The organism is Brevibacillus porteri, from assembly GCF_003013475.1.
GTDB classification, from domain to species: domain Bacteria; phylum Bacillota; class Bacilli; order Brevibacillales; family Brevibacillaceae; genus Brevibacillus; species Brevibacillus porteri.
This window is the reverse complement of sequence record NZ_PXZO01000011.1, coordinates 57,672-115,342: the sequence shown is the minus strand read 5'-3', so window position 1 is coordinate 115,342 and position 57,671 is coordinate 57,672. Positions and strand designations below refer to the sequence as shown.

Annotated in this window: 45 protein-coding genes and 3 pseudogenes (1 of these 48 only partly in view); 7 read left to right on the top strand and 41 right to left on the bottom strand. The window is 47.9% G+C overall.

All coding sequences use genetic code 11. The features are described 5' to 3' along the window. The 9 genes from C7R92_RS08570 to C7R92_RS08530 form a co-directional block, all read right to left on the bottom strand. Window positions 1-237 carry the start of a VWA domain-containing protein gene (locus tag C7R92_RS08570; protein ID WP_017248338.1) on the bottom strand. 903 nt of this gene lie to the left of the window's left edge, so only the first 237 of its 1,140 coding nucleotides appear in the window; its start codon is at window positions 235-237; its stop codon lies beyond the left edge, outside the window. Then, a complete protein-coding gene (locus tag C7R92_RS08565) occupies window positions 222-2,624 on the bottom strand; it encodes a DUF5682 family protein (protein ID WP_106833921.1) in 2,403 nt (800 codons plus the stop codon). Before C7R92_RS08565 ends, C7R92_RS08570 begins: the two co-directional genes overlap by 16 nt. After that, a complete protein-coding gene (locus tag C7R92_RS08560; RefSeq protein WP_170831554.1) occupies window positions 2,585-3,685 on the bottom strand; it encodes an ATP-binding protein in 1,101 nt (366 codons plus the stop codon). Before C7R92_RS08560 ends, C7R92_RS08565 begins: the two co-directional genes overlap by 40 nt. 199 nt (window positions 3,686-3,884) lie before the next feature. Beyond that, the gene (gene kynA, locus C7R92_RS08555) at window positions 3,885-4,745 is read right to left on the bottom strand and encodes a tryptophan 2,3-dioxygenase (protein WP_106833920.1); all 861 of its coding nucleotides are present in this window, start codon (window positions 4,743-4,745) and stop codon (window positions 3,885-3,887) included. Window positions 4,746-4,825: 80 nt separating this feature from the next. Further along, window positions 4,826-5,821, bottom strand: a complete 996-nt coding sequence (locus C7R92_RS08550; RefSeq protein WP_106833919.1) for an aliphatic sulfonate ABC transporter substrate-binding protein — start codon at window positions 5,819-5,821, stop codon at window positions 4,826-4,828. 30 nt (window positions 5,822-5,851) lie between these two features. Beyond that, window positions 5,852-6,607: an ABC transporter permease gene (locus tag C7R92_RS08545; RefSeq protein ID WP_020477521.1), complete on the bottom strand. Its 756-nt coding sequence runs from the start codon at window positions 6,605-6,607 to the stop codon at window positions 5,852-5,854. After that, on the bottom strand, window positions 6,540-7,382 hold the full coding sequence (locus tag C7R92_RS08540) for an ABC transporter ATP-binding protein (RefSeq protein ID WP_106833918.1): 843 nt from the start codon (window positions 7,380-7,382) through the stop codon (window positions 6,540-6,542). Before C7R92_RS08540 ends, C7R92_RS08545 begins: the two co-directional genes overlap by 68 nt. Before the next feature lie 188 nt (window positions 7,383-7,570). After that, window positions 7,571-9,055, bottom strand: coding sequence for an amidohydrolase family protein (locus C7R92_RS08535; protein WP_208636191.1), 1,485 nt, complete (start codon window positions 9,053-9,055; stop codon window positions 7,571-7,573). A gap of 182 nt (window positions 9,056-9,237) precedes the next feature. Next, complete coding sequence (locus C7R92_RS08530; protein ID WP_106833917.1) at window positions 9,238-9,849, bottom strand: DedA family protein; 612 nt, start codon at window positions 9,847-9,849, stop codon at window positions 9,238-9,240. 206 nt (window positions 9,850-10,055) lie between these two features. Between C7R92_RS08530 and C7R92_RS32785 the strand changes: the two genes are divergently transcribed. Then, window positions 10,056-10,352 (top strand): hypothetical protein, encoded by a 297-nt coding sequence (locus tag C7R92_RS32785; RefSeq protein WP_244195696.1) that lies wholly within the window; start codon window positions 10,056-10,058, stop codon window positions 10,350-10,352. Further along, the gene (locus C7R92_RS08525; RefSeq protein ID WP_244195695.1) at window positions 10,294-10,860 is read left to right on the top strand and encodes a hypothetical protein; all 567 of its coding nucleotides are present in this window, start codon (window positions 10,294-10,296) and stop codon (window positions 10,858-10,860) included. Before C7R92_RS32785 ends, C7R92_RS08525 begins: the two co-directional genes overlap by 59 nt. A gap of 186 nt (window positions 10,861-11,046) precedes the next feature. Here C7R92_RS08525 and C7R92_RS08520 read toward each other — a convergent pair whose 3' ends face one another. Beyond that, window positions 11,047-11,559 carry a GNAT family N-acetyltransferase gene (locus C7R92_RS08520; RefSeq protein WP_106833916.1) on the bottom strand — a complete coding sequence of 171 codons (513 nt, stop codon included), beginning with the start codon at window positions 11,557-11,559 and terminating at the stop codon, window positions 11,047-11,049. 278 nt (window positions 11,560-11,837) lie between these two features. On the opposite strand from C7R92_RS08520, the gene C7R92_RS08515 reads away from it, so the two are divergent. Then, on the top strand, window positions 11,838-13,583 hold the full coding sequence (locus C7R92_RS08515; protein WP_106833915.1) for a cysteine desulfurase-like protein: 1,746 nt from the start codon (window positions 11,838-11,840) through the stop codon (window positions 13,581-13,583). 40 nt (window positions 13,584-13,623) lie between these two features. Here C7R92_RS08515 and C7R92_RS08510 read toward each other — a convergent pair whose 3' ends face one another. The 5 genes from C7R92_RS08510 to cyoE all read right to left on the bottom strand — a co-directional run bounded on the left by C7R92_RS08510 (window position 13,624) and on the right by cyoE (window position 20,696). Then, complete coding sequence (locus C7R92_RS08510; protein ID WP_106833914.1) at window positions 13,624-15,225, bottom strand: SagB family peptide dehydrogenase; 1,602 nt, start codon at window positions 15,223-15,225, stop codon at window positions 13,624-13,626. Window positions 15,226-15,247: 22 nt separating this feature from the next. After that, entirely contained in the window at window positions 15,248-17,188 is a 1,941-nt protein-coding gene (locus tag C7R92_RS08505; RefSeq protein ID WP_106833913.1) for a TOMM precursor leader peptide-binding protein, read from the bottom strand. Then, window positions 17,185-19,128, bottom strand: coding sequence for a putative thiazole-containing bacteriocin maturation protein (locus tag C7R92_RS08500; protein ID WP_106833912.1), 1,944 nt, complete (start codon window positions 19,126-19,128; stop codon window positions 17,185-17,187). Before C7R92_RS08500 ends, C7R92_RS08505 begins: the two co-directional genes overlap by 4 nt. Window positions 19,129-19,282: 154 nt before the next feature. Next, window positions 19,283-19,597 carry a heterocycloanthracin/sonorensin family bacteriocin gene (locus C7R92_RS08495; RefSeq protein WP_106833911.1) on the bottom strand — a complete coding sequence of 105 codons (315 nt, stop codon included), beginning with the start codon at window positions 19,595-19,597 and terminating at the stop codon, window positions 19,283-19,285. A gap of 181 nt (window positions 19,598-19,778) precedes the next feature. Next, window positions 19,779-20,696: a heme o synthase gene (gene cyoE / locus C7R92_RS08490; RefSeq protein ID WP_069845171.1), complete on the bottom strand. Its 918-nt coding sequence runs from the start codon at window positions 20,694-20,696 to the stop codon at window positions 19,779-19,781. 180 nt (window positions 20,697-20,876) lie between these two features. Here cyoE and C7R92_RS08485 point away from each other — a divergent pair, with 180 nt between their 5' ends. Next, window positions 20,877-21,476 (top strand): TetR/AcrR family transcriptional regulator, encoded by a 600-nt coding sequence (locus C7R92_RS08485; protein ID WP_106833910.1) that lies wholly within the window; start codon window positions 20,877-20,879, stop codon window positions 21,474-21,476. A gap of 13 nt (window positions 21,477-21,489) precedes the next feature. On the opposite strand, the pseudogene C7R92_RS08480 reads toward C7R92_RS08485, so the two are convergent. From C7R92_RS08480 to C7R92_RS08465, 4 genes and pseudogenes are all read right to left on the bottom strand, one after another. Next, window positions 21,490-22,690 (bottom strand): annotated as a pseudogene (locus tag C7R92_RS08480) (MFS transporter). Between the two features lie 23 nt (window positions 22,691-22,713). Continuing rightward, window positions 22,714-22,956, bottom strand: a pseudogene (locus C7R92_RS08475) (hypothetical protein); the annotation flags it as partial. A gap of 21 nt (window positions 22,957-22,977) precedes the next feature. Beyond that, the gene (locus C7R92_RS08470) at window positions 22,978-23,313 is read right to left on the bottom strand and encodes a hypothetical protein (RefSeq protein ID WP_106833909.1); all 336 of its coding nucleotides are present in this window, start codon (window positions 23,311-23,313) and stop codon (window positions 22,978-22,980) included. 10 nt (window positions 23,314-23,323) lie between these two features. After that, window positions 23,324-24,268: pseudogene (locus tag C7R92_RS08465) on the bottom strand (helix-turn-helix transcriptional regulator). Window positions 24,269-24,383: 115 nt separating this feature from the next. Between C7R92_RS08465 and C7R92_RS08460 the strand changes: the two are divergent. Continuing rightward, a complete protein-coding gene (locus C7R92_RS08460; RefSeq protein WP_106833908.1) occupies window positions 24,384-25,199 on the top strand; it encodes an alpha/beta fold hydrolase in 816 nt (271 codons plus the stop codon). Between the two features lie 73 nt (window positions 25,200-25,272). Here C7R92_RS08460 and C7R92_RS08455 read toward each other — a convergent pair whose 3' ends face one another. From C7R92_RS08455 to C7R92_RS08360, 20 genes are all read right to left on the bottom strand, one after another. Further along, the gene (locus C7R92_RS08455) at window positions 25,273-25,770 is read right to left on the bottom strand and encodes an SRPBCC family protein (RefSeq protein ID WP_106833907.1); all 498 of its coding nucleotides are present in this window, start codon (window positions 25,768-25,770) and stop codon (window positions 25,273-25,275) included. A gap of 90 nt (window positions 25,771-25,860) precedes the next feature. Continuing rightward, on the bottom strand, window positions 25,861-27,207 hold the full coding sequence (gene accC, locus C7R92_RS08450; RefSeq protein ID WP_106833906.1) for an acetyl-CoA carboxylase biotin carboxylase subunit: 1,347 nt from the start codon (window positions 27,205-27,207) through the stop codon (window positions 25,861-25,863). Window positions 27,208-27,221: 14 nt separating this feature from the next. Next, window positions 27,222-27,671, bottom strand: a complete 450-nt coding sequence (locus C7R92_RS08445) for an acetyl-CoA carboxylase biotin carboxyl carrier protein (RefSeq protein ID WP_106833905.1) — start codon at window positions 27,669-27,671, stop codon at window positions 27,222-27,224. 20 nt (window positions 27,672-27,691) lie between these two features. After that, a complete protein-coding gene (locus C7R92_RS08440; protein ID WP_106833904.1) occupies window positions 27,692-29,257 on the bottom strand; it encodes an acyl-CoA carboxylase subunit beta in 1,566 nt (521 codons plus the stop codon). Window positions 29,258-29,261: 4 nt separating this feature from the next. After that, window positions 29,262-30,314, bottom strand: coding sequence for a methylmalonyl Co-A mutase-associated GTPase MeaB (meaB, locus tag C7R92_RS08435; RefSeq protein ID WP_069845177.1), 1,053 nt, complete (start codon window positions 30,312-30,314; stop codon window positions 29,262-29,264). Continuing rightward, window positions 30,311-32,482 (bottom strand): methylmalonyl-CoA mutase, encoded by a 2,172-nt coding sequence (scpA, locus tag C7R92_RS08430; RefSeq protein ID WP_106833903.1) that lies wholly within the window; start codon window positions 32,480-32,482, stop codon window positions 30,311-30,313. Before scpA ends, meaB begins: the two co-directional genes overlap by 4 nt. Continuing rightward, entirely contained in the window at window positions 32,482-34,605 is a 2,124-nt protein-coding gene (locus tag C7R92_RS08425; RefSeq protein ID WP_106833902.1) for a methylmalonyl-CoA mutase family protein, read from the bottom strand. The genes scpA and C7R92_RS08425 overlap by 1 nt, the downstream gene beginning before the upstream one ends. A gap of 31 nt (window positions 34,606-34,636) precedes the next feature. Continuing rightward, the gene (accB, locus tag C7R92_RS08420) at window positions 34,637-35,152 is read right to left on the bottom strand and encodes an acetyl-CoA carboxylase biotin carboxyl carrier protein (protein ID WP_106833901.1); all 516 of its coding nucleotides are present in this window, start codon (window positions 35,150-35,152) and stop codon (window positions 34,637-34,639) included. Window positions 35,153-35,392: 240 nt separating this feature from the next. Beyond that, the gene (locus C7R92_RS08415) at window positions 35,393-36,040 is read right to left on the bottom strand and encodes a TetR/AcrR family transcriptional regulator (RefSeq protein ID WP_167403194.1); all 648 of its coding nucleotides are present in this window, start codon (window positions 36,038-36,040) and stop codon (window positions 35,393-35,395) included. 80 nt (window positions 36,041-36,120) lie between these two features. Next, on the bottom strand, window positions 36,121-37,023 hold the full coding sequence (locus C7R92_RS08410; RefSeq protein ID WP_106833899.1) for a M15 family metallopeptidase: 903 nt from the start codon (window positions 37,021-37,023) through the stop codon (window positions 36,121-36,123). 96 nt (window positions 37,024-37,119) lie between these two features. Beyond that, window positions 37,120-38,697 (bottom strand): glutathione ABC transporter substrate-binding protein, encoded by a 1,578-nt coding sequence (locus tag C7R92_RS08405; protein WP_106833898.1) that lies wholly within the window; start codon window positions 38,695-38,697, stop codon window positions 37,120-37,122. A gap of 95 nt (window positions 38,698-38,792) precedes the next feature. Continuing rightward, the gene (gene msrB / locus C7R92_RS08400) at window positions 38,793-39,764 is read right to left on the bottom strand and encodes a peptide-methionine (R)-S-oxide reductase MsrB (RefSeq protein ID WP_106833897.1); all 972 of its coding nucleotides are present in this window, start codon (window positions 39,762-39,764) and stop codon (window positions 38,793-38,795) included. 174 nt (window positions 39,765-39,938) lie between these two features. Beyond that, window positions 39,939-41,318 (bottom strand): M20/M25/M40 family metallo-hydrolase, encoded by a 1,380-nt coding sequence (locus C7R92_RS08395; protein WP_106833896.1) that lies wholly within the window; start codon window positions 41,316-41,318, stop codon window positions 39,939-39,941. A 31-nt stretch (window positions 41,319-41,349) separates the two neighbouring features. Beyond that, the gene (locus C7R92_RS08390) at window positions 41,350-43,365 is read right to left on the bottom strand and encodes a S9 family peptidase (protein ID WP_106833895.1); all 2,016 of its coding nucleotides are present in this window, start codon (window positions 43,363-43,365) and stop codon (window positions 41,350-41,352) included. Window positions 43,366-43,370: 5 nt separating this feature from the next. Beyond that, window positions 43,371-45,173 (bottom strand): S9 family peptidase, encoded by a 1,803-nt coding sequence (locus tag C7R92_RS08385; protein ID WP_106833894.1) that lies wholly within the window; start codon window positions 45,171-45,173, stop codon window positions 43,371-43,373. Between the two features lie 80 nt (window positions 45,174-45,253). Continuing rightward, on the bottom strand, window positions 45,254-46,882 hold the full coding sequence (locus C7R92_RS08380) for a peptide ABC transporter substrate-binding protein (RefSeq protein ID WP_106833893.1): 1,629 nt from the start codon (window positions 46,880-46,882) through the stop codon (window positions 45,254-45,256). Window positions 46,883-46,918: 36 nt separating this feature from the next. After that, the gene (locus tag C7R92_RS08375) at window positions 46,919-47,866 is read right to left on the bottom strand and encodes an ABC transporter ATP-binding protein (protein ID WP_026043062.1); all 948 of its coding nucleotides are present in this window, start codon (window positions 47,864-47,866) and stop codon (window positions 46,919-46,921) included. Next, window positions 47,867-48,886: an ABC transporter ATP-binding protein gene (locus C7R92_RS08370; RefSeq protein ID WP_106833892.1), complete on the bottom strand. Its 1,020-nt coding sequence runs from the start codon at window positions 48,884-48,886 to the stop codon at window positions 47,867-47,869. It lies immediately after the preceding gene. A 28-nt stretch (window positions 48,887-48,914) separates the two neighbouring features. Next, on the bottom strand, window positions 48,915-49,859 hold the full coding sequence (locus C7R92_RS08365; protein ID WP_106833891.1) for an ABC transporter permease: 945 nt from the start codon (window positions 49,857-49,859) through the stop codon (window positions 48,915-48,917). Between the two features lie 3 nt (window positions 49,860-49,862). Continuing rightward, complete coding sequence (locus tag C7R92_RS08360; RefSeq protein WP_069845189.1) at window positions 49,863-50,795, bottom strand: ABC transporter permease; 933 nt, start codon at window positions 50,793-50,795, stop codon at window positions 49,863-49,865. Between the two features lie 397 nt (window positions 50,796-51,192). Between C7R92_RS08360 and C7R92_RS08350 the strand changes: the two genes are divergently transcribed. After that, complete coding sequence (locus tag C7R92_RS08350) at window positions 51,193-52,503, top strand: helix-turn-helix domain-containing protein (protein WP_106833889.1); 1,311 nt, start codon at window positions 51,193-51,195, stop codon at window positions 52,501-52,503. 173 nt (window positions 52,504-52,676) lie between these two features. Beyond that, entirely contained in the window at window positions 52,677-53,618 is a 942-nt protein-coding gene (locus C7R92_RS08345; protein ID WP_106833888.1) for an alpha/beta hydrolase, read from the top strand. A gap of 99 nt (window positions 53,619-53,717) precedes the next feature. On the opposite strand, the gene C7R92_RS08340 is transcribed toward C7R92_RS08345, so the two are convergent. Then, on the bottom strand, window positions 53,718-54,605 hold the full coding sequence (locus C7R92_RS08340; RefSeq protein WP_106833887.1) for a DMT family transporter: 888 nt from the start codon (window positions 54,603-54,605) through the stop codon (window positions 53,718-53,720). Window positions 54,606-54,805: 200 nt separating this feature from the next. After that, the gene (locus C7R92_RS08335; RefSeq protein ID WP_106833886.1) at window positions 54,806-56,875 is read right to left on the bottom strand and encodes an acyltransferase family protein; all 2,070 of its coding nucleotides are present in this window, start codon (window positions 56,873-56,875) and stop codon (window positions 54,806-54,808) included. Window positions 56,876-57,671: the final 796 nt, after the last annotated feature.

Here is a 57,671-nt window from a genome sequence, read left to right as displayed (position 1 = left end):
GATTTTATTCAGCCAGACGGGAACCGTCAATGCCGAATCTCCCCGGCCACCTTCTTTTCGATAGCCTTGCTCTTCGCCGTATTCACGGTTGTATAAAAATTCAAGAATCGAGTCCAGTTCCTGATAGGAAAACTCGGATGATTGATAGACCCCGCTACCTTCCAATGATTCCTCGGCATGAGAGCCCAATAACAACCGCCAGCGGTTCAAGGCTTCGCGGCTCAAATCAGGTTCCATTTGGCAAACTCCTCCTTGATCGCTTCATCGAGCATGCGGGCATCACGCAAGGTACGCTCATCGATGACTGGATTCGTGACTTGCTCCACCGTCGTTTGGAAGAGAGCTGCCACTTTTTCCGAGAGCATACTAATTTCCATTGGGCTAAAATATGTAAACGCTAATCGCAGTTCAGGCACCACTTGCAAAAAGTCGTCGTAGGCCAAGGATGTAATCATCTGATGCAGATCGCGCAAGATTTCTTCTTGATGAAAGAGGTAGTCACGAGCCACGATAAAAACGCCATGTAAATACGCGGCGGTATGCAGCATTTGCTCAGGCGAGCCGAACATATAGGCACGCGCACGTCTGGAGATTTCTGCGCGTTCTATCACTTCGAGATTGCACAAGATTGCGACCACCACCCCCTCCAGTTTCGCGGGGAGCTTGTCGTTACGCAGCAATTCCAGCAGTTGATCACTGAATACCTCTTGGGAGTCATCCGCCTGTCTCTTCTCACTCAGCATGTACAGGAATTTGAGCTGATCGGCCAACTCATCCAGTTCGTTGGGGTTCGGGTTTCCCTGCTCGACGATTTTGGTCACAGCCTGGTAATATACTTCTTCCACCAAGTTCTCCAGCCGTTCTGTCTCGATAAGACCGAACAACCTTTTTTGCTCCAAAAGAATCGTGAGTGTCTTCAATGTTTTGCAAAGAGAGAGAAAATGTCCATCCTGCCTAACGGACCCTTCTACAGATTCAAAGAGCCTTTCCGACAACTCTTCCAATCCCATGACGACCGCCATCATAAGCCATTTTGCCAGCTCATGGCTCTGGTGCTGCGGCATTTCTTTTACCATATCGGCTAGCTTTTGCGCAGCTGCCTCCTTCACAGTCCCGCCATAGACCGAGCTTTCGATCAGACGGGCTTCGACGAAGGAGGAATAGCTGTAGCGCCATATTTCTCGGACAAGATTGACATTTCGATTGTTCATCCAGTCTGGTCCGGATTCTTTCGCGCAAAATTCTGTACCCAAGAACTGCATGCAGTGAAAAAACTGGCTGGCTTCGCGATGTGACTTCTTGGCATACAGCTCTAGCACCTTCTGATTGCGCCCTGTTGTCGTGATCGCGAGCTTTAGAGATTTACATCTGTCTTTGCAATCGCGAACGATTGGCACATCCAGTGAATTTGGAGCAACCTCACCAATTCCGTCTCCTGTCAACAGCTCTCGCAATGTCTCGATCGGCTGTGAGGTTGCAATCGAGCGCTCGCCTTTTGTAAAAGCAGAGAGAACGGAATCGATCAACTCATAGGCGCCGCCCTCGGCCTTTTCCCGCATGACTGCCATGCCGTTCATGAGGCTGTACGCTTCAATCGCATCCGCAGTCGACGTCGTTTCTCCTTTATCACGTAGCCTTTTAAGCAGTTGCGGGAGGTACACCAAGGCGCTTTTCGAGAAGGGAGCACGCTCCTTCTTCTCCAGTGCCTTCCACACACTCTCGTAGTAGTGAACGTACGGCATCCCGCTTGCGTATCCATTCAACTGATCCGCTTCCTGGTACGTGTACACCATCGGATATATTTTTTCTTCCTGCACCTTTTGTATCTTGTAGGAAGTCTTGCGCTCCTCGATGAGTCCGTATGTATGAAATCCCCCGGTAACCACGAGAATTCTCGCATGCTTTTGCTTTGCCTCTGCAATTTTTTGACGCATGTGCGCCTCGCGAATGAAATCGCCTTCCGCTTCCAAAGTAGCGTCATCATAGCATTTTCGAGACAGGTAGCAGTAGGCAAAGACATCCTTGACGAAATCCTGCGTCTGTTTGCGGATACCATCAATCTCAAAAACCTTTTCCCACAGCTCATCGAAGTTCCGGCATTTCATCGTCTGGCACAATCGCTGAATAAACTGCGAGCCTGCCAGCATGCGCTCATCGTGATAGGACAGCTTTTCATTCTTCTTTTTCAAATCATGGCCGTCTTCCAAGCTTTCCAGGCGACTTCCGTAGCTTAGATCAATGAAAGCAGCAGGTATCTGACAGCGTTTTGCTTCAACCAAGGCTACATATTCCGGCGAATACAGAAGAAACGGAAAGTAACAGACGTATTTTTGCTCCCCTGAGGCGTACGCGTAATAAATGCTCACAGGAGGTTTCGTCCGTTCATCCGTCAAGATCGGAATGATATGATTACTATGGTCCGGGCCTTCAATCAGAATGATTTCCGGTTGATACTCTTCGATCGTTTTTTTCAAATGAAACGAGCAGGCAGGACTATGATGACGAACCGGGAAATAGACGACCTGTTTGCTGAGGTTATAGACCTCTTCTTCGACGAATGATTTTATGAAGCGGTCTTGACCGTTTATTTGATCCATTTCTTCTCGCTGTAATAAGTTCCCCATAGACCCTCTTCCTTTGCCCGTTCTTTGACCACTTTGGTAAAGTAGGTTTTCAGGATATTTGCGTCCTTTTGGTTTTCCTTGACGACCGCTCCCAGCATGTTCTGTACCAGTCGATCCATGGAAATGGGCCTGCCATCATAGTAATGGGACGTCATTGCACTTTGGACATAGACGGATACGGCTTCGGCTGTACTCATCACGGATTGAGGGGAATCGATTTTGAATCCCTCCTTGGTCTCGCCCATACGCAGTTCCATGAAGGTCGTCGCCAATATCTCAACCACATCCCGATCGATTTCGATGTTTACGCCACTTTGCTCCAGAATTACTTTTGCTTGAGATTCGATAATTTGTGCTTCCATTTTCACATGATTAATCGGCGCGATCGTCTCGAAGTTAAAACGACGTTTGAGCGCGCTGCTCATTTCATTGACGCCTTTGTCCCTCAAGTTCGCTGTTGCAATGATATTAAAACCGGGCTTGGCAAACAGGATGCCGTCTGATAGCTCGGGAATGTTCATCACCTTGTCGCTCAAAATACTAATCAACACGTCTTGAACCTCAAACGGACAACGGGTAATTTCTTCGAATCGCGTAATAATCCCTTTGCTCATACCGGTATATAGCGGCGAAGGAACCAGCGCTTGCAGCGAAGGACCTTTGTCCAGCAGCATCGCGTAGTTCCAAGAGTATTTGATCATATCCTCTGTCGTGCCAGCGGTGCCTTGGATCGTATTCGTGCTCGTACCGGAGATGGCCGCAGACAGCAACTCAGACAGCATCGTCTTTGCCGTTCCTGGTTCACCGACGAGCATCAAGCCGCGATTGCCTGCCAACGTGACGATCGCACGCTCAATAAGCACATCGTCTCCATAGAACTTCTTCGTAATCGGTATACTTTCGCCCTCATAAGAGAGAGGTTCATCCGTTCCTAAAATAAAATCGCGCACAGCTCTTGGCGACATCAGCCAATTGGGAGGTTTTGTCCCTGTATCATGGGAACGCAGCGCATTCAGCTGTTTTGCATATAACACTTCCATAGGTGGTTTCATTGTTTCCATCCAAATGCCCACTCCATTTCTGGTTGTTCTTGAAATATATGTATACCACTAAAAATGAAAACATATGTTTGTTAGGAAAAGAAGGGTATTTGTACCCAATATTAGGAAAGATATGTGAAAAGATGTGAAAAGAGTACTACATGCTAAAAAGCGCCCTGGGTCCCCAAGACGCTTTTCTCGCTTTTTTTGAAGAGTTTTTTTACAACAGCGTCCGCAAGCTCCAAAGCTCCGGGAAAAAACGGTGATCGAGTGCTCTGCGTAAGTACATGACGCCTGATGACCCTCCTGTTCCCGGCTTTTGGCCTATGATGCGTTCGACTGTCGTCATATGGTTAAAACGCCATTGTTGTTGCTGGCTGGCGATATCCACCAGCTTTTCTGCCAACTCGTACAGATCCCAATACTGGTTCACATTTCGATACACGGTCAGCCAGGCATGCTCTACACTCTGATTTGGTTGATAGGGTTGTGACCAATCGCGATTCAAACATTCCGGATCAATCGGCAAGCCACGAGCAGCCATCTCCCTGATCGCCGCATCATAAATGCTGGGCTGCTGCAAGGCCGCACTCATTTGGGAATGAAGCTCTGGTTGATGTGCATACACCGCTAGGACATGCTGGTTCTTATATCCTAGCGTAAATTCGATGAATCGGTTTTGATAGGATTGAAATCCGGAGGAATGACCCAGCTTGTCACGGAACTGGAGGTAATCGGCTGGCGTCAATGTAGAAAGGACATCCCACGATTTAATCAATTGCTGCTGGATACGCGAGACTCGCGCGAACATTTTGAAAGCAGGCTCCAGATCATGATTGCAGATGCATTCATATGCTGCTGACAGTTCGTGCAAAATTTGTTTCATCCATAGCTCACTCACCTGATGAATGATAATAAACAGCATTTCATCATGATGCGTGGATTGACATTGTTGACTCGACAAGATTTGATCAAGCTGTAAATAATCGCCGTACGTCATTTCTTTTTGGAAATCCGTGTGAATCTGTGTCTCCAATGAGGTGTCGTTCGGTTGATTACTTCCTTGTTCATGTGGTCTCATCGCGGCATGACCTCCTTTCCCATCTAATTCCTTTCTACCTCTCGTTACTCCTGCTGAATCTCCATCCTTCTCACCCGATATTATTTCGCTGCTTCTAAATATTTCAAATCGATCAAGCCGTCGATTTTATTACTGGAAATATAGCCGGCTTCCTGGCTGATATCTGCCATTTCCTGAATAACTTTTTCATTGACCTCCGTTGTTACTTCCAAACGGGAAAAGGCTGCCTGCACTTCTTTTTTGCTCAGCTCTTTGCCAGTCAGATTTTTCAAATGCTTGATGATCAGTTCTTGGCTTTCTTCGGGATTTTCCTGAATGAATTTGACTGCTTTTTTATGTGCTTCCAGATAGGCGGTTGCCAATCCTTCTCTTTTCAGGAATTCATCGCTGGCTGCTACCACCGTATTGGTTGATTCTTTCCCCCAAGCGAATTGATCCCAATCCAGAAGCAATTTTCCTTCGGCCTGATTTTCCAGTACATATCCCCACGGCTCCTGAGTTGCTGCACCATCGACGGATTTTTGCACGAATAGTGCTGCCGTATCTGCTGGAGCCGCAGCATACAGTTCCACATCTCCACCATTCGTCGTCGGTTTCAGACCAACCTCACTCAGTGCTTTTCTGAGCATGACATCCTGCGTGCTTCCGATTACCGGAATCGCGATTTTTTTGCCTTTTAAATCTTTTAGTTCCGTAATATTGGTTGAACCGTTCATGACGAGCACAGCTCCACCATTAACTGCTCCTGAAATCAAATGATACCCAGGATGCTTGACATAAAAGTTCAATAGCGGCCCTGGCCCGACTGTCCCTACGTCAATCGCCTTCGTTGCCATTGCTTCCATAAACAATCCGCCATTGGCGACCGTTTTTGTTTGAATCTTCATATCAGCACCGAAGGCTTCCTTAAAATAGCCTTTCTCCAGCGCGATGATCGTGGCACTATGGGTCAGATTTGGGAAATATCCGATCCTTACTTCCTTCTCAGAGGATGCTGCTCCGCCAGTAGAGCAGCCGCTCGCAATCCCTATCAATAATAGGGATGCGACAACGGTACTGAACACTTTTTTAAGCATGTGACGACACACTCCTTAGCCATTTTTCTTTTATGAATGGACTCCCCACTTCATCTGAACGTTGCGTTCGATGCGTGAAAAGACAACATTATCGACGATGGTACCGATGATCGCAATAATGATCATGACTGATATCACCAAATCCATTTGTCCAAGTGAACGTCCCATCTCGAGCAGTTGCCCAAGACCACCGCCACCCCCGAGCAATTCACCAGCCATGAGTGCCCGCCAGGAAAATGCCCAAGCGATTCGAAGTCCAGAGATGATCTGCGGTACAGATGCAGGAAGAATGACTGTTCGTACAAAGTGAAAGCCAGACGAACCGTAAGTCTTGGCCACCCGCTGATATAATGGCGGGACATTTTTAAAACCGCTGGTCGCGTTGACTGTCATCGTCCAGGTCGCCCCGATCGTCACAATGAACAAAATGGAGAAGTCATTTAAGCCAAACCAAATAATCGCAAGCGGGAACCAAACAATGCTCGGGATAGACTGAAGCGCCGTCACCACAAAGCCAAGCGTATCTTCTACGAGTTTGTACCTCCAAATGAAGTAACCCAATATCAGACCGACAATAATGGCAATGAGAAAGCCCAACAGGATTCGTCCCATGCTTTTTCCAATCGCAGCGGTAATTTGTCCGCTTATCAATCCATTTACGAGTGTTTCGAAAACCTGGGTCAAGCTGGGAAACATGAAAGATGGCAGCCCAGATAATCTAGATGTGACTTCCCATATCGCCGCTATCATAGCGATGAAGATGACCCGTCTTAAAGCTGTAGTCATTGCCCATTTCCTCCTTCAGCACCTTTTCTATCTCTTCTTGCAGGATCGACAGCACCTTCTGCTCCGTGTTTAATGTCACACTGTCCGGCATGACTCCATCGCGCAAGGCAGGAACCGCAATGATTTCCTTGATTTTTCCGGGGCGTGTGGCAAAAACGACGATCCTCTCCGCAAGCTGAACGGCCTCCCGGATATTATGGGTGACGAAAAAAATCGTGACCTTGGTCGTCCGCCAAATCTCAAGCAACTCCTTATGAAGAACCATCCGCGTCTGTTCATCAAGCGCCGAGAACGGTTCATCCATCAGCAAAATATCGGGTTCCATGACAAGTGCCCGAGCTATGGCTACACGTTGCTTCATCCCTCCTGAGAGCTGATGGGGATAGGAATGAACATACTTGCTTAAATGAACCATTTTGAGTACTTCCAACGCCTTTTCGTTGGCTTTCGCTGTAGACATTTTCTTCAACTTGAGCCCGTATGTAACATTTTCCAAAACCGTCAGCCATGGAAATAAACCCGCTTCTTGAAAAACGACGACTCTATCGGGGCCGGGCTTATTCACTTTGTTGCCAGCAACGAATATGTCACCGCTGTCCGGTTGATCCAATCCGGCAATTAAGTAGAGCAGCGTCGATTTTCCACAGCCAGAGGGGCCTACAATAGAAACGAAGCTGCCCTTTTCCACTTCCAGATTGATATCATCCAGCACCTTTACTTTTTGTTTCTGCTGATTCACGAAATGTTTCGTAACATTATCAATAGTCAGATACATGGCTGCACCTCTTTTTATTCCAACTTTGTCGATGGGGATTATGAATAAATAATGATTAATCCTATCGTTTTTGTCAACTATAATCCAATAAAAAAGGGAAGGCGGCGGGCACCTTCTCCTATTCAATGCGAGATCCAAGTTTTATGTGCAGCATTAGACGTCGTCTTCTTTACCTACTCCTTTTTCCCCTACAACTTCGTCGGATCAAATCTTCTCTCATCCAAATAAGCTCGCGCATGCCCCCAGAAATATTTGCTTGGCTGCATGTAGATTTCTAGACCTGCCCGCTCAATTGTGCGATTCGCCTCTTCATTCGCTTCTTTGAGAATTTGCTTTTCATCCACAGTCAAAACACGGCGCTCGTCCATAATCAGCTCACCATCGACAATGACATGGTTCACATCTCCACCGACTGCCTGATAGACGATACGATGGACGTGCATGTTCTCTGGATTTAAGTGGGCCTGATGCATATTTACGGTAATCACATCCGCTTTTTTACCAGCCTCAAGCGACCCCAGCTCGTCATCCCAGCCGACACAGCGTGCCGCATCAATCGTTACCATTTCCAGCAGCTTGCCCGGCGGGAGGTAATAATAATCCCGCAGCGCCGCTTGTTGTAGCAGCTGCATTCTGCGCATGGCCTGGAACATGTCAAAGGGAGTCATCGGCGAGGTGCCGTCTGTCGTAATCGCTACAGTCGCTCCCATCTCCAGCAATTCCGTAATAGGGGTGCGTGCATTGATTTGACCAAAACCAGGAGAAGCACTCACATTCGTTCCGGTTTCGGCCAAAATTTTCGCCTCGTCAAAAGAAATTCCCCGACAATGCTGCAAGTGTACGTCTGGACCGAGCAGCGCGTACTCTTTGTCTTGAATCGCGAGGTGAATCATGCCTCCAAAAGCATCGGAATGGATGCGCGTGTCGTACTTTTTCGCAATCTCCCTGATTTTCCTTGCTTGGTACCGGTCGAAATCGGTTAAGCCAAACAATTGGTCAGCTGGTGTCGGATAGGATGGATTGACAGAGGTCACGATGACAAATGGAGTTATGTATGCTCTTGTTTTATCGTTATTCGCGTGATTCAGGGCTTCGATCACGGCTTCTGCTCCAGCGAGTACCTGCTCATAGGTGACTTCCTTCGTTACTTTTTGTCCATCGACCCAGCGGCTGAAGGGATGCGGCCAAGGTGGATTACATGGACCAGTCGCTACGATTTCGCGAACACCGACCTCGTTGTACGCTTTGGCGTGATTCAAGGCAAAGATCGGATCATCCGAGCGCGGCATCGAGCCCAAGACGCTAACACCTGTCGTAATCCCTGCTTTAAGCCGCTCCAGTGCTGACAGCTTTCCCTCGTAATACCAGAAATCGTCTGTCACGTAGTGCTTGTATGTGTTGGTCATGATTGGCATCCAGTCATTAATATTGTCCGTCGCAATCGTTTTGAACAAGGAATGTCCGCCATGACCATGTGCGTCAATGAAGCCTGGCAGTATACAATGATGCGCGCAGTCGACTACCTTTTGCGCGGGATACTTGTCTTTTAGCAGTGGAGTGTCGCCTACCTCCAAAATTCTTCCTTTATCGATGGCGACTGCCCCGTCCTGTAATACACGACGGTCTTTGTCCATCGTAATGACTACGCCGTTTACGAGTAACAAATCGATCAAGTTGCATCTCCCCCAGCCTCAAGAATAAGGGCGGTGCCCATGTCACCTACTTCCCTCCCTACACCTTACCGCAATTTCGACATCTTGTATTTGCAAGAAAATTACAACTTTTTATAATATGTTTACCTGTTGGTTCTAAATGGAAAAACCACCTTTCCTAAAGGAAAGATGGTCTGAAGGTTTTAGGCATCTGCTTTTCGTTTGCGGAAGAAAAAAATGAGAAAGGCTATCCCCGCAAATGCGAGTACAACATAAACGACATTGGAATATAGATCGAAATAGTACAGAATGTCTGCCCACGATTCCCCCAATAAATGACCAGCCATCACTAGGACGATGTTCCAAATAAACGTACCGAGTGTTGTAAACAGCAAAAACAGCGGGAAATTCATCTTGGTCATACCAGCAGGAACGGAAATCAGACTTCTGATTAATGGGATCATGCGGCAAAAAAAGATCGTCCAGTACCCATATCGGTCAAACCATTCGTTCGCTTTATGGATATCTGCCGTTTTAATGCGCAGAATATGCCCCCATCTCTCTACGATCTTCTCTATTTTTTGGACGTCTAGGTAATAACCGATTCCATAAAGCATGATTGCTCCGATCACCGAACCGATTGTAGCTGACAAGATTACACCAAAAACCGTTAACGATGATTGCGTCGTCATAAATCCACCGAAGGTCAAGATCACCTCAGAAGGTATGGGTGGAAATATGTTTTCCAGTGCCATCATGAGTAAGATACCGAAGTAACTATATTGTTCAATAATTTGGGTCATCCAGTTCTGCATGCTATCCCTCACAATTATTTACCAATGCTTATCTCTCCAGTATAGAGACACGCGTTGTATAGTTCAATGAAAAGCAATAATCTTTTCCTTTATTTCAATACGAAAGAAGGAACTCTTGGGTTACCTTTCCTTTGAAACTTTTCATTTCGACTTTTTTTGATCTCCATGCCCATTTTTCAAAAACGAATCGTTAGGAGGTGAACTGTGTGTTTCGCAAGATTGTCCAATCACTCGTATGTCTTTTACTGGTTATGACTGCTAGCGCCGTTCATGTAAACGTGGCCGAAGCAAAAGAAACTGGCATGCTATTCATTGAGAAGCCATTCAAGAAAGAAGGACTTCGGTTTCAAGTTACCGTTACCGAAAACGACAATCCAAAATACGACTCACTAGTGTACCACGTCGCGGAAACCGATCACATACACAACTGGTCATTGTTATGGTGTGACAACACGACTAGAAGCGTATGCCTCTGGAGACTCTTGGGAGCTTCCCTACCCTGAAGACGAACCTGCCTGTACCCCGGACATCAAGGAGAGAACCTTAAAACCTGGGAGAACGATTGAGCAAGATGAATACTTCCGAACAGATGAACTGCCGGATGATCTTACGCCAGACTATTTTCAATTGAATTCTTCCGTACGTATCCTCGTTGGACCTGAAGATAAGGAACGCAAAAAGGAAATCGTAAAGATGCAGACGAAATTTCTTCCAGGGCTGGCCCTCAATCCAGATGAAATCGAGCTACAGTCTGAATCGAGCGAGCTCTCTAAATCGTATTACGAACTCAAAGTGACAGGGAAAGCCTCCAATAAAGATATCAAACGCGTATCGATTCAGGTCTTCCATTCGACCATTACGTTGCGAATCGACTCGAAGTCAGGAGAGTTTTCCACAAAGAAAAAAGGAAAAGCAAAAGGCCCGTCCCTTCAATCAGGTGTACTCGAAGTGACGTATAAAGATGGAACGAAACGCATCTACAACATACCCATAAAAAATACTAGCAACTGATGTTCTCCATAAAAAAAGGACTGCCATGTGGGGTTGTTGACAAATGCCGATTTGGAGAGAAACTGCTTTTAAAAACCCAGTATTCATGCGGGTTTGAAATTGCGATTTCCTCCGAAAAAGTACTTTGTCAACACTCCCATGTGTGCGTCCTTTTTTTCGTTTTATATCTGTTTCTATTCTAGCTTGCTATTGCTTCTGCTTAGACCAGTAAATCATGGTGTCGTCTCTCTTTATTTCTGCAAAGCCCATTTTGACTAATATTTTTGCGGAATCTATGTTATCTAGCAAGCACTTCGCCGTAATCTTTTTCACATCTGGCTGCAACAGCGCCCAATTCGCTAGGCCTTCAGCCGACTCGTACGCGTAGCCTTTTTTTCTCTCGGCTTCAATAATTCCATAGCCGATGTCCACTTCTCCTGCCGCATTCGGGACTCCCTTGAACCCTACATCCCCGATGATCCTCATGCCATCTTTTGTAATGATCATCCACGATTCAAATCCTGTCGGTTCCCCTGTGAGTTCGAGTGCTTTGATGATTTTGGGTATCGTTTCCATCGCATCCTCATCAGGCCAGCCTTTGCCTAATGTAAGCCCCATATCCAATAACTCTTCGTAATTTTCTTGCAAAATATTCGTCGCTATTCTATGCGTAAATGGAATCAATATGAGTCGTTGTGTATGGATGCTTTTTTCATTCATGAACAGGTACCCCTTCCCTTTTCCTTCAATGTCCGTGACGATATTTACGTTGGATTTACTCTCCAAATGTTTTTCAGAAAGGGTCTATTCCTACACCTCAGCTACTTTATACATACTCCGATAATAAAAATCACTCGGGCACCAACCATTATAGCATAATTTTCCACCCCGTTTTCTCAAACGAATTGAAGATTGATTAATTGGAATCTATTCCGAATAATGAGAGATAACGAATGATGATGGACACCACGGAAATCCAGTTGGTAAGGAGTGAGAAAATGTCCACAACGCTAAATACTGAGCTTGTCCGCATTCAACCCTGGGCGGATCACGATCTTCCCTTGCTGCGTCATTTGAATGCACCAGCCATGATGGAACATCTTGGAGGCCCGGAGACAGAAGAGCAGCTACTTGCTCGGCACGAACGATACGTCAATAAAGCCGGACAGCTAACGAGCAAGATGTTCAGCATCGTACTGCTGCCAGATTACACCCCTGTCGGAAGCATCGGCTATTGGGACCGCATCTGGCAAGGAGAAAACGTATACGAAGTAGGCTGGAGCGTCCTGCCCCCCTTTCAAGGGAAAGGCATCGCCTCTGCGGCTTTAGCCTCACTCATCACACGCATCAACCAAGAACGAAGACACAAGTTTATTCATGCCTATCCCTCTGTGGACAACCCCGGCTCCAATGCCATTTGCCGTAAGCTAGGTTTCACCCTGCAGTCAGAATGCGTCTTTGAATACCCTCCTGGAAGTTTTATGCGCTCCAATGATTGGCGATTAGAAGTTGCATCGGAACAATTCCCCATTGAAAAAGTTCGGGAGCAATTCCCCGCACTACAACGAACGTATAAAGGCAAACCTGTTGTTTATCTGGATGGCCCAGGCGGCTCTCAAGTCGTAAAATCCTCCATGGACGCGATCTATCGCTATATGGCGAACGGTGGGGCCAATTTACACGGCTCTTTTCCAACGAGTAAGGAGACAGAAGCTATCCTCGCAGATGCCAAGCAAGCCATAGCAGACCTCTTCCACGTGAAGCCGCTGGAGGTAGCCTTCGGTGCGAATATGACCACCCTGACCTTTGCCATTGCGCGTGCATTAGGTCGACATTGGAATGAAGGGGATGAGATCATCGTCTCCGAGATGGATCACCGTGCTAATGTTGACCCGTGGTTGACTGTTGCTGCTGATCGCGGAATGACCGTTCGGTGGTTAAAGGTGAATAAAGAGACACTTACATTACAATTAGATAAGCTCGACACCCTACTTACTTCCAGGACCAGACTTGTGGCAATCGGGCTTGCTTCTAATGCTGTCGGAACGATCCATGATCTCGCTGCCATCTCCCAAAAAGCACGTGCAAAAGGAGTCATTGTCGCTGTCGACGCCGTGCATGCGGTCCCTCACTTCTCTATCCATCGGGACGAGATTGGAGCCGATATCCTACTCTGTTCCGCCTACAAATTTTTTGGCCCTCATGTGGGAATCGCTGTCATCCGCAAAGAAATTTTTGAAGCACTCGATGTTTACAAATTGGTTCCCGCCCCCTCTTTTTATCCAGATAAACTGGAGACCGGAACACAAAATCATGAAGGAATCGCAGGAATCAGACCCGCTATCGAATTTGTTGCTTCGCTTGGTTTCGGTGATAGCTTCTCCGAAAAAATCCGCTCTGGCTACGAATGGATTGAAGCCTATGAAAATCAGCTGGCAGAAAAGCTGCGAAAAGAACTAGGCGCAATGAATGGCGTCACACTCTATCAAGCGGGTGAAGATGTACCGAAAACACCGACGATCGCTTTTCGGATCGAAGGGTTTTCTCCCCAAGAAATATGTGAGCGATTGTGTGAGGAGCATAGCATATTCGTTGCGGACGGGGACTTTTATGCGACAACACTCGCCAATTGTTTGGGAATCAATGAAAGTGGCGGTTGGATACGAGCGGGGCTGGCACCGTACAATACCCACGAGGAAATTGACTGTCTCATTCAAGGTATCAAAGCCATCATAAGGGCATAATTCAAGACCCGGGTCAACGCGACTCGGGTCTTCCACGTTTTTATCCATGAAGCCCGCCTTGAAATCTGGCGCGGGGGCGATAGTGCCCGACCGGAATTTGAATCAGGCAGGTTTTCTCTTCAGTCTCTAGGTTGTAAAGGTCATCGCAATTCTCCACGTCAAATCCGAGTAGCGGATGGCCGCCCATTCCACACGTGAATGCTGCCAAAAGCAAGTGATGCACGACGATTCCCGCCTCCATCTGCTGAATGCGATACCCTCGGTAACCTAACTGGTTGATCAGATGATCGCGTTTACCCACCACATGAAAGCAGAGCGGCACTTGATACAAATTCACGTTGTCCAGCGTCATTCCGTCTTGAAGACGTGCTCGAAAATCTCCATAGACAATCGGATAAAGAGCGTGCTCCAGCGGTTCGTACGCGTATGCGCCATCTTGTATCCCTTCTACCTGATGAATGCTTACGAAGAGAGAAATCCTCCTCCACGCTACCTCCAGATTATTTCCTAAATCATTTTCATACGATAGAGCACTCATCGTCATTTCCATGATACGCGCTACCTGATTCTGGTCTGTTTTCCTCCTGATAAAATCCACTTCCGGCGAAAAACGCTCCCGGCAATATTGCGCCAGATCGTAATTTGGTTTCTGCGAACGAGGGAGAAGGATTCGCTCATCGGAACGACGAGGCCACTTGGTTTCCAACTGATCCGAATAACGTGTAAACGCATGGGTAGATTCCTGCATGGCAGCCTCATTCATTTCCAGGAGCGCAGGATATTGTCTCATTCTTTTTGAGCGCATCACATGCACATGCTTTTGCTCAGGCAGCTCTCTGATTAGCTCGATTGCCGTCTTCTCTCCTCGCTCTGTCCATTGTGCCAGTGAATGCCTCTCCCCTTCTGTTTGGAGCGATAAGGGAACTACCGCGTATACACTCTCTTGATCGGCAGACAATCCTAGCAGTGCATTCATCGCTCTATCTAGGAACTGGTAATGTACTGCAGTCGTCACACCGAGTTGGTTTGCCATTTCCTGCAATTGTCCTAGTAGTACACCAGCATCGAGCCCCTGCAATCGATAGGAAAACTCATCGTACTTAAAAAAGTTCTTCCAAAAATAGATGGATACGAAAGCAACTCCAAAACATGCATGTACCGGACAACTGCCATCAAGTGCTCGGCTAAGGACGTGATCAAAATTCCCTTCGCGCAATTGCACGAGTCTGTGATGAGCCACATCGTAGTGGTATAGACCTGAAGGAATACTCGACAGCTTCAAATACACGTACAGCTCACTCGGATAGAGCCCTCCCCCAGACGGAACCGGTCTTCGATTCGTTACAAGCGGCAAAAACGACTCAGATCCTGCATCTGCCGTAGTCGTGGTTAAAAACGATTGGCTGATTTGGATGAGTCCGTAGCTATACCATAACCAAGCGCCCAATTGAGAAAGAGACATCTCTTGTGAAACCGTTTGATCTACGAGCGATAGAGGCATATCTTCTGGCAGTGGAATGACAGGTAGCCCCCTGTACAGCTTGTATGTCAGTGGCGCATCTCCCCAATCCACTTCAAGGTCACTTGGTCGGGAGTTTTCTGTATCAAAATGAAGGCGGTACAAGAAATTTTCGAGACTCATCCGGCTCACTCCCAGATGCATGTTATGGAAACGGATGCGGAAAAGGATTCAACTCGTCTACACGCAGTGGTTGTTTCGCGTAACCCAGCTTCACAGGGACCTCCAATACTCTTTTCAATCCCGTTACTCGCGTGAGATGATGGCCAAAAGTCATCGGAAGCATGCCAGGAATCAATACGCGCACGCAAGATAAGCCGTGGCGCCCGACCTCTGGTGTCGTTTGATCTACCACAATGACATCGAGATCTAACTTTTGGAACACGCCGAGCAACTCACGCAAATCGTCTGTTAGATCACGATGCTGGTTTCTTCTAGGAAATTGTTCAGCGAAAGAGACCATCGGACGTGCATCATCCAAAAGAAAGGATAAGCGCTCTGCTGCTTCCGGCAAGCTGTAAAGCATCGCATGATCGTCCATCTTTTTCACCAAGGACGAATCCTGGAGCATACGCAAATATTTGCCTCGGTTCGCTTCGTACTTGTCTGTCAAAGGCAGGAGCATGGCAGCTGTCTCGTAAATAGAGCTTTTTACGGCGCGTATGGGATCTGGGTGCGCTCCTGCTGCACAAACAAGGTGTATCCCTTCCTTGCTTCGGTTTTTCGCAATCGTCCATACACTCGGGATGCCATTTTCCATCGTCGCATCGAACAAGTACAAATCGTAATTCGCAACTGTCTGCATTCGATCGATCAACAAAAGCAATTCACGATCATGAATAGTAGCCGGATCGAGGCGTGGCAATGGCAATCTAGCATACCAGGTCAACAAGAATGCATCACGCTCAACCACTTCCAGGATGCCGTAAAAAATCGCTTCCTCCAAGCTGCCACCCAACGCACAACCATTTGAAGTCTCAAATACAACTCCCTCCCCGAATCCCATACTGTAGTAGGCCATGAGTTCAGGTACGAGAATGGGTCGCTCTTCCTTAAAGGAATAACCCCATACCCAGTTCATTTCTCGCTTGGGATCAAATGGCTGAAACGGAAAATCTGGAAGGGCATACTGTTCTTCTGAATGGGTTCCTGCCGTCGTCGGATCAAGGGCATGGGGTGCAAGATTTGCATAGCAATCGCGAACCGTCGTCCTCTTGCCACGCGGCATTACACCGCAATATCTTTCCATTCCCTCCAGAATCGCCGTTAACTCGCTATCCGCGTACGAAACGGATCTGCCTGCTGTGCCCTCATTATGCGAAAATAAAGGCAAATTGACACTTACATCTGCAAAAACAGACACGAGATCACGGACTTTCCCGTTCAAAAATCCGGTTCGGGAATCCAAATACTCGGAGGTAAGTGCTTGTTGCAACTCAGCAATGGATTTTGTGCGGTAACTATCAGGACTTCGCTTTATGTTGGGCTTCAAGCATATTCTTGCCCGATCCTCTGAATCCTCAGGCAATCGACTACATACCGAACATAATGGATTTGGCAGAAAGAAATGACGGGTACTTGTCAATGTTTGTAAATCAATGAATTGAATATGCTCCGATAAGTGGGCTTGCCTGCCCTCTACGAAACGTAACACCTCCGCGATTACGTGGTGTGCCACCTGTAGCAAGCCAGTGCGGGATGACCACGGATCACGATGTGTTTCGCCTTTTTCGCTCAGCATTTTTTGTACCTTCCACATCTCTTGCCGATCGCGTCCCGCCATCAAACGACGCATATCTGCGCACTGGGAGCACCCTGTTTGACCTGGTCGTACCAACGGGCCTACAATCGCTTCTCCGAATGAAACAAAACCGCGCAGCCATGGAATATTAGCTTGTTGGAAATGTTTCTCTGCATGCAGATACACGGAGGGATGATAGGTATCGTGTAACAGAAGTGCCAAGTCTCCTACCCTTGTCGCTGATTCCATTTTCTCACTCCGCCACACACGGTAATCCGTCATGAGACGTTCTGAAATCAGCTCTGCTAATACACCGTCTCCGATTACAAGAATGTCAGCACTCATTGAAGCACCTCCCGAGAGAGCAGCAAAGCGAATACCCCGCCAAGGTCTTCCTCCAAGAAAGGCTCTATCGCCGCATTTATGATCAGAGGTTTTTTGTGGTGAAGCGCTAAAACTTCGACAGCGTGCTGCCAGACTTCATGTTCAGATTCTTCTTTGCTAGGGATGAATGCCAATTCCAATGGTTCACCCGTCAATGCTACAGATTGCGCTGTAAGTACATACTTAGACAATGGTGTTGCTTGATTCTGGATACGATGCAAGGCATACATCAACGCTTTTTGCAAAGCGTCTAGCTCCTGTAAGCCAACACTTCCAAACCAACCGGAGCGCGTTCCCACCCAAACAACCGGAAAACCGCACACATCATGGCCTTTGGCAATCTTCGGTTCTTCACCCCATGTAGCGAATGACCGCAAATAATACTGAGACTGCTCATCCGCAATCGTTCCAGCGTGCACAGGTCTAGCTGTTGGTTGTCGTCCTTTCATTTCTGACATATACGTGAGTGTTAAATAATGCAGTAACGCCCGACTTAACCCTTCTGCTGCCGTTTCTCCTGCTCCAATTCCGATGTTTCCATCTATCCCCAATTGAAAAGCCGTGTTTTGGGTAGCGAGATGGTTCACCATTCTTCCGACATACATCTCTGCCCCAAGTAATCCTGCTTCTCTTCTCGCCTCATCATGGTTATAACCCGCGCATACGACGGATGGTAAAAGCTCTGCGGGACCATCTGCGACGGGATCGACTGCCGTAACGATACACTGAGTGAGCGGCAATTGCGTTAGCTCACCCTCATCCCAATTGTCAAAAATCCCTGTACCCGATGAGGTCCATGATGGGAACAGAGACAGTAGACTTTCCTTATGTTCTGCCTCTTTTGATAGACGCGATTGGAGATCACGTTCATCCAATACCTCCATGCTCATCTCTTCACTCAGCATCGGATGCCGCATGAATGACTGCCAGCTTCCTTCTAATGTCTCTAGATTTAGCAAATAAACCTTGTTGGGGACCTCTGTTTCTATGGACCCTGTAACGTATTTGAACCATTCAAAAACAGCGATATTCGCCAACATGGCTGCTGCGGTCATAGAAAATGCATGATGATCAGTGTCCGCACTCAAAGCCTGTCGATGCAACCGACGCCAAGCCGATTCAAAGCAAGCCTCTGATTGCGGATGAACCAGCGGCCCTACCATTCCTTTTTGGAGTACGAAAAGCGCCGGAATAAACACCTTCTCTTGCTCTCTGCATACAGAATGAATGACACTTATTTCATCCTTGTTTGTATGTGCCGATGTGTACAAAACAGCAGTGAATGGCTCGATTGCCTCCGACCACCCTACCTTCCCCCACGACACTGGTTCTAGCTCTTCCAGCTTTACATGCGGGTCTTTCCTGCGCGAATTCTCGATGATCGTCTCTAGCCGCTCACGATCAGTCGGAGTCTCACCCGTCATTGCATAATGGAATTGAACGCATCCCGATTCTAACAATGCATGGATGGCAGAAAGGAGAAATGGGCCCGCTCCGATTACCAAAACGTTTTCTGCTCGATATTTTTGAAACCGATACCCTCCCGAACCGCCAAACTGGTCCAAAAATTCAATCTGCGCTGCATACGTTGACATCATTTCTCGGGATAAATCATGTGGTTTATCCTGACTCACGTCTTGGAGAAATCCGTTTTGAAAAAGAGTCCCCGCTACCTGGTATATTTGCTGTTGGTATTCATCTGGCAAATCGTCGGTCAATTGTTCCAGTGTATGCTCGCCATTAAACATGGGCATTAATTGGTCTACCCATCGTTCGATCATGTCACCCTTCATGCGGAAGGTCCCGATGTTATTCCGAAAAAATACACTTCCATCTGCATCGGGTATATAAACGGTATCCCGTTTCACTTTTATACGCATCGAAGGATTCAACCTTTCCATTCTTCTCCCCCTCCCTTTGCGAAATCAATCTATTTGTGACGAAGCATGTCACTCCCATTTTATGTAGGACTATTTGTCTCACATTCCTGTTCGTAAAAACAAAGCTCCTGCCAAAACAATACTGTTGGCAGGAGCATAATGCGGGGTGTGATCATTAATCGTTATCAAATATGACAAAGCATGGGAAGAAGCAAGAGCAACTGCAAGAGCAACTGCAAGAACAAGAGCAACTGCAAGAACAAGAGCAACTGCATGAACAGCTACAGACGCAAGAACAGGAGCAAGAGCAACTGCAACGACTGCAACGACTACAACTGCATCTACTGCAGCCACCGCATCTTCCACATCCGCCACACCGTCCGCGAACGAGCGTAGCTTCATTCATTTTTTCTTTGTCCCAACGCTGTACTTTATCCGATTTTATTTCAGATGTCTTTAGTTTTTTTAGGTCTTTTTTGAAATCATCCATTCATTTTCACCTCCGTCACATCATGGGAGCTACTCTAGATTTATGAAGTGACATTGGGTATTTGTTCCATGATCATGCGCCCATTTTTGGTTGAACATGAGAAGCACCCGCTATACTGCAAGGTTCCCAGACAAAAAAAGAAGCCGCCCTCAAAGTGAAGGCAGCTTGTATGATCACTGATTTACAACTTGAAAATAATCCCCATCAGCGAGTAAATAATCACCGTCGAGAACAGCACCGTCATATGAATCAGTGAATAAATAAACATCGTTTTTGACCATTTCTGCGAATCCATTTTCCGGTATCCAAATACACTCAGAACCAGCCATAAAATATTCAGGAGCAGGGCCATCAACGTAAGACCAACGCTTAATGACCAGAATAAAAAACTGCTAGCAATTAAAATAACCAAATAAACATTTGTTTGAATGTAGGTACGTCTTGCACCTTTGACCACAGGCAACATAGGAACTCCAGCCGCCTTGTACTCATCATACTTGCGAATCGCGATCGCATAAAAGTGAGGCATTTGCCAAATGACCATGATGATAAACAGACCAAGGATAGCAGGATGCGTGATATCTGGGTGAATAGCAGCCCAACCGATGAGCGGCGGCATTGCACCAGAAATACTCCCTACCTCCGTATTGTAAACCGTTCTTCTTTTGGTCCACATCGTATAAGGCACGACATAAAAAAACAGTCCGAGAAATCCCATAATAGCAGCCAAAGGTGATGCCAAGACGAGCGACACTAAGCCAAAAATCGTCATCAGGGATGCTAGCCATAAAACGGTCTTCGTTGATATTTCTCCTGTCACTGTAGGTCTGTTCTTCGTCCTCTCCATGACAGAATCGATATCGCGATCATACACGTTATTAAAAGCACCTGCTGCACCCATGATTAAAATAGAGCCAATTGTAGCAAATAAGATTTCTGGCAACTTATCTATTAGACTGAAGTGATACGTATATAAAGCTAATGTTAATCCGGCAAACATCGGAATCAGATTCGATTTGATAATCCCCGTCTTAACCGTTTGCGCCAAAATATTGGACATAGGCCGATTCCGCGTTGCTACGCTTTCTTCCCTCTGCATTCGTACACTGTCCCCTCTTACTAGATGATCTATATCTATCGTACTCCAAAATAGCATGACATAGTAGACGGTTAAATCCTACAAAACTGCCATTTGTATCTTACATACCAATAAGGATTTAAATACTATATGGAATGTTAATTCTATATGGTATGCTTGTCAAGAGAAGGAGGCGGACGAATGAACAGACGCAGGTTAACCCAAGCAGAGCGTAAAAAGGAAACACGGCAATTGCTCATTGATGCAGCCATTGAAACCTTTGCTCAGTTAGGCTTCCACGGGGCTTCCGTTGATAAAATCGCAGACCATGCTGGATTTACCAAAGGAGCTGTTTATGCTCATTTTCAGTCCAAAGAAGATCTCTTTCTCGCTATTTTGGAAGGTCAGATGCAATTACATGTGTCCAATATCCATCACGTAATTGATCACCAGCCATCATTATCGCATTTTATAGAAGCCATGGACGCCTATTTTATGTCCGTTCAGCAACAAAATCGCACGTGGAGCATGCTGAACCTAGAATTTTTGCTTTATGCCATGCGCGAAGAGTCAGTTCGAAAGCGATGGTCAAACATGATCGTAGAGTCGGTACAGCATCTTTCCAAGGCGATACAAACATTGAAGCCAAAAGAAAGTGACTCTACTCTATCTGCGGATGAAATGGCATGGACGATTCTTGCTCTAGAGAATGGCATGACCATCTTTTCTTACATTAGCGGCGACCAGGCACCCCTGTCTTTATACGGAAAAGCTTTGCAAAACATGCTATCGTCAAAATAGCAAGTGCCTTATGTTAGAGCGATTCTAACTGGGCGGCCCGTCGCTTCATGATTCGATTGACTCTCTCAGAACCATAAAGCATGAACGCAATGTAGAAAGCGATAAAAAACGGTAAAATGGAAACTGTCGTCTGTGCAGCAATCCACCCTAGCAACGGAGGCAAAAGTGTGGCACCCGTGTACGCAACCGCCATCTGATAGCCCATCAGCTTTTGTGTTTGCTCTTTCCCAAAGCGTTCAGGGGTATCATGCAGCATACAGGGATAAATCGGAGCGAAGCCTAACCCGAGTAACAGAAAACCGATTAGCGAACAGTAGGTTGGTAATGGCAAAATCAACAGCGCTGCCCCAGCTATTGATACGAGAAGTCCGCTGCGAATCAGGACGCGGTTGCTCACTTTGAAGGTTACAAAGCCAGTGATCAGTCGCCCCACGGTAATGCCACCGTAATACATGGCTACCCACTCCGCCGCTACAGCCGCAGGTAGCTCTTTCACATTTACCAAAAAGCTGCTCCCCCATAATCCCACCGATGCTTCAGCCCCACAATAGAAGAGAAAGGTCAACAAAGTCAGCTTGACGCCTTTTGTCCGTAACGGTTGTTCGCTCTGCCCACGAAACGGCTCACCCTGTGACTCTTTGGCAGCATGGCTCTGCAGGTTCTCCATTCGTTTCCACAAAGGAAGTGTAAACGCTAGAAGTACGACTAACGCAAATTGAATGAGCGAAATGGTCAAGTAGCCATTCCGCCATAAATCATGATCGCGCATAAAGCCAGACATAATAATGGGGCCAAGCGTAGCGCCCACACCCCAGAAGCAATGCAGCCAGCTCATGTGATGGGCTTGAAAATGCGTGGCAACATAATGATTCAATGCTGCATCCACAGAACCAGCTCCTAGTCCCAGTGGCAGGCAATGCCAATACCATTAACCATAAAATCGAAGGGGCAAAAGAAAATCCGAACAAAGCTGCCGCCGTCATCAAGCAACTGATCAGTGTGATCCGTCCTGTTCCCAATCGTTTTAATAATGCACCACTCATCAAGCTAGAGACGATCGTACCAGACGAAATCGCAATGTTGATCACATCTGCCATACCAAATGCCGCGCCATATTCTGCTTGCATGACCGGCCAAGCTGCCCCCAGTAACGAATCAGGAAGGCCCAAGCTGATAAACGACAAGTAAATCATGATCAAAAAGAATGTTGCCACTATCCCCCGCCTCCTGCTCGTTTTTACATTCTTCCTGTGAGTCTATTCAGCAATTTCTCTCCCTCTGTTTTGAACCGTTTGTTCTTTTCGAGAAATTCGTTCACTTCATGTAATTGGGCTGGCCGGTAGCCTGGGCCATCACAGCCACAGGAATGATAGGTAAACCCATGCTGATAGAGGATTTCAACCTTTTTCCACTGCTTCACATCCGTTTGCTTCGGAGCCTTGAAATCATGCCCCATCGCCTTCATTCCCTCACCACATTGCGAATTCCCATTTCGGTATTGCTATGTATCCCCTTTTTTGACGAGCGTACTACCGATGAAGTCAAAGCTCAAAGGCGCCCCTTTTTTGTCGGGCTGCCATCCCAGCTTGATCGCCTCTTCAATGATAGCCGCGACGTCAGCTGGCTTTATCGCTCTCATATCCAAATGCTGCACATGTGGAAACTCCGCCCAAAAATCATTTACATCTGATTTTACATACACGCGAATCAATTGACCCATACCTTCGTTGTGCTGGATCGTCAACGCGAGTAGCCCCTTTGCTGCTGGGCTAATAACCCAACGATATCGCTGCGCTCCTACCGTGATACCCCGTGTTCCTTTTTTAGGTAATGCCATAGCTACCTCCTCATTGCGAGTACATGTTTATCAGTTCTGCCAAATACGTTTTTATGCCGTCCACTATTTCGGGTGAATGCTGCACAGTTACTTCTTTCCCTAACCCAATCAAGAACTTTGCAAAAAATAAAATGTCTCTTCTCGCTACATTTCCTTCCAACCAACCACTTCCATCCTGCCGCATATGCAGCATGGATGCAAGCCAAAGTTCAGCCTCACAAGCCTGCACACCTTCAATGGTCAGCTCCGCAAATAAGTGGACCGTGTCCTTATCCTCGACTGTCTTGCTCAGTCTATTTTCCAAGTGAATGTCACGGAGATCCAACGGCTTCAATACTGATTGTTCGACGGAATGGATACGATCACAACGAAACACGCGAATCTCTTGATGCTGATAACAATAAGCCGGGCTGTACCATAAACCGTTTTTCGTATAAATTCCAATCGGCTGCATCTCCCGCTTGGATTGTTGTCCGCGCGTTTCATAAGTGATAAGGAGTACTTTTTGTTGGATGGCAGCATCCAGCAATCTGGATAAATGCGGAGAGCTGGCTTGCCGCTGCGGTGTCACGAAATCAACACGGCGTTTCATCTGATCAATGCGATCACGAATATCCGGCGGCATGAACTGATAAAATTTGTTCAGCGCTGATGAGGATTCTGTTTCAAAGGGCAGAGAGGTATGGTGTCGAAGAGCATGGATCGCGAAAAAGATGGCGACCGCTTCCTCCTCTGAGAATGCAATAGGCGGCAAAATCCTTTCCTTCAAAACGTGATATCCGCCATGCGGTCCCACCTCAGCGTACAAAGGTACTCCTAACTCACTCAGCTCTTACAGGTCCCTGAGAATCGTTCGCCCTGAAACGCCAAATTCGTCGGCAAGCTCCCTTACCGTAAATTTGCGCTTCCGGTTGACAGTCATCATCATTTCCAGCAGTCTTTTTGATTTTGGCATGGCATAACTCTCCAAAAATTTTTATTATGACAATTCCTGTCACCATTATCTGTTACGGTAAAGAAGAAGTCGAGTTGGACATAACATGCTGGTCATTAAAAGGAGGAAATGCTGTATGCATAAACCACAAGAAAATGGTACAGGAACGAGAAAATATTTCCAATCAGGTGATGTAAAGCTATCTTACCTCGATTTTGGAGGGGACAGCCAAAGAGTTTTGCTCCTGCTGCATGGTCATATGAACGATGCAAGGACATTTTCGAAGTTCGCTTCCAGATTCACAGATTGGCGCGTGATTGGATTGGATCAACGTGGTCACGGCTGGAGTGAGCATGCCCCAGCTACGAATTATTCACGTGAAAGCTACCTAAATGATATCTTCGCCTTAATTAAGACTGTTCTGGATGGAGCTCCTGTTACAATTGTCGGGCATTCTTTAGGGGGCGTAAACGCGTATCAATTTGCAGCTCGTTACCCCGAGCTTGTGAACGCAGTCATTGTGGAAGATATCGGGGTAGAAATTATGGCCGACTTATCCTTTGCAGAAAAACTCCCACATCGCTCCCCTTCTTTACACGATCTAAGAAAATCACTGGAAGCAGTCGGCGTTCGGGCCGTCGATTATTTTTCGGAAAGCGTCTTTGAGGATGAACAAGGCTGGGGATTCCGTTCTGATTTAAAAGGCATGCCTATTTCTCAACGACACATTGACGGAGAATGGTGGAGTGACTGGCTTGCGTCTTCTTGCCCGATCTTGCTGATCCATGGTAAAAAAAGCTTTGTACTCGATGAAAATCAAGCGGAACGCATGGTGACCCAAAGGCCAAACACAAAGCTTGCAAGTTTTGCTGAGTGCGGGCATGATATCCATTCTACTGACCCTGACGGATACTATCAGGCTGTAAGAAGCTTTCTGGACGAGTTGAAATAATAGCCGATGAACACGCAAAAGGGGGAAGAGATATCGAACAATCTCTGTCCCCCTTTTTTAAGCATGTACGTGTTTAGCCTTGATAGCTAATTTTTCCTGTTTCCACTAATTCTTTTAGTCCCATGAACATGAGATTCCAGCCGTGCTCCGAACCATCGTGATATTCTTTCAATGCTTGTTCGATATCTGCCTGCGTCCAATTTTCTTCATGGGGAACGACGATGTTTTGTGTAAAAGTCATTTCACATCCTTGCTGAGTATCTTTTAGCTCCACGATTAAGGTATCAGTTAATTCACTAAACTGCGGCATCTGAAAAGTAAAGACGATTTTCTTTGGACGATTCATTTCGATGTACTCTCCGATCGCGCGATAATCTTTCCCGTCTCGGTGATCAACAATTTCCCATGTCCCCCCTACTTGGGGGTTATTTTGTGCCACTTTATTGGTTCGCTCCAAGGTAAAAAACCATTTCTTCATCATCTCTTGATTCAGCCATGCATCAAACACTTTTTCAGGTGGGACATCAAAACTTCTGGTCATTTTTAGTGCAGTCGTTGAATACTCACTCATTTACATGGCTCCTTTTCACGGTTTTCCTCGTTTTATTATAAAGAAAAACAAGCCACGTTAACCCCGCAGCTTGTTCCCTCTTTTCTTTCTTTACAATTCCAGCGTATGTTTCTCCAAGAAGTTCGTAGCAAAATTCCCTGAGACAAAGTCAGGGTGCTCCAGCAGCTTCTCATGGAAAGGAACCGTCGTATGCACGCCCTCGATGACAAACTCACCTAGCGCCCGCTTCATACGAGCCAATGCTTCATTGCGATCTGTACCCCAAACGATCAGCTTGGCGACCATCGAATCATAGAAGGGAGAGATTTCGTAGCCGGGATAAACAGCACTATCCACGCGCACACCGTAACCCCCAGGCGGCAAGTAATTGACGACCTTACCTGGTGATGGCATAAAGTTTTTCGCAGGATTCTCCGCATTGATTCGGCACTCGATCGCCCATCCATTGATTTTCACGTCTTCTTGTGAAAAGGATAACGGATTGCCTGCTGCGACAGATATTTGTTCTTTGATCAAGTCGATTCCTGTGATCATCTCTGTCACGGGATGCTCTACCTGAATCCGTGTATTCATTTCCATGAAGTAAAATTGGCCATGCTTGTCGAGCAAAAATTCAACAGTACCCGCTCCGTGGTACGAAACCGCTTTGGCTGCCGCCACCGCAGCTTGCCCCATTTGCTCGCGCAGCGCTTGGTCTAGCGCAGGAGATGGCGCTTCTTCTACCAGCTTTTGATGACGTCGCTGAATGGAGCAATCCCGCTCTCCCAAGTACACTGCGCTGCCGTGCTTGTCGCCCATGATTTGAATCTCGACATGCCGTGGCTCTTCCACGTATTTTTCCAAGTACACGCCAGCGTTACCGAATGCCGTCTCCGCTTCTTTCTGGGCTTGCCGAATCGCCTTGGACAAGTCATCGGCATCAAAAGCGACCCGCATGCCTCTGCCGCCACCACCAGCCGTTGCTTTTACGATGACAGGATAGCCGATTTTCTCCGCCACCTGCAATGCCTCATCGATGTCATCAATCAAGCCGTCTGTGCCCGGGACTAATGGTACATTCGCTTGACTCATCGTTGCTTTTGCTACGGATTTGTCACCCATTTTTGTGATCGCTTCAGGATCGGGACCGATAAAGGTAATCGAGCAATCTTGGCAAAGCTGGGCAAACGAAGCGTTTTCCGCCAAGAAGCCATAGCCCGGATGGATAGCGTCTGCCTTCGTATAAAGAGCGACCGTCATAATCCGTGCCATGTTCAAATAGCTGTCCTTGGACGCCGTGGGTCCGATGCAATACGCTTCATCCGCCAATTCTACGTGCAATGCTTCCCGATCCGCCTCAGAAAAGACAGCGACTGTACGTATCCCTAGTTCCTGACAAGCGCGAATAATGCGGACAGCGATTTCGCCGCGATTGGCAATCAATACTTTCGTAAACATAGGCGCACTCCTTCCTACTGAGTTTTGACAACGAGCAATGCTCTTCCGTAATCGACAAATTGACCATCCACAACGAGAATTTCCGTAATAATGCCGCTAACTGGGGTCGTAATTTCGGCAGATAGCTGAAGAGCATCAGCCGTGCAGCGTCCAACTTTTTCGCCTACTTGAACAGTCTGCCCTACTGTCACTTCCGCATAGAACAGTCCTACTCCCGGCGACATGACTTGCTGTGTCACTTCCTTGGGTACCTCAGCAACGACATCGACGGACTCAGCAGTGGCGGCTGCCTCCTGATAGCCATGCTCCATTTCGCCCACCTGTACAGGCGCATGGACAGCCACGACTTCGACTGGTGCGCTTTTCTTGATCACGATGCGGGTCTTGCCCTTCTCCCATTCCAGCTCCTCAATGGAAGACTGATTCACCAGCTTGATGAATTCACGCAGCTCATGCAGCTTCATTGCACGATCAGAGCTCCTTTCTAAAGTGGGATATTCCCGTGCTTTTTGTACGGACGATCTTCTTGTTTATTTCTGAGCATTTCCAAGGCTTGCGCCACCTTTTGGCGGGTTTCGCGCGGATCGATGACATCATCCACCATCCCGAGACTTGCCGCGACATATGGGTTGGCGAACTTTTCTCGGTAGAGGGCAATTTTCTCTGCGCGAGTCGCAGCCGGGTCCTCACTTTGTTCAATTTCCTTTGCAAAAATGACGTTAGCTGCTCCCTCGGGACCCATGACGGCAATTTCTGCATTCGGCCAAGCATACACGATATCTGCACCAATGGACTTGGAGTTGAGCGCCACATACGCGCCTCCGTAAGCTTTGCGCAGAATCACGGTGATTTTGGGAACCGTTGCTTCTGAGTAAGCATACAAGATTTTCGCCCCATGACGGATAATCCCTCCGTGCTCCTGATTGATCCCCGGGAAAAAGCCAGAGACATCTTCAAAGGTCAACAGTGGAATGTTGAAGCAGTCGCAGAAACGGATGAACCGTGCCAGCTTATCCGATGAATGAATGTCCAGTCCGCCTGCCATGACCTTTGGCTGGTTGGCAATAATGCCGACACTGTGTCCATCGATACGCGCCAGACCGATAACGATATTGCGGGCAAAGTTCGGCTGTACTTCCATGAAATCACCGTGATCCACGATTTTTTCGATGACCTTGCGCACATCGTATACTTTGGTACTTTCAGCAGGTACTAGCTCCAAGAGCTCCTCTTGCCAACCATTATTCTCCTCTGCTTTTATCACAGGTGCGCGATCGCGATTGTTTTGTGGCAGGAAGCTGAGCAGCCTGCGTACTCCTTCCAATACTTCCTGTTCGGTCTCTGCCGTAAAATGGGCATTGCCGCTCACCGTCGAATGGACTTTGGCTCCGCCTAGATCCTCCGCGGATATTTTTTCACCTGTAACGGTTTCGATGACTTTTGGTCCTGTGATGAACATTTGACTCGTCTTCTCAACCATGAACACAAAATCCGTAATGGCTGGAGAGTAAACCGCTCCTCCTGCACACGGACCGAGAATGACAGAGATTTGTGGAATCACACCGGAGTAAATGGCATTGCGGTAAAAAATCGTGCCATAGCCATCCAGCGAGCTTACCCCTTCCTGAATGCGTGCTCCGCCAGAGTCGTTCAGACCGATAAAGGGAGCGCCATTTTTCGATGCCAAGTCCATCACCTTGGCAATTTTCATCGCGTGCATCTCACCCAGAGCTCCACCAAACACCGTGAAATCCTGCGCGAACAAATAGACAGGACGACCGTTGATTTTACCATAGCCCGTCACAACACCTTCGCCTGGTGCCTCCATCTGGTCGAGACCAAAATGCGTAGCACGATGCTCAACAAACGGGTTCAGCTCCATAAAGGTGTCTGGGTCAAGCAGTAGCTCGATACGCTCACGTGCGGTCAACTTACCGCGGTTATGTTGGGCATCGATACGAGCATCTCCGCCACCAAGCTGGATTTTATATTTCCGTTCCATCAATTCATCAATTTTCTCGTACATATTGTTGCTCATAAGGGCCACCATCTCTCTATTCCTTTTTCATGATCGCATTCTCGTAGATCGCCACTAATTGTTGCACGGCACTCGTCGGTGAAATCTCGCCACTCGCAACGGCTCCTTCAATGGAGGGAAGCAGCTCGGCTACTTGCTGGTTGCCGAAAAAGGTCGCGCGCAAGTAGTCCTGAGCCATACTGTGCATCCAATCGAGTAGCTGCGCTTTGCGTCTTGCCTCGAAGCCGCCTGATTGGATGGTGGTTTCACGAAATTGACCGATGACCTCCCAAATATCTTCAATGCCTTCCCCTGTCAGAGAAGAACACATATATGCCTTCGTTTCCCAGCCAGTGGTTGCCGGCTGCAAGTAATGCAGAACACGATTGTATTCACCTTTGGCGATCAAGGCACGTGTGCGATTTTCCCCATCGGCTTTATTAATCAGCAGCGCATCCGCGATTTCCATGATGCCTTTTTTGATTCCTTGCAGTTCATCGCCCGCCCCTGTCAGCATCAGCAGTAAAAAGAAATCAACCATGGACCTGACTGTCGTCTCACTCTGTCCAACCCCTACCGTCTCGACCAAAATCACATCATAACCTGCTGCCTCGCAGATCAGCATCGTTTCCCGCGTCTTCCGATTGACACCGCCTAGCGTGCCCCCCGTGGCAGAAGGTCGGATGAACGCCTGTGGATTGCGTGACAAAAGCTCCATCCGCGTCTTGTCGCCGAGAATGCTCCCGCGTGTAACCGTACTGCTCGGATCAACAGCCAATACAGCGACACGATGACCTTTTTCACAAAGCATACTGCCGAATGCTTCAATGAACGTGCTCTTGCCTGCACCTGGCACACCGGATATACCTATTCGTATGGATTGACCTGTATGAGGAAGCAGCTGCTTAATCACCTCTTGGGCCATATCCATATGAGCGGGAGCATTGCTCTCAACCAGCGTGATTGCCTGCGCCAAAACCGTTCGGTTACTATCTCGTACGCCTGTGACGTATTGATCCACTGATAAGCGCGGGAGACGTGCCTTGGAGGAAACGTTCAAGAAATTCTTGTCAGCCTTGCCCCCGGTCATTGTCCAGCAGCCTCCAGGCGATACACGATCTCTTGCAGAACGTGCTGGGCTGCTACAGGAATGACTGTTCCTGGCCCAAAGATAGCTGCGGCACCATGCTCTCGCAAAAAGGCGTAATCCTGCGCTGGTATAACACCACCTATGACCACAACAATATCCTCGCGTCCTAGCTTCTTGAGCTCTTCCACCAGTTGGGGCAGCAAGGTTTTATGCCCTGCCGCAAGCGAGCTGAAGCCGATCACGTGCACATCATTTTCTATCGCCTGCTTCGCTGTTTCCTCAGGTGTTTGGAACAACGGACCGATATCGACGTCAAAGCCTAAATCCGCAAAGGCAGTAGCAATTACTTTCGCGCCCCTGTCATGTCCGTCTTGACCCATTTTCGCGATCATAATACGGGGACGTCTGCCTTCCCACTGCTCGAATTCGTCTGCCATCTTGCGCACAGCCGCTACCTCATCGGCATCAGCGTATTCGGAACTGTAGACGCCGCTAATGGAGCGAATGACCGCCTTGTGTCTACCTACGACCTTTTCATAGGCATCCGATATTTCGCCCAAAGAAGCTCTTGCCCGCGCCGCTTCAATGGCCAGTTCCAACAGATTGCCTTCGCCTGATTTCGCACATTCCGTAATGGCTTGAAGAGTTACTTGCACTCTCGCCTCATCTCGGTTACTGCGCAGCTCCTGCAAACGTCTGATTTGCGCTTCCCGAACCGCTGTGTTGTCCACTTCGAGAATTTCCAGCGGATCTTCCTTGTCCAGACGGTATTTGTTCACGCCAATAATGGCTTCCTTCGCCGAATCGATATGTGCCTGACGGCGTGCAGCCGCTTCCTCGATCTTCATTTTCGGCAATCCCGTCTCTATTGCTTTTGCCATACCACCAAGTGCTTCGATCTCTTCGATGTGTGCCCACGCTTTTTCCACGAGCTGCGCAGTCAAGGACTCGACGTAATAAGAACCTGCCCACGGATCGACGACCTTGGTTATCTCGGTTTCGTCCTGCAAAAACAACTGTGTATTTCGCGCGATTCTGGCTGAAAAATCGGTCGGCAACGCAATCGCTTCATCCAGAGCATTCGTATGCAGAGATTGGGTATGCCCCAGAGCCGCGGCCATGGCCTCGATGCACGTCCGCACCACGTTGTTATACGGGTCCTGCTCCGTCAAACTCCATCCAGACGTTTGCGAATGCGTCCGCAGTGCCATCGACTTTTCGTTTTTTGGATGGAATTGCTTGATCAGATTGGCCCAAATCAGGCGGCCTGCACGCATTTTCGCGACTTCCATGAAGTAGTTCATGCCAATCGCCCAGAAAAATGACAGTCGTGGCGCAAACGCATCGATGTCGATGCCTGCTGCAAGGCCAGTACGAACGTATTCCAAGCCATCTGCCAACGTGTAGGCCAATTCAATATCCGCGGTCGCACCCGCTTCTTGCAGGTGGTAGCCTGAAATACTGATGCTGTTAAATTTGGGCATGTGCTTGGAGGTGTAGGCAAAAATATCGGAAATAATCTTCATCGACGCTTCTGGCGGATAAATGTAAGTATTCCGAACCATGTATTCCTTCAAAATGTCATTTTGGATCGTTCCGGTTAGCTCCGCCTGCGATACCCCTTGCTCTTCTGCTGCCACGATATAGAACGCCATAATAGGTAAAACGGCTCCGTTCATCGTCATGGAGACGGACATTTTATCGAGGGGAATGCCATCGAACAAAATTTTCATATCAAGAATGGAGTCAACTGCTACGCCTGCTTTCCCGACATCACCGACTACCCGGGGGTGATCAGAGTCATAGCCGCGATGTGTCGCGAGGTCGAAGGCAATCGACAGCCCTTTTTGTCCCGCAGCCAAATTCCGTCGGTAAAATGCGTTACTCTCTTCCGCCGTAGAAAATCCGGCATATTGGCGCACCGTCCAAGGCTGAGTTACGTACATCGTCGGATATGGTCCACGCGTATACGGTGGCAAACCAGGCATGTAGCCGAGGTGATCCATGCCCTCCACATCTTCCATGGTGTAAAGAGGTTTTACAGGGATCTGCTCCAGCGTCTGCCACATTTGCTCGTTTCCTAGTGGGTTTGCACCCAGTTGGGGAAACAAATCAGACACATCTCGTTTGGACTGATAAGCCATTTTTGAAAAATCAGGTCGCTTCATTATGAGCTCACTCCTATCCGCTCCTGAAGTTCTCGCAACATCTCGTAGCAATTGGAACGCATGTGAATGCAATCATCTACACCGGCCGCCTTAAAAGTAGCCAGCTGCTCCGCGTCAGGCAAGCCAGCCAGCAGAACCGTCATCTGAGCTACACGTTGCTTGATTGCTTGCGCCAAAGGTGGAGCCTGTTCTGGATAACTCGCATCGTCCGAACAAATGACCGTGATCAACGCACCCGATGCCACCGCAGCTTCGGCCGCCTCTACAGTGGTAGAGAATGCTTGCTGACGCAATACGTCAAAGCCGCCAACTGCAAAAAACTCTGATGCGAAATCTGCCCGTGCCTTATGCTTTGCCACTGAACCCATCATAGCCAAGAACACAGTCGGTCTCTTGCCTGTCGTTTTCAAGAAATCATCTGCCTGTATTCTCAAGGATTCAAAGCGTTCGGATGCCCGGTGAATACGGAGTGGTTGGATGATTGTCTCCACTGAATCTTCACGTTTCATGGCTTTTGCGATATCACCCACAGTCGCTCCATGAAGCACTGCTTTTACTGCACGTCCCACGAACTCCTCCGTATGATTCGCCAACTCATCGAGGGCTGCGGAGACGAGAGTCGCGTTTTGTTTCAATCGAAGGGATCGTGCTTCCGCTGCTCGCTCTTCGTGAATGCTCAGAAGACTCTCGGCCTGCAGTGGCTGCTCAGCCGAATTGGCATACATGTTGGTTCCAACCAAACGCTTTTTACGCGTATCGATGCTCGTTGCCTTTTGATCCGCGATCTGGGCAATCAAGCCTTGTGGGAAGCCTGCTTCTAAGGCGCTCAGCATGCCACCTTGCGCTTCTACCTGCCGGAACAATTCCCATGCTTTTTTCGCTAATGCATCTGTGAGCCATTCTACGTACCAAGAACCTCCCGCAGGGTCGATCACTTTTGCCAAATGCGCTTCTTCTTGCAAAATGATTTGCGTATTTCTGGCGATTCTTCTTGAAAACGCATTGGCAGGGCGTATGGCTTCGTCAAATGCGGATACATGCAGACTGTCTGCTCCACCAATGACAGCTGAGAACGCTTCTGTCGTGGAGCGCAGCATATTGACATACGGATCGTAAATCGTCTTTGTCCAGGCCGAAGTTCTGGCGTGAATCGTCATCTTTTGAGCTTCCGTTGAACCACCGTAGGCTGCCACGATGTTTGACCAGAGCATTCTTGCAGCACGCAGCTTCGCGATTTCCATAAAGACGTCTGAACCGATCGAATATGAGAACTGCATCCGTGTTGCAACTTCCTCTATGGACAGTCCCCTCTCAAGCATCGCTTGCAAATAGTCGACACCTGTGGACAGTGAAAAAGCCAGTTCGGTTACTGCGTTTCCGCCGCCGTCCTGATAAGGATTGCTTTGAACCAAGATCGTTTTCAGCGCGGGCGCATGATCGTTTGCCCATTTCGTCATGCTTGCCATGGCGTTATAAGCTGTCTGTAAGGAACAAGGGAGCTTGCCCTCTGTGAGAAGAACCGCTACAGGGTCTTGCCCGATGCAACCTCGAAGTTCGGAGACTTGCTGGCCTGTCGCTTCAACATGTGCCAAGATGAGTGAAAGAATGGGCAAGCCTAGCGCTCCCGTGTTCACGTAAAGAGGGATCTCTGAAAGCTTCACCCCTTGAAGTGCCTGCTCTACATCCTCTCTGCAAAAAACAGATACGCCTTTGTGACCAATCGAATCTGGCAATGCTTCGTCCGGATCAAGTCCATCCAATGTCGCTTGATCCACCAGCAGATGTAGCATCGTTTGCCCGCGCTCCAAATCGTCTACGGCTGCCTGATTGAACGCCTCGGCACTCGTTTCGATGATTTCCTGACAGACATGCCATTTGTGTTCCTTTTGCTCGCCATGCTGTTGATTCCCTCTATGAAAAGGTGCCTCGCCTGGTAGCGCTTCCAGATGCGGAAATGTTTTGACATCTTCGTACCGATAGATGGGCTGGCGAACAATCCCCTCGTACGAATGCGTCAGTAACTTGGCATCAAAAGATGCACCCTTTAGCGATTTTTCTGCCGCCTCCCGCCATTGCTCGTACGTGGGAACGGAGAATTCCTTGAACCATGTATGTTTGCTCACTCTTCCAGTCCTCCCCTTAAAAGCTGCTCCATTACGCTTGCTTCACCAGGAATAACGGCTGTCCATGCTCGACCAACTGACCGTTTTCCACCAAGACTTGGACAATCTCTCCTTTTACTTCTGCTTCAATCTCGTTAAACAGCTTCATGGCCTCGACAATACAGACAATGGTAGTTGGCTCTACCCGATCATTTATGGATACGTATGGTGCTGCGTCAACGGCTGGTGCTGCATAGAAGGTTCCAACCATGGGTGAAGTGATTTTGTACAAGTTTTCCGTCACTTCCGCTGATTTCTGAGGGGATTCCACAGGGACCTTTTCGACCGGACGCTCAATCATTTCTTTTTTAGGCAAAGGGACAACGGATGCCGCCGTCACGATTGGCGCGCTTTTTGTTTGTACGGGAGTCTGGTGTATGGCTGTGACTTGATTCCCATTTCTTCGTTTGATTCGCAATGAAGAATCTTCATCATTTACCTCAAAAGATTCTATGTCTGTCTGCTCCAATAGCTTCACAAGTTCTCGTAATTCGTAAATGGTAAGCACGACTATTCCTCCCCTGTTCCCGAATCTGACTGGTACACTCTCACGAACCGACTAGTTGGTCTGCTGTGATTGCGCAAGACCGACCAGTTGGTCTTTTTGATATTATAACAAATGTCAGAATACTAGTACAGACCAACCAGTTGGTCTGATCGAAGAATATGATAAGGGACCATCAAGCGACTATGCCCCTGTCTCCTATCGAAAAGCTTGAGTGTAGCCGCATGATCCTTGTTAGCACACCTACAATGGATGGAAGGAATTTCCTTCTGATTGCAGGAAAAAACGTTGAAATGACGGGTTTTCCATCGATTCTGATTTCAAAACGGAATGAAGAACCATATCTGCATAAATATCCGCGATTTGCTCGATCGAGTACGTCCCTGACTTTTGATACCACTTGTAAATCCAGTTCACCATGCCAAAGATAGCCATGGACACAATCGGCACAGGCAGCTCCGGGCGGAACTCACCCGATTCGATTCCGTCCGAAATGACGGTGAACATGATTTTTTTATAGCGATCCCGTTTTGTTTCAATATCCGTGTAGTACTCTGGTGCTAAAAACAGACTCTCCTGATAAAAGATCGTAACCTGCGAGCGGTACAGATCAATCATCATAACGAAGGATTTTACGATTGCTTGGAGTCGCTCTGTCGGGGTGTCCCACTTCTCGTAAGCTTCCTCTGCTTTCTCCAGCACATACGTAATAAATTGATCATGAATGATATAGAGGAGTTCATCTTTTGATTTGAAGTTGTGATAAAATCCTCCCTTCGACGTGCCGCTTTCTTTCACAATTTGATCCACAGTCACTTTGTGGTAGCCATTTGCTTCAAACAAGCGCATGGATGTTTCAATAATACGTTCTCTGATTGATTTTTCGGCCATTATCTTCACCCGTGACCATTATAGCATAACTACATAGCAAAAACGCCGATTCTCTTCGGTGAGAGATCGGCGTTTCTTCCTTAATTCGTTGGTGTGGAAACAGGCACGGCACCTGAATATTCTTCGAGGGTAATCCCTTTTTCTCCAATTTCTTGCGCAATCTCGGCACCTACATAGCGCAAATGCCACGGCTCATAAATATAGCCAGTAATCGCGTCTTTTCCCTCTGGGTAGCGAATGATAAATCCAAACTTCTCGACGTTTTCATCCAGCCACTTCGCTTCTTTTGTTCCGGCAAAGCAGCTCGTTGCTGCGCATTTGCCATCCTTACCGGAGACGTCAATCGCGAGTCCCGTCTCATGCTCACTCGTCCCAGGAACGGCACTGTAAGTCCGTGCCTTCTCTACGCCGTCTTTTTTTACATAGCGATTAAACAGCGATTTCTGGTAGGCGTGGGAGCGATAGGCAGATACGCCAGCCAACTGGACGCCGTCAGCCTGGGCTGCCGCAAATAACTGTTCAAGCGCACCAGCTGCTTCTTTGCGCATTTTTCGTTTCTCGCTCTTTTCCGGGAGCAGGTAAGGAACGTTCGGAAACACTAAATCATTTGGCTGATAGTTCTCTGGAAGTTTGCGTTGTTTGTTCACCAGTACAGCAACACTCTCAGGCTCCCCCACGACCTCGATGTCCGGGAACGACAGCTCAGGTGGCTGACCCGCTGGTGGCTTTTCTGCCGGCTTCGTTTCCGTTGGCTTCGCTTTCTGGGGTTGCTCCGGTTGTTCTTGCTTTGGTGTTTCAGCCGGTGAAGGCGTGGTCTCTTCTTTTGGCTTCACTTCTTCTTTCTTTGGAGGAGTTGGCGTCTCCACGGATGGTGGTGTCTGTGGTTCTTGTGGAGCAGCTGTACTGTTACATCCAGACAACACAAATGTCATGGCCGTTACGAGTACGAGCGGATGCAAAAGTCGGTGTCGAAAACTTCTCATTGTAACGTTCCTTTCGTTTTGGAGCTGATCCAATTATGTAGGTAATAAAAGTACGTACTTATTATGACATAATTGACCGACGTTTCGTTACATGTTTTATCGAGAAATCACGACCTGATCGACATTCAGGTAACCCGCTGGACTGATGGAGAAGCCCTGAATATGGTTGCTAATCACAGCTAAATTCTCCAGATTGCGAATCGGCACGACCAAAGCATCTTGCAGCTCCACTTCTTGAGCTTTCGCGTAGATGGCGAGTCTTTTGGCAGGATCTGTTTCGATACGACCAGCCTCGATGAGACGATCCAGCTCGGGATTGCTGTATTGAAAACTGTTGCCAGCCCCACCACCCGATGTATGAAATAAATTGTATTGATTGTAGTCGGCATCCCCGGTTACATTTGCCCAGCCACTGACAAAAATCTCATGATCCTTCGTTTTCTCAATGGTTCGGACAAACACATCGTAGCTAACGACTTTTAGCTCCGCGTCGATGCCGATCCCTTTTAATTGCGACCGTATTACTTGGGCAACCAAGATTCGGTCCCGTCTGTTGTAGGTAATCATTTGAATAGGAAAACCATTTGGATAGCCCGCCTCTGCGAGCAAACGACGCGCTTGGTTGATGTCGTACTGGTAGCTTTTCACAGTCGGACTGTAGCCGAACACATGCGGTCCAATCGGTGAGTTCGCCTTGGTTCCCACATTGTTATACACCCCTTTAATGATTGCTCCCGTCTCGATCGCCATACTGATGGCTTTCCTCACACGGATATCATTCAGTGGTGGACGTGAAACATTAAACCCCATAAACTCCGTCCCGAGCGCATCACTGCGGTACACCCGCATCTGGTTGGACGCTTGAATCCGATCCAGCTCCATGACAGGGATGGACTCTGCAATATGTGCTTCTCCATTCTCGACCATCGCAATGCGAGCCGCATCATCTGGAACAACCTTGAAGACGACTTGATCAAGCGTAGCAGCCTCGCCCCAATAGGACTGGTTTTTGCTCAACGTAATTTGACTGCCAGGCTCCCATGATTGGAACTGATAAGGGCCAGTACCAACCGGGTGATGCGATAACTCCCGTCCGTATTTATCGATCGTAGTAGGGCTGATGATGCTCCCCTCATGACTGGCCAAAATAGAAAGCAAAGGCGCAAATGGCTTATGAAGGATGAATTGCACTCTGTACGGATCGATGACCCTTACCTGCTTTACTTTTTCGAACATGGCAGCCCGAGGAGAAGCCACTGCTGGATTTAATACACGATCAAATGTTTTCTTAACCGCCTGTGCATGAAAGGGAGTCCCATCGTGAAAAACAACACCTTGTCGGAGAGTAAACTCCCAAGTAAGATCGTCGATTTGTTTCCATGACGTTGCCAGCTGTGGCTGAATGTTCATGTTCCGATCTCGTTTAACGAGCCCTTCATACACTTTTCCTTGGACGACACTCGCCTCATTAATCGTCAAAATAAAGTGGGGATCGAGATTTGCGGCATCCGACATACGTGCAATGATTAACGTCCCACCCTCAACAACGTTTTGGGGTGTCGGTACGATTTGATTGCTGTGAGGCGGCTCCTGACCGAAAGAACAGCCTGCTATAGCCATGATTGCTGCGAGTAACAGTCCAATTAGTCTGTGAAAGGATGTCTGCGTGTACATTGGACCCTCCCTGCATGCTCTTATGTTTGCCTAGTTGTATGTTTAGCAAAAAGACCGCCTTCTCCCATGTTTCCCAGAGAGTAGCGGTCCACGCACTATTCTTTTTCAAATAATCGTTGAAACTCCCCGAAGCCTTCTTCCTCCAAACGATCCTTCGGAATGAAGCGCAAGGCGGCTGAATTGATGCAATAGCGCAATCCATTTTCTCCAGGTCCGTCCTCGAAAACGTGGCCGAGATGAGAATCTGCATCTTTGCTGCGAATCTCTGTACGAATCATATTATGTGTCAAATCCACATGCTCGGTTACGTTTTCCTCTTGCAATGGCTGGGTAAAGGATGGCCACCCGCAACCGGAATCGAACTTGTCCAAGGAACTGAACAAAGGCTCGTTGGAGACGATATCTACGTAGATGCCCTCTTCCTTATGATCCCAGAATTCGTTCGTAAATGGACGTTCTGTCCCGTTATTTTGCGTCACCTCGTACTGGAGCGGAGTCAAGATTTTTTTCAATTCTTCTTGCTTCGCACGGTCGCGCCATGCTTCCTTGGTGAATTTCGCTCTGCCTGATGCCGCCCGATAGTATTGGTAGCGAACCGAATTTTTCTTATAGTAGTCCTGATGATATTCCTCCGCCGGATAGAACGGCTTGGCTGGCAAAATCAGCGTTGCAATGGGCTTTTGGAAACGACCGCTCGCATCCAGCTCTTGCTTGGATTTCAACGCAAGCCTTTCTTGCTCTTCATTATGATAGAAGATCGCTGGCGCATACGATTGACCTCGATCACCGAATTGACCACCAGCGTCAGTCGGGTCGATTTGTCTCCAAAACATTTGCAGCAATTCCTCGTATGTGATGAGCGACGGATCATATGTGATTTGGACCGCTTCATAGTGTCCCGTCGTATCAGAGCATACCTGTTCATAGGTTGGGTTTTCGACATGACCGCCTGTATAGCCGGAGACGACTTTTTCAATGCCTGGCATCTTGTCAAACGGACTGACCATGCACCAGAAGCACCCGCCAGCAAAGGTTGCGATTTCGAATGGATGTGTATCGCTGTTCACGCATTTCGCCTCCTGTAAATGTATGTACATTATCATTTACGATTGTACATGGTTTGCAAAAGCAAAGTCCACTCTGGAAGTGCTGCGAGAAGGTTCCAAATAGGAAAGGAGACCTTTTCACCTGAAAGGTCCCCTTTTCGCTATAGAATTGCCTGATTCTTCACTCGTATGTCGCTACTCTGACAGCGCTTTGGCAAATCCAGAGAGCATGACAACCATATGGGCAATACCTTCCTCGAAGTCTTTCAAACGGATAGATTCGTTCGGTGCATGTACTTTGCAGCCAACCCAGCCTACTCCTGTACTAACAACAGGAAGCTTCAGCTGTTCACCGAAAATATACATCGGCCCCGTGCCTGCCGCGTTTGGAGAAAGCACTGGTTCATGTTCGTAAATGACGCGAGCCGAATCCAGCACGTGAGCAACAAATGGATGGTGGAAATCGGAACGGTACGCTTTTTGTCCGTTAATCATGGTGACGGTGATATCCGTAAAACCATGCTTCTCCAAATGGTTCTCGATACAATTCATGATGTGCTGTGGATCTTGTCCTGGGACAAGGCGGCAATCCAACTTGGCCTTCGCGCTTTTCGGCAGTACCGTTTTCGCACCCTCTCCTGTATAGCCGCTATCCAGACCGCAAATGGTCATAGTCGGGTGAAAAACCATGGCTTCTCGTGGGTCCACGCTGTTTGCTGCGGTAATCAGTGGGCGTTTCAAACCGTATAGCGCTGCTGTCGCCTCTTCACTGAACGGCAATTCGGAAACGACTTTCTTTTCATCCGCTGTCGGTTCCTCGATCCCGTCAAAGAAGCCTTCGACCAAAATCTCGTTTTGCTGATTTTTCATCGTCGCCAATGCCTGGACCAAGCGCCATGCTGCATTGTCTACATACGCACCGACAGAGGAATGCATGTCGATCTTTGCCCCAACGCATGTCAGCTCAAGGTACGCCATTCCTTTGATCCCGGCAACCATGCTGATTCGCTCATTTTCGTCCTTTCCACCGAATTCCCAAATGCAGGCATCCGCCTGGAAAAGATCCTTGTACTCTCGAAGATATGGCTCCAGATTCGGGCTGCCGATCTCTTCTTCTCCTTCGATCAGGAACTTGATGTTGCAAGGCAAACCGCCCGCTTGCTGCTGCAAAATGTGAATCGCCGTCAGACGCGCAACGAGGTCACCTTTATTGTCGGCAGCACCACGTGCATACAGCTTTCCATCGATGATCGTAGGGTCAAACGGCTCCGTGCTCCACTCATGAAACGGCTCAGGTGGTTGAACATCGTAGTGATCGTAAAACAGAATCGTTTTGCTGGCGTCTCCTTCACTGCCTGCTGCAAAAAACGCATACACGACTGGATTGCCGCCAAGATTGTCGAGTACCTTTGTCTCTCCGCCAACCTCATGAATCATCTTGACCACGTATTCAACTGTCTCTGGGATGGCCTTATGCTGCGCGGACACAGTAGGAAATCTCAAATATTGCTTCAGCTTCTCGATTGCTTGTGGCAAATTTTCTTGCACGATACCTATTACTTGTTCTTTGTTCACGATCGGGCACCTCCTATCGACATTTAGCTGCCTATTCGATTTTCTCTTCTTGGTGTGCAACCAAATAGCTGTCAAACCAGTCTGTCGTATATTGCAGTCTCAACACGCGTTGTTCAGGATCACCACTGCGGGATAGTTCATGACTGGCACCCGGGAAACGGACAAATGACACCGGGGCCTTACCTTGATGCTTCAATGTTACATAAAGCTGCTCGGCCTGTTCGATTGGGCAACGGTAGTCATGTTCCCCATGCATGATCAGCAGTGGCGTCTCTATGTTCTCTACCAAGCGAATCGGTGAATGCTGCCACATTTTTTCCGGATTCGTGAATGGATTTGCCTGAATCTCTTCGGCAGTGAAGTAATATCCGATATCACTGACACCGTAAAAGCTTACCCAGTTGCAAATACTCCGATCTGTCACACCCGCTTTGAATCGATTGGTTTTACCGACGATCCAGTTCGTCATGAAGCCACCGTAGCTGCCGCCTGCGACACCCAAGCAGTCCTCATCGACAAAATCGAAATGATCGCATGCATATTGCACGGCCGTCATCAAATCGCGATAATCGTTCCCTCCATAGTCTCCGCAGCACGCCTGAACAAAACGCTCTCCGTAGCCAAAGCTCCCTCTCGGATTTGTATAGAGTACGGCGTAGCCTTTTGCAGCGAGCAGCTGGAACTCATGGAAAAACGTATTTCCGTACATAGAGTGAGGCCCGCCATGAATTTGCAAAACCATCGGATATTTTTTTCCTTCTTCAAAACCGACAGGCTTAAGCATCCAACCGTGCAGCTTCCAGCCATCCATCGCGACAAACTCCATTTCTTCAGGAACAGGGAGCTCGATGCCTGCAAATAGCTCTTCGTTCAGCGCTGTCAAACGTTTTTCTTCGCCGTCTTTCAGACTTACTTGATACAAGTCTCCGGGCGTAAACGGATCACTGATGGCAGCAACCACCGTTTGTTCGTTTTCATGCAGCGAAAAGCCGTAAATATTCCGGTTGCCCGCTACAACACTCTTGACTTGTCCGTCCAGCGTTACGTGATAAATGCCAGAATTTCCTCGTTCGCTGGCGATGAAATACATGCCTCTTCCGTCCGCTGTCCATACAGCCCCTGGATTCGGGTGACCTGGCGAGCGCATGTCTCCGATAGTGGAATCGCCAACCTGAACGTCCCAATCCGCTGTGATGCAAGTATAGTCGCCCTTTTCCAAATCATATACCCAGATGCGCTTCTGTGCTGCGTACAAATGTGTGTCCAATTCACTTCCGATATACGCTAGCTTGTTCCCATCATGTGACCAGGTTGGATAAGCAAAAGTCCCCTTGCTTTTGGTCAGCTTTTTCCATTCTCCCCCTTCAGAAGGGATGAGAAAAACGTCAACGCTATGCTGAAAATCAGGGTCTTCTGCTCGGTTCGCCGTAATGGCGAGCCATTTTCCGTCCGGCGACCAGGAGCCAAACGTATGATTGTACGGGCCATCGCTGAGTGGAGTAACCTCGCCTGTTTCTACTTGAACAATGGCCAGCTGCTTGTTTTTCTCGTAAATGAACCCGAGATCATCGGATTTGTACTTCATTCTTCCGACATGAATGGCTTTGGCCTTTTCTTTTTCCTCGGTTCCCTCGAGGTCTGCGAATGTTTCACCCTCATCCAGGATCGACGAGAAGACAATGTATTTGCCGTCAGGTGACCAAGTCGGATTGCTGACGCCGTTTTTGCAACGCGTGAGCTGCCTTGCTTCTCCTCCCTTTGCATCGATCAGCCAAATCTGTGGTTTTCCAGATCGATTCGAAACAAAGCTAATCTTTGAACCATCCGGCGACCAGCGCGGAAAGGTGTCGCGGAAGCCAGACGTCAGGGGCTGTGGATCATCTACATCCAATTTGCGTAACACCAAGTGATTTTGGTAAGCGTAGGACTCATCGATGAGATTTTCCACATAGGCAAGCGTTTTTCCGTCTGGTGATAGCTGTGGATCGCTCGCGTACCGCATTTGATACAAATCTTCAGCCGTTATGCCTCTTTTTACTTGCGTCATCCTAATCACTCCTCGATTTTATTGGTGGATGCCAGTTGCTCCAAAAAGAACTGGGAAATTTTTTGATTCAACGTGATGTGATTGTCCAGCTTTTCGGTAAAGTGGCCTTCATCCTCAAAAATGTGCAAATCGACTTCTTGTCCCCTGCCTCTCATGTCTGCTACGAGCTGCTCTGCTTCGCTGACAGGAACACGCGTATCATTGCGCCCGTGGAATACGAGAAGCGGAGCCGAGATCTTATGGGAATGATTCAAAGGAGCAATTTCTTCAAAAAAGTCATCGTCTTCGCCGAGGAACCCGTACTCCACCTCACGCAATCTCCGTCTCCATGCCCCGGTGTTCTCCAAAAAGGTTTTGAAGTGGGAAATCCCTACAATATCAACACCTGCGGCCCACAGGTCAGGGTAATGCGTGAGTGCCGCCAGTGTCATGAAGCCTCCGTAGCTGCGACCCATGATGCCGATCGCCTTCGGGTCAACGCTTGGGCGATTGCCTAAATCTTTGACCAGCCAAGCCAAATCGGCTACAGAATCCATCCGCTTGCGGCGATCATCGAGCTGGACATATTCCCGACCGTAGCCCATGCTGCCGCGAACATTCGGTGCTACCACCGTAAAGCCTTCGTTTGCCAAAAACTGAAAAACGGGATGATACTCCGGTCGAATTTGGCTCTCTGGCCCGCCATGGACGTAGACGACGACTGGTTTTATCTCTGCATCATTAGATGTATCTTTGGCATAGAGGAAATACGGTACTTCCAAGCCATCAAAAGAGGGAAAGCTGCACAATTTGGGCTCGATGAGTTTATCTTCCAGCGCATCGGATTGACCAATGTTCGTCACACGTCTGCTGGTTTGCTCCGAAATGGTATACGTCCAGATGTCGCCTGGAAGTGTAGGACTTTTCAGTGTATAGGCGAGCTGATCATCACTCACCCACGCCAAGGAAGAGATCACTCCATGTGGTGCTTCCTCCACCCGCTCCCAGCGTTGCTCTGTCAAAGAATAGAGAGCAAGAACGGAGTAGCCTCCTTCATTGATCGTGAAGGCAAGTCGCTTCTCATCTGGAGATAATTTGACCTCCTCAATTTCCCATTTCGCATCGTGCACCAGTTTGTTCAGCTCTCCTGTATGCAGTGAAAAGCGGCACAACACTTTTGTGTTTTCATCGCGGTCGGTTACGAGATATCCCGTTTGGCCGTCTTTTGACAGTACCAAGGAATGATAGCGCGCATGTTTGCTGCAAATGGCGAGCTTTTGCGCTTCCTTCGTTTGCAGATTCAACACATACAGACAATTGTCAATGTTGGTCTCCTGTACGCTGAAAATGAGTCCTGTCCCGTCTGGCAGCCAGCCGATTGGATCTGTGCGCCCATCAGAGCGAAAGACTTCCTCATACGCACCACTCTCGACATCCTGTACAAAAATATCAAAGCTGCGCGGATTGCGACGATTGCTGGACCACGCGATCTTTTGCCCACACAAAGACCAGCCTCCTAAATAGTGAAAATAATCGGGAGCGTCTGTCAGCGGCTTCACGACTGCACCATTTTCCGTTAGCAAAAAAAACTGTTGCCGCTCGTCTCCCTTGTTGTCCATCCCCACAATCGTTTTCGTTCCGCACGGGGAATGGTCAACTGCTACCACACGATCAGGCAAAAAGGTCACTTGCTCCGAGCGGTTGGAATCTTCATTCCAGCGCCACAACTGCGCGATACCTGTCTGCTTCGTTAAAAAGGTAATCTCTCTACGCTGCGGTACCACCTTCAATTGATACGCGGATTTCACTTGCAGATAGTCCAAAATCAAGAGAAATCATCCTTTCCTCTTTTGCTAGATGTATATTGGAGTATGTAAAGAGAAAAAAGAGGAGAAGCTCCTCTTTTTTTCTATTTTTTGGTTGCCCAGCGAGCACTTGGGAACGCGTTGACTGGGAAAGTGAGACCTTCTACATTCGGTTTCACCAAATAGTTTTGCTGGTAGTGGTAGACTGGAATGAACGGCATGTCATCCATCAAAATGGCTTCTGCCTGATGAAGCAGTTCCATACGCTTGTTCGGATCTTGCTCAACTTTTGCCGCCATATTCAACTGATCATACTCTTTGTTTACCCAACCAGTACGGTTGTTCGGACTTTCACCCAAATAGTAGTCCAGGTTAAATGCAGGGTCGTTGATTTGACCTACCCAGCCCATACGGCCCATTTGGTAGTTCTTTTGTTTCGTTGTATCCAGGTACACTTTCCACTCTTGGTTTGTCATTTTCACTTCTACGCCCAAGTTTTTCTTGAGCATTTCTTGGATCGCTTGCGCTATTTTCTTGTGGCTTTCATCGGTGTTGTACATCAGCGTAACGTCTGGCAGTGTGGACCAGCCTTCTTCTTGCATACCTTCAGCCAGCAACTTCTTCGCTGCTTCGTAATCTTCTTTGAAGTAATCTCCGCCTTCTTCGCGGAAGTCTTTTCCGTTTGGTTGCATCGCACCACGCGGAACCATGGAGTAAGCTGGTGTCTCTCCACCTTGGCTCACCATTTCGGACAGGGCTTTACGATCAAGCGACATGGCGAAAGCTTTGCGGACCTTTTTATTCGTAAACGGTTCTTTCGTTACGTTAAACATGTACATGTACGTACCATAGTAAGGAACGGATTTGAAATCTGGGCTCGATTTTTCTTGCGCGAGGATGTCAGACGGCATCTCTTTGTTGAAGTCGAGCTCACCACTCTTGTACATCTGATAAGCAGTCGTGGCGTCATTCACCATTTTCCAGGTGATCTTATCCATTTTTACGTCAGCCTTGTTCCAATAATGCTCGTTCTTTTCTACCACGAGCTCGGAGTCATGCTTCCACGAAACAAGCTTGTAAGCACCGTTGGAGATGTAGGTATCCGCATTTGCTGCCCATTTTGGATTGGCTTCCGCCTGCTTCTTGTTGATCGGGTGCCAGTAACGGGTAGCCAGCATTTTGTCAAAGTATGAAGTAGGTGCAACCAGCTCGATTTCGAGCGTTTTTGCATCCACAGCCTTGATCCCTACATCTTCTGCTTTTCCTGTGCCCTTGTTGTATGCCTCTGCTCCTTTAATGTAATAGAGGAGGTAAGCCGTAGTCGAAGCAGTTGCCGGATCAAGGTGTTTCATGTACGTAAAGGCATAATCCTCGGCTGTCACTGGCTCGCCGTTGGTCCATTTCACATCATCGCGCAAAATGAATGTATACTTCAGCTTGTCATCCGACAGCTTCACTTCCTTGGCTTGCCCCATGATCGGATTGCCGTCCTTATCCTTGGTGTACAAGCCTTCGCCCAGGTGATCCATGATCCAGAAGGACGTGGTATCCGTCGAGGTGAGCGGGTTCAAGTCTGGTGGCTCAGACTTGGCATTGAACACAACTTCTTGTTTGGCAGCAGCGCCTGGGGTAGTGGTACCTCCAGTCGATGTTGACTCGCCACTTCCGCCGCAACCAGCCAGAGCCGGAATAACGAGCGAGAGCGACAGGGCAAAGGCAGCTAATTTCTTCACGTTGTTTCCCCCTATATATTAAGATAGAAAATCGAACTACTGATAGAGATGACAAGCGACCCAATGGTTCGGTGCGGCTTCCTGCCATTGCGGAATCTGTGCCGCGCATTGCTCCATGGCCTTTGGGCATCTTGTTCGGAAAACACAACCGCTTGGAGCGTTGGCAGGACTCGGCAAATCGCCCTGCAAAATGATGCGCTCCCGCTTGATCGTCGGATCAGGAATCGGAATCGAGGACAACAATGCTTGTGTATATGGATGAAGTGGCTTTGCATACAGCTCGAAGCTGTTTGCCATTTCTACCATTTTGCCGAGGTACATTACTCCGATTCGAGTGGAAATGTGCTTCACCATGGACAGATCGTGGGCGATAAACAAGTAAGTCAGCCCCCTGTCCTGCTGCAAGTCTTCTAATAGATTCACGACCTGCGCTTGAATCGACACATCAAGCGCCGAAATCGGTTCATCCGCGATGATAAATTCCGGTTCAACCGCAAGTGCTCGGGCAATCCCGATACGCTGTCTTTGGCCTCCGCTGAATTCATGAGGGAATCGGTTCGCATGTTCCTTAGACAAACCAACCAGCTCCAGCAATTCTTTGACCCGATCCGCTCTTGCACCACGGGACAAGCCGTGAATATCCAAGCCCTCCGCAATAATGTCCATGACAGTCATGCGCGGATTCAGACTTGCTTGTGGGTCTTGAAAAATCATTTGGACGTCACGGTGGAACTGCTCTGCATCTTTCCCTTTTAGACGGTGTGCATTTTTGCCTTTGAACAAAACTTCTCCATCTGTATTTTCATAGAGGCGAATCATCGTTCTGCCCAACGTCGACTTACCACAGCCGCTCTCGCCTACTAGTCCGAGCGTCTCGCCGCGATTAATGGTGAAGGTCACGCCGTCGACTGCCTTTAGCGTAATCCCATTGCCGATCTCAAAATGCTTTTTTAGATTTTTGACTTCAACCAACGCTTGGCTCATCTACGTCTGCCTCCCTGCTGCCACCAATTCTTCCAGCTTCGGTGCCCGTGGATCATGTAGCCAGCATGCAGCTTGGTGACCCGCGGTGAATGTCGAAGCGTCCGGCATTTGCTGCTCGCATATTTCCATCGCAAACTGACAGCGCGGAGCGAACGGACAACCTTTTGGCGGGTGGAATAAATCTGGCGGCGTTCCCTCAATCGGTACCAGTCGTTCCTTTTCCACACCATCGATCCGCGGCAGAGAGCGCATCAAGCCCCATGTGTACGGATGCTTCGGATTTGCGAAAATATCCTCTACCTTGCCTGTTTCCACCACAATTCCTGCATACATAACCACGGCCCGGTGCGCGATTTCGGCTACGACACCCAAGTCATGTGTAATCATCACGATGGAGAGCTGCTGCTTTTCCTGTAATTCTCGGAGCAAGTCCAAGATTTGTGCTTGAATCGTTACATCTAATGCTGTCGTCGGTTCATCTGCAATGACGAGCTTTGGATTATTAGCGAGTGCAATCGCGATGACGACACGTTGCCGCATTCCCCCGGAAAACTCATGCGGGTATTGATCGACACGTTTTTCCGGATCGGGGATACCGACCAGTCGAAGCATCTCCATCGCTTTTTTACGTGCCTCTTCTTTGCTGACCTGATGGGTACGAACAAATCCCTCTACGATCTGAGCGCCGACCTTCATCGTCGGGTTCAGTGCTGTCATCGGGTCTTGGAAGACCATCCCGATCTCAGCTCCACGAACCGAAAGCAATTCCTTCTTGTTCATCCCCGTGATGACTTTTCCGTCAAAACGAATCTGACCATCCACGATTCTTCCCGGCGGGTTCGGGATCAAGCCCATGATCGCTTGGGCGGTTACACTCTTCCCACAGCCGCTCTCTCCTACTACCGCAAGCGTCTCGCCACGATCAACATGAAAGGTAACTCCCCGTACAGCCTGTACCTCTCCACCGTACGTTTTGAAATGTACGCGGAGGTTTTCTACTTGTAGCAAATGATCTGCCATGTCTGATCCTCCTATCTTCGTGGCGAGGTTACTCGCGAATTCTTGGGTCCAATGCGTCCTGCAAGCCATCACCGAAGACATTGAAGGCAAACATCGTCAAAGAAATCATCAGGGCCGGGAAGAAAAGTCTCCACCAATCCCCTGTCAAAATGACGCCGAGTGCGTCGTTAGTCATCGTGCCCCAGCTAGCGATTGGTGCTTGCACACCCAACCCCAAAAAGCTGAGGAAAGATTCTGCAAATATCGCCGACGGAATGGTAAACGTCAAGTTCACGATGATGACCCCGATCGTGTTCGGAATCAGGTGGCGTAACAGAATGCGAGGGAATTTGGCACCCAGCACTTGCGCAGCCATGATGAACTCCTGGTTTTTCAATTGCAGGATTTGTCCCCGAACGAGACGAGCCATCCCTACCCAACCGGTTGCAGATAACGCGATGATGATGGTAACAATTCCAGGCTCCATGACAACCATCAGCATGATCACCACGAGCAGGTACGGCAGTCCGTACAAGACCTCGATCAATCGCATGATGATGGTATCGATTCGGTCTCCCTTTTTGCCTCGACCGGCCATGTATCCGGCAATACCACCGACAGTCACTCCGATGACCAAATCAATTAACGCTGCCGATATTCCGATAATCAGTGAAATACGCGCTCCGTACCATGTTCGTGAAAACATGTCACGACCCAGCTCATCTGTTCCGAACCAATGCTCGCTCGAAATTTTCTGATTCGCATTCAAGAGACTCTGATCGGAATAGCTGTACGGAACGAGATGTGGTCCAATGATCGCCATGGCAATCAGCAAAACAATCAGGGTCAAACCCACCATTGCCAGCTTGTTTCTGACGAGCTTTCTCGTAACTTGTTGAAAATGAGTCAGGCTCGGTCGCATTTGGGCGATCTGTCCATCTGCTTTTTGAGCTCTAGGTCGAAACAACTCATTTACCGATTGATCTACCGCCATTGGCTACCTCCCCCTACTCGATAGTTTGATTCGTGGATCGATGAACATATAGGCCAGATCAATCAAGAAGATAATGAGCACCAAGATGGCACTGTAGAATACTGTCGTTCCCAGAATAACGGGATAATCTCGATTGAAAATGCCATCGACGAAGTACTTGCCGATCCCTGGTACCGCAAAAATCTTTTCGACGACGAACGTTCCAGTTAACAACCCCGCGATAAGCGGTCCCATAAACGTGACGATCGGCAAAATAGCGTTGCGGATTCCATGCTTGATCACTATCAGAAAAGTCGGAATCCCTTTCGCCTCAGCGGTCCGTATATAGTTCTGGTTCATCACGTCGATCATGCTCGTACGCATATAGCGTGTAATGATCGCTAATGGTCCAAAAGCAAGTGCGAGTGAAGGCAGAACCGAGTGTTTCCAGCTGGTAAGCGTCGCTACTGGGAATAACGGCCATTTGATTGCCAAGTAATTAATGAGCAATGGCGCCATAATGAAGCTGGGTACAGCAATTCCTAATACGGCCATGACCATTGCCGTATAATCAATCCAGGTATTTCGGTTTAATGCCGCAATTGTTCCGAATAAAAGTCCGAAAAAAAGGGCAACCGCTATCGCCTGCAAACCGATCAGTGCAGATGCTCCGAAGCCATCTTTGATCATATCATTGACACCGCGTGTCTCCGACTTAATAGAAGGTCCTAAATCGAGCATGACCAAACTTTTTAGATAAAGTAAATACTGCATCGGAAGTGGTTCATCCAGATTGTATTTCGCACGCAGATTCAACAAAATTTGCTCGGGCAACTGATCTGACTCTGACGCGAATGGATCACCAGGGATCATGTGCATCAGGCTGAAAGTCAGCGTTACAATAATCCACAAGGTGAGTACCATCATCAGAATTCTTTTAAGTAAATAACGCGACATCTATACGACCCCCTAGTCCAGACTTGCAAAAAGATTAAGAAAATTCAATGCGCCCTCCTTTTGAACAACCTCTTTAACGGAAATTGACCTAAAACATTCCTTAATTCAACAATATAGTGCCGTAATTATTTAATGTCAATTCTGATTTTTTTATTTTTTGCATCGATTCATAAAGGAATTTGCCGAAAGTTGTCAAATATACAACCATTAATACGGAATTTTTCCCTAAAACATCCCTATTTACAGCTTCGTGGTCGCTACAGCTCGCTTGCCCATCCGATGGGTTATATTCTATATATATAAGATAGACTGGCATACTAAAATGCCGAAAAAAGGATGGTTCTCCTTCCTAACGAACTGTTTATCCCGTAGTTTAACTTTTTTGGAGGACATTTTGATGATAAAAGTTGGCATAGTCGGTCCAAAAGATTCAGTAGATGCAATGGTAGCTGTGGGACGTGAGTTTTCCGATCACATCCTGCTCACCTCCTTTATTTATCAAGGAGTGGAACAAGTACCTACCTATGTAGCCGAAAATGATATGGAAACAGACATCTGGTTCTTCTCTGGAGTCGCCCCCTATTCGATGGCAAAAGCGCATATTGGCAAGAAAAAAGCCTTTTATCCGCAAGTCAATTCAAGTGTCCTGACCAAAGTATTGCTCGAATTGGTATACCGCGATGGCTTATCTTTAGATCGCGTGAGCTTCGATACCATTTCGGAAGCACATTTTCGTGAGACTTTAGAGGAATTGGGCCTGCACTGTGAGAATCCATACCTAATGCCATATAAAGAATTCAGACAGAGATCTGAATTGGTAGCTTATCACACCCGCCTTATTCAGGAAAGCAAGGTAGACGCTTGTGTCACGGGAACGCTTTTCGTCACCGAAGAATTAAAACGACAAGGAATCAGAGTATACCGAATGGGCTTTACGCGCTTCATATTTCGAGAGATTTTCAAGCAAATTCTGCAGGAGGGCGAAACGCTCCATTTCAAGCGCTCCCAAATTGCTGTTCAATTGATTGAGGTAACCGACATGGAAAAACTCGAAAATGAGCCTGCAAACGCCTACGAACTACGCCGCCTCGACCTGAAGCTACAGGAGCTAGTGCTGGATTACACGGAGTCGATATCAGGCAGCTTCGTCGCCGTTGGCAATTCCAAGTTCATCATTTTTTCCACCCGGGGTTCATTCGAAGAAAATCCAGAATTTCACCCCACGATCCTTTTGGAAAAAATCAAGCTGCTCACCAATTCGCATGCCAATATGGGAATCGGCTTTGGTGTCACAGCATTGTCTGCTGAGCGCAATGCACAGCTCGCTCTCGGCCATGCCAAAAACCATAGAGATGCCGCCATTCTTGTCGACCATGACGGTTCGATTGAAGGACCACTGCGTCAAACGAACAGCATCACCTACGAATATTGGACACAGGACAAGGAAATCAGCGAAAATCTGAAAAAAGCCGGTGTCAGTATTACGACGTTTAACAAAATCATTTCCGTCCAAAAAGCGTTGGGGCAAAAATATATCAGCGCCTCGATGATCGCAGAATGGATGGGCATGACTCCTCGCAATGCGCGAAGAATACTAAGTGATTTAGCAGAACACAACATCATCGAGCTCATTGGGGAAGAAACGCCAACGAATCGAGGGCGCCCACGGAAGATTTATCGTATACTCCCCTCCCCACAAACCACTTAATTGTTTCTCCATGAGAAAGGCGTAAGCTTGTGATTTCCAGAAAACTTCTTTTGTGGATCATTGCTTGCGCTTTTTTCTCGTGCTACTTCTCCCAGAGGTTCAGCTCTCTCCTCTTTCAAATCTGGTCATGCCTGTAAGCTATCCAAATATCATACGAATTGGGGGTCATACACATGCCGGTTCATCCACAGATTCAACAAATATTAGATGTCTTCAACCGCTCACGCAATGATGTTGATTTCAGCCAATTGACACCACAGATGATGCGAATGGCGACTGATCAAAATCGAGACTCAGGCGTAGAACCTGAACAGGTAAAAAAGGTAGAGAATCTTTCGCTTCCCTTAGAAGGCCGTTCTATTCCGATTCGCATCTACACACCAGAAGGTCATGCACCCTTCCCTGCACTCGTGTACTATCATGGGGGCGGATTCGTAATTGGTAATCTCGAAACGGTAGACTCGGTATGTCGCAACATCGCAAATAACGCAAAATGTGTGGTCATTTCTATCGATTATCGGCTCGCTCCTGAGCATCCTTTTCCTGAAGGATTGGAAGATGGCTATGATTCTCTCCTCTATATTTCAAACCATGCTGATCAGTTTGGCATTGACCCATCGAGGATAGCAGTAGGCGGAGATAGCGCCGGAGCTAATTTTGCAGCAGTAGTGAGTCTCATGGCGAAAGAACGACAGGCCCCGTCTATCGTTTTTCAATTATTAATCAATCCAGCCGTAGGAATTGTGGACACCGATCTCTATCCATCCATGCAGGAAAATGCGAGTGGCTATTTGCTGGATGTGAAATTGTTGAATTGGTTCCTCGGTCACTATATACCTCCGACTGCCGATCGGCACAATCCATATCTTGATCCGATCAACGGAGCCGATTTCACTGGTCTGCCTTCTGCCATGGTGATTACAGCCGAATACGACCCTTTGCGAGATGGCGGAAAAGCGTATGCAAACAAGCTACGCGAGAGCGGTGTCGATGTCATCTATCGAAATGAACAAGGCATGATCCATTCCTTCACTGGATTCCATACGTTTATCAAGCAAGCTCAGGAATCGCTGGATGAGATGTCGGCACAATTGCGAAAAGCTTTCAAAATGTAGGTCATATTGGATAAAAAAAGCGTAAGCATTGATTCGGGCAATTCTCACTCCCGAATCGAAGCCTACGCTTTCCTTTTCATCTTTTACAAGCAGTATGCTCTATACCGTCTTCGATGGCTGAACAGATTGTTTCTTTTGAACACTGGCAACAATCACACCCACGACAATCAACAAGGAGCCTCCCACTTGAATCGACGTTACCTGGGAACCAAGCAGTAAAAACCCGACCAGCATCGCTACAAAGGGCTGCAAGTTAAGAAAAATAGCTGCTTTACCCGTCCCTACCACTTTTAATTGTTGATTCCAGACGATTCCACATATTCCTTGCATAAGGATCGCGGTCAAAATGAGCATCGCCCATGCCCACACTTCGTGGCTGATCTGCGCCCCTGGCTCGATCGTCAACAGCGCCGCAGGAGTCAAAAACAAAGTGCCAACTGTCGTCGAGTAAACGGTGGCAATAAACGGCTGCATGGTTTGCGTCAGTTTGCGAATGATGATCATGGAAGACGAGAATGTGACCATGGCAATCACAATGAGTAAGACTCCTTTGGAAATGGAAAGTCCTGCCCCAATTCCGACTACGAAGAATGTTCCCAATAGAGCCAAGCCAGATCCAAGCTTCATACGCATGGTAAACTGTTCCTTCAAAAACAAAGAAGCCAGCACTGCAGTGACGATCGGCGCCAAGGAAAGAATCAGCGATGCCGTTGTCGCATCTGTCGTCAAGAGCCCATTGAAATACGCCGTTTGATTCGCCAACGTTCCGATCAAGCCAAGCAAGACAAGAAGTCCTAGCTCACGAACGGTGATTTTTACGAATTTTTTGGTCAGAAACGCGTAAATGATCAGAAACATAGACGTGAAAAGCAAGCGTACATCTGCCAAAAACAGCGGCGGAAACTCTTTGACCAACATGCTTCCGAACACAAAATTACTGCCCCACAGCGTCACACAAAAAAGCAATAGCAAGTACGACCGAATCATGATTGTTCCTTCTTTCACCCGATGCATTATTCTTCCGTTAGCTATCGTACAGGAGAGTGAGCAAAAAGTCCATGAGCTGATCTGCTATCGTTTGATGGAAATTATGTTTGGTTGTACACACTGTCACATAAAAAAGACCAGCGAACGACTTGGTTCACTGGTCTTCCCTTGCTTTGTTTCAGTCAGCAATTGTTCTGGTATTATTGTACCATTTCTTCCATAGGGGTTTCCTCAGTTGCCTCCAGTGCCCCTTCCATCTGCCCTGCCTCTTCTACTGCCGTCTCTGCCGCTTTCTCTTCCTCTTTCACTTCCGGCTTCTTCTCTGGCTCCGTCGGCGCGATTGCACTCGCCACGAGTGCCGCGTATTTTTGCGAGCCTTCCTTATTCGGGTGAACACCGTCTTTGTAAAAGTAAGTGCTTTGCCCTTCACTTGCCGCATACCAATCCACAAGAACGACATGCGGATGGGCTGTAGCAGTTTCCGCCAGCATCTTATTCACGACGCTTTCCCACGGTTTAGGTACGCGAGAATTGACGAGAATGATTTGCTCTACGCCATCTAGCGATTGCAGTAGCTTATCGAGCTGGCCTTTACTAAATGCTCCGTTCGAGCCTAATTCAATCACAACGCGATTTCCCATTTGCCCTTTTGCTTTGAGCTGCGCAATCACGTCAGGAGCTTGCGACATTTGCCTTCCGATTTTGGCATCCACGACGATCCCTGGCAATAGCTTCTCCAGATAAGGAGCCACATCCAGCATGACAGAATCACCAATCACCGTGATTCCTTTACCGGAACCTATCGCTTTGATCGGTTCCTGTTTTTGGTCAGGCTGTTTGGAAGCATTCGAATCTTTCTGCTTCTCCACAGGCTTCTGCTTTTGTGCGTTGTTATTTGGTTTCTGCTCATTTTTCGGCTTTGTTGGTGGAGTAGCTGGTTTTTGTACCGTTTCCGGTTTCTTTTCTACGATTGGCACCTCAGGACCATGTGGCTTGTCGGGGACCTTCGTCTCGGTGACCGTCTGCGTTGGCTGCGTCACATTTCCAGCGGTCGCATCTGATGTGAGCGAAGCAATCCCATAATACGTGACACATAGAGCGATCGCGCAACCAGTTGCCAATACACGGTTTAAACGTTTTGTTTTCTGCCCAGCCTTATTGGAACGATGCCAGATTCTGCCTAATGCACCGTAACGAATTGGCTCTTCTAGATATTTAAATGACAACGATGCCAGCAAAATGCTTGCGAGGAGTTGTAAAACCGCTCCAGGTACCGCCATCCACTCCCTGTCCGCTAAAAACGGATTCGTCCAAACGATAACAGGGTAGTGCCATAAATAAATCCCGTAAGATCGAACGCCGATCCAACGCAATGGCTTGCAGCCCATCCATTTCGCCAAGCTGCTGGCCGGATGTGCGAGTACTGCGACCAGCACAGCACTGACAACAGACAGGAGGACGAGCCCGCCCTCGTACAAATAATCATCATACTGATTCGTGTTCCAAATGCTGTACAAAAGAATTCCTAAGCTCAAGAGACCGCTCAGATCAAGCGTCAATCGCGCTTTTTGGGAAATGTTCGTCGTAAGCAAGCGACTCGGCCACATCATGGCGAGTGCGGCACCGATCAGCAACCCGAATACCCGTGTGTCCGTTCCGTAATAAACACGACTCGGATCAAGGCCTGGCTCATACATGACGGCCATGGAGATGGCGGATAGTGCAGCCAGCACCAAAGTAATGATCATAATTGGCCCCCTGCGCTTCAGGAAGCGGAGTCCCAGAGCGAGTACCAGCGGCCAAATGACATAAAACTGTTCTTCTACTGCCAATGACCACAGATGGCCTAATGGTGAAGGCGGACCGAATTTTTCAAAATAAGATACGTCATGAAAGACCAGCCACCAGTTACTCACGTAAAGAACGGCTGCTCCAACATCTCCGCGGATGGTGTCCAACTGCTCTGGCGAAAAGATAGCTACTCCTGCCATCACCACAAACAGCATGAGGAAAAGCGCTGGGAGCAGTCTTCTAGCACGGCGCAACCAAAAGTCTTTCATGTCGAGTCTGCCATTTCGATTCCATTCTGCAATTAATAAGTCTGTAATTAAATATCCCGATAAAACGAAGAAAATACCGACACCCAACAATCCCCCGGGTGCCCAGTCGTAATTCAAGTGATAAATAATGACTGCGAGTACCGCCAGCGCACGAAGCCCGTCGATCCCAGCCATGTATCGGCTGCTTACAGCTTTGATCGGTTCAGGCATGCTGGTGGCCTCCTATCGTTGCATGTTGGCGAGTGATTAATTCGTTCTGATTATTAATTCTTTTCGTACCCATCGTCCTTTTCGTATTTTTATGGTGATTCTTCGTGCTCGCCATGCAAAACATCTGCATTCTCCCCTTTTACTTCCGTTCTGTTTTCATCATTTGTTGTTGGGGGCAGTCATTACACATCGGGAATTGCGTGCTCTATGAATGCAAAAACCCCTGTTTCTGGAATCGTGAGAAAACGGGGTTTGGTCTCGTTCATTATCTTTATGGAAAATGAATTCTTCCCATCATCGTTGCCCGTATTCAGGATGTGATGAACTACTCACTATCTCGTTGTTTTCTGTTCACTTACTCCCTTATATATGCATCACACCTTCCTTATAGTGGATGGTTTCACAAGGAAATTACCCGGTCCTTGTCTTACGTTAGACGCTTGCTGAATAGTTGTTTGTAACCTGATTATATGACGGTTTCGGGGGATAACTCGTTACAAACTGTTTACATTCTGACTATGTTTTTTCCCGGTAGAAACGTGGAACAAAAAAGAAGCTGCTGGTATACTTTCCCCCCATCAGCTTCACGATTGTAGATCATCGCAGACCACCACTGTCAGATGCAAAATGCAACGTGTTTACTTGTCACAAAAGATTTACTGATCAACAGCCTGCATCAGTTCGTAATTTTTTGCGAGTTGTATTGACATTCCTGATTGTCATTTGTTGATAAACCTTTGAGCCAATAAGTTTCTGCTTGATGTACTGCCAAATCCAAAAGCTTGTATGTATCGTC

What these genes read in the sequence shown, in the direction of transcription:
- C7R92_RS08565 (WP_106833921.1), bottom strand. Translation starts at nt 2,624, where the DNA reads ATGGGGAACTTATTACAGCGAGAAGAAATGGATCAAATAAACGGTCAA.
- C7R92_RS08560 (WP_170831554.1), bottom strand. Translation starts at nt 3,685, where the DNA reads ATGGAAACAATGAAACCACCTATGGAAGTGTTATATGCAAAACAGCTG.
- kynA (WP_106833920.1), bottom strand. Translation starts at nt 4,745, where the DNA reads ATGAGACCACATGAACAAGGAAGTAATCAACCGAACGACACCTCATTG.
- C7R92_RS08550 (WP_106833919.1), bottom strand. Translation starts at nt 5,821, where the DNA reads ATGCTTAAAAAAGTGTTCAGTACCGTTGTCGCATCCCTATTATTGATA.
- C7R92_RS08545 (WP_020477521.1), bottom strand. Translation starts at nt 6,607, where the DNA reads ATGACTACAGCTTTAAGACGGGTCATCTTCATCGCTATGATAGCGGCG.
- C7R92_RS08540 (WP_106833918.1), bottom strand. Translation starts at nt 7,382, where the DNA reads ATGTATCTGACTATTGATAATGTTACGAAACATTTCGTGAATCAGCAG.
- C7R92_RS08530 (WP_106833917.1), bottom strand. Translation starts at nt 9,849, where the DNA reads ATGCAGAACTGGATGACCCAAATTATTGAACAATATAGTTACTTCGGT.
- C7R92_RS08520 (WP_106833916.1), bottom strand. Translation starts at nt 11,559, where the DNA reads ATGAATGAAAAAAGCATCCATACACAACGACTCATATTGATTCCATTT.
- C7R92_RS08515 (WP_106833915.1), top strand. Translation starts at nt 11,838, where the DNA reads ATGTCCACAACGCTAAATACTGAGCTTGTCCGCATTCAACCCTGGGCG.
- C7R92_RS08510 (WP_106833914.1), bottom strand. Translation starts at nt 15,225, where the DNA reads ATGAGTCTCGAAAATTTCTTGTACCGCCTTCATTTTGATACAGAAAAC.
- C7R92_RS08505 (WP_106833913.1), bottom strand. Translation starts at nt 17,188, where the DNA reads ATGAGTGCTGACATTCTTGTAATCGGAGACGGTGTATTAGCAGAGCTG.
- C7R92_RS08500 (WP_106833912.1), bottom strand. Translation starts at nt 19,128, where the DNA reads ATGGAAAGGTTGAATCCTTCGATGCGTATAAAAGTGAAACGGGATACC.
- C7R92_RS08495 (WP_106833911.1), bottom strand. Translation starts at nt 19,597, where the DNA reads ATGGATGATTTCAAAAAAGACCTAAAAAAACTAAAGACATCTGAAATA.
- cyoE (WP_069845171.1), bottom strand. Translation starts at nt 20,696, where the DNA reads ATGCAGAGGGAAGAAAGCGTAGCAACGCGGAATCGGCCTATGTCCAAT.
- C7R92_RS08485 (WP_106833910.1), top strand. Translation starts at nt 20,877, where the DNA reads ATGAACAGACGCAGGTTAACCCAAGCAGAGCGTAAAAAGGAAACACGG.
- C7R92_RS08470 (WP_106833909.1), bottom strand. Translation starts at nt 23,313, where the DNA reads ATGGCATTACCTAAAAAAGGAACACGGGGTATCACGGTAGGAGCGCAG.
- C7R92_RS08460 (WP_106833908.1), top strand. Translation starts at nt 24,384, where the DNA reads ATGCATAAACCACAAGAAAATGGTACAGGAACGAGAAAATATTTCCAA.
- C7R92_RS08455 (WP_106833907.1), bottom strand. Translation starts at nt 25,770, where the DNA reads ATGAGTGAGTATTCAACGACTGCACTAAAAATGACCAGAAGTTTTGAT.
- accC (WP_106833906.1), bottom strand. Translation starts at nt 27,207, where the DNA reads ATGTTTACGAAAGTATTGATTGCCAATCGCGGCGAAATCGCTGTCCGC.
- C7R92_RS08445 (WP_106833905.1), bottom strand. Translation starts at nt 27,671, where the DNA reads ATGAAGCTGCATGAGCTGCGTGAATTCATCAAGCTGGTGAATCAGTCT.
- C7R92_RS08440 (WP_106833904.1), bottom strand. Translation starts at nt 29,257, where the DNA reads ATGGTGGCCCTTATGAGCAACAATATGTACGAGAAAATTGATGAATTG.
- meaB (WP_069845177.1), bottom strand. Translation starts at nt 30,314, where the DNA reads ATGACCGGGGGCAAGGCTGACAAGAATTTCTTGAACGTTTCCTCCAAG.
- scpA (WP_106833903.1), bottom strand. Translation starts at nt 32,482, where the DNA reads ATGAAGCGACCTGATTTTTCAAAAATGGCTTATCAGTCCAAACGAGAT.
- C7R92_RS08415 (WP_167403194.1), bottom strand. Translation starts at nt 36,040, where the DNA reads ATGGCCGAAAAATCAATCAGAGAACGTATTATTGAAACATCCATGCGC.
- C7R92_RS08410 (WP_106833899.1), bottom strand. Translation starts at nt 37,023, where the DNA reads ATGAGAAGTTTTCGACACCGACTTTTGCATCCGCTCGTACTCGTAACG.
- C7R92_RS08405 (WP_106833898.1), bottom strand. Translation starts at nt 38,697, where the DNA reads ATGTACACGCAGACATCCTTTCACAGACTAATTGGACTGTTACTCGCA.
- C7R92_RS08390 (WP_106833895.1), bottom strand. Translation starts at nt 43,365, where the DNA reads ATGACGCAAGTAAAAAGAGGCATAACGGCTGAAGATTTGTATCAAATG.
- C7R92_RS08375 (WP_026043062.1), bottom strand. Translation starts at nt 47,866, where the DNA reads ATGAGCCAAGCGTTGGTTGAAGTCAAAAATCTAAAAAAGCATTTTGAG.
- C7R92_RS08370 (WP_106833892.1), bottom strand. Translation starts at nt 48,886, where the DNA reads ATGGCAGATCATTTGCTACAAGTAGAAAACCTCCGCGTACATTTCAAA.
- C7R92_RS08365 (WP_106833891.1), bottom strand. Translation starts at nt 49,859, where the DNA reads ATGGCGGTAGATCAATCGGTAAATGAGTTGTTTCGACCTAGAGCTCAA.
- C7R92_RS08360 (WP_069845189.1), bottom strand. Translation starts at nt 50,795, where the DNA reads ATGTCGCGTTATTTACTTAAAAGAATTCTGATGATGGTACTCACCTTG.
- C7R92_RS08350 (WP_106833889.1), top strand. Translation starts at nt 51,193, where the DNA reads ATGATAAAAGTTGGCATAGTCGGTCCAAAAGATTCAGTAGATGCAATG.
- C7R92_RS08345 (WP_106833888.1), top strand. Translation starts at nt 52,677, where the DNA reads ATGCCGGTTCATCCACAGATTCAACAAATATTAGATGTCTTCAACCGC.
- C7R92_RS08340 (WP_106833887.1), bottom strand. Translation starts at nt 54,605, where the DNA reads ATGATTCGGTCGTACTTGCTATTGCTTTTTTGTGTGACGCTGTGGGGC.
- C7R92_RS08335 (WP_106833886.1), bottom strand. Translation starts at nt 56,875, where the DNA reads ATGCCTGAACCGATCAAAGCTGTAAGCAGCCGATACATGGCTGGGATC.